This window comes from Lysobacter sp. Soil_C_15 (assembly GCF_057657315.1).
In genome coordinates this window covers 1-57,149 of the sequence record NZ_JBDGIR010000015.1, presented here as the reverse complement: position 1 = coordinate 57,149, position 57,149 = coordinate 1, and the positions used below count along the sequence as shown (strand labels likewise).

Below are 57,149 nucleotides of genomic sequence, written 5' to 3'. Positions count from 1 at the left end.
CCCCCTTTTTCAAAGGGGGGGGGAGCGATAGGTGGGGCGCTGGGGCGTGAGTGATTTCGCGTAGGCAACTCAGCGCCGCTGACGCTCACCTCGCCGAAGCGCGCGCACTTCCGGTGCACGACGAGTCCAGCCGAAGCATTCCCCCCTTTGAAAAAGGGGGGCAGGGGGGATTTGCTTTTGAGCTTTTGAGCTGTGCAGCCTCCGAACCCTACCCGCTCACCCCAGCCACACCGCCCCGTCGCGCACCGTCACCGCGACCGCACGCAGCGCTTCGCCGCGGCAAGGGCCGGCGGTGCACAGCCCGGCTTGCAGTTCGAAGCTGGCGCCGTGCGCAGCGCAGACCAGCAGGCCGTCCTTGCTCTTGAGGAACTGGCCCGGCGCCCAGTCCAGGCGGCGTCCGGCGTGCGGGCAGATGTTGAGCCAGGCGCGCACGGCGTCGCCGTCGCGGTACAGCACCAGCGATTCGGCGTCGCCGTCGAGGGTCGCCTCGACCTCGGCGAAACCGCCGTCGGCCAGGCGCTCCAGGGCGATCAATAGTTGACCGCCGGGGTCGCTGCCGCCGGCCGGGTTTAACGAAGTTCTCACACCCTCGTCCATGCCTGCAACGATACTCACGTGTCCGGCGAATGGCCGCATTGTCTCACGACACCCGAAATGTTTGCCCACAGCTTCCGCTTCACCGATCACCGGTCGCAATGGAATGCGTTCCAGTCGCGCATGCGCAGCGCTTTCGAGCCGCGCAAGCCGCGCCATCGCCTCCTGCGGTTCGTGCTCGGCGTGGTCGGGCTGGGACTGCTCGCCTTGCTGGTGATGTTCAGCGTGTTCGTCGGCGCGGCGATGATCGCCGTCGGCCTGGGCTACAAGCTGTGGAAGCGTCGCGGCCGGCCGGTCGCACGCAGCCGCGGCGGCCGCGACGTGGTCGAAGGCGAGTACCGCGTCGTCGCGCCGGCCCTGCTCGGCCGCTCTTCCACGCCGAATGCCCGCTGAGCTCATGACCGACGTCGTCGCGGCGCCGCCGCTCACCCGCATTCCGGTCCGCGGCGCCGATGTCGCCGACGGTACGTTCTTCCCGGTCCGCCGCGTCTACTGCGTCGGACGCAACTTCGCCGAGCACGCGCGCGAGATGGGCGCGACGGTGCCGACCTCGGCCGCCGACCGCGGCCGGCCGGTGTTCTTCCTCAAGCCGCACGACGCGATCGAGCTCGGCGAGGACGTGCCCTACCCGCCCGGCACCGACGACCTGCACCACGAGGTCGAACTGGTGGTCGCGATCGGCCGCGATGCGCCGCCCGGCGAACTGTCCGTCGCCGACGCGCCGGGGCTGATCTACGGCTACGCGGTCGGCCTGGACCTGACCCGCCGCGACCTGCAGGCGCAGGCCAAGGCCAAGGGCCTGCCCTGGGACATCGGCAAGGCCTTCGACCACGCCGCTCCGGTCAGCGCCATCGTTCCGGCCGCCGACGTCGGCGAGCTCGGCGCGCGCGCGCTGTGCCTGGAAGTCAACGGCGAACTGCGCCAGCGCGGTTCGCTCGACGACCTGGTCTGGAACGTCGCCGAAATCCTGCACGAGCTGTCGCGCCTGTACGCGCTGCGCGCCGGCGACCTGGTCTACATGGGCACCCCGTCCGGGGTCGGCCCGCTGCGGCCGGGCGACCGCTATCGGGCGACGCTGGAAGGCGTGGCCGAACTCCACGGCCGCATCACTCCGGTCCGGGCATAGTCCGCGCCGGCGCGATGGCGCCTCATTCATGTCGTCAACCAGGGAGAGCATGCGATGGGCATGATCAGCGAGTTCAAAGAGTTCATTGCGCGCGGCAACGTGGTCGACCTGGCGGTCGGCGTGGTGATCGGCGCGGCGTTCGGCAAGATCGTCACCGCCCTGGTCGACGGCATCGTCATGCCCGCGGTCGGTTATTTCAGCGGCGGGGTCAACGTCAGCGACTGGAAGCACGTGCTCAAGCCGGCCCAGTTGGACGCGGCCGGCAAGGAAGTCGCGGCCGAGGTCGCGATCAAGTACGGCAGCTTCCTGCAGACCGCGATCGACTTCGTCCTGATCGCGCTGGTGATCTTCCTGTTTCTCAAGGCCTACAACCGCCTGCGCAAGCCGGCCGCCGACGCGCCGACCGCGGTGCCGGAAGACGTATTGCTGCTGCGCGAGATCCGCGATTCGCTGAAGAAGTAAGCTGTCCCGGTTTCGCCTGCGAACGGCCGCGCCCCGCGCGGCCGTTCGCGTTTGCGCGCCGCGCTTTTGTAGGAGCGGCGTAAGCCGCGACAGCCGCAGCAGTTGACGCCAGCGCGGCGTCCGAAGCCGTGCCGCCCTGCGCCGGCTCGTTTGCCCACCGAATCGGTCTTCGGACAAGACGCTCTCGTACACCGCTGCGGCTGTCGCGGCTCACGCCGCTCCTACACGAGCCGGGCCAATCGCCACATCCGGCAAAGCCCCGCAGCCACCGCCTCAAACGCGGCGATAGCCAGCGACAAAAACCGCTCAAGTCCGGCGTGACTTTCCTCAGATAGCGACGCCCATCGCGGTTGCTAAGCTCGCGGTTTCGCCTTATGCCGACCGACCTCCCGGGCGGCGGGCCAGGACCAGGAGATGGGGATGCGCGCACCGTTGTGGGCAGCGTTGGCTGCCGTGTTGTTCTCGGGTTCGATCGCGGCCGGCGGCGCCGCGGCGGCCCAGCGCGAAACGCGCATTCCGCAGGCTGCGCTGGACGCCGTGCCCGAGCTGCGCGAACGCGCCCTGGCCAGCGACCTGGGCTATCGCATCACCGAGTCGCTGACCACCGAAGTCGGCCCGCGCCTGGCCGGCAGCGAGGCCGATGCGCGCGCGGTGCAGTGGGCGCAGGCCAAGTTCAAGGAACTGGGCTTCGACAAGGTCTGGATCGAACCGGTGACCTTCCCGAAGTGGGAGCGCCGCAGCGAACACGCCGAAGTGCTGGGCGCCCATCGCCAGCCGCTGGCGCTGACCGCGCTGGGCGGCAGCCCGGCCGGCAAGGTCGAAGCCGAGGTCGTGCGCTTCGCCGACCTGGCCGCGCTGGAGGCCGCGCCGGCCGGTTCGCTGGCCGGCAAGATCGCCTTCGTCGACTACCGCATGGAGCGGGCTCGCGACGGCGCCGGCTACGGCCCCGGCGGACGCGTGCGCAGCCGCGGCCCGTCGGCGGCGATCCGCGCCGGCGCCTCGGCCTTCCTGATGCGCTCGGCCGGCACCGACTCGCACCGCAACCCGCACACCGGCATCACCCGCTTCGACGACGGCCTGACCCCGATTCCCTCGGCCGCATTGGCCGCGCCCGACGCCGACCAGCTCGCCCGCCTGGCCGCGCGCGGCCCGGTGCAGGTGCGCGTCGCCCTGGACTGCGGCTGGGACGGCCAGGCGACCTCGCACAACGTGATCGGCGAGATCCGCGGCAAGAGCAAGCCCGAGGAAGTGGTGATCATCGGCGGCCACCTGGATTCCTGGGACCTGGGCACCGGCGCGATCGACGACGGCGCCGGCGTCGGCCTGACCATGGCGGCGGCCAAGCTGATCGGCCAGACCAAGCTGCGTCCGGCGCGCAGCGTGCGGGTGATCGCCTTCGCCAACGAGGAACAGGGCCTGCACGGCGGCAAGGCCTACGCGCTCAAGCACGCCAAGGACGTGGCCAAGCACCAGATCGGCGCCGAGAGCGACTTCGGCGCGGGCCGCATCTACGCCTATTCCAGCTCGGCGCCGGATTACGCCCAGGCGGCGGACAAGCAGATCGCCGAGGCGCTGGCGCCGCTGGGCATCGAGCACACGCCCGGCAAGGGCGGCCCGGGCCCGGACATCTCGCCGTTCGCCGCCGGCGGCCTGGCCTGGGCGCGGCTGGCGCAGGACGGCAGCGACTACTTCGACTACCACCACACGCCCGACGACACCCTGGACAAGATCGACCCCAAGGCGCTGGCGCAGAACGTCGCCGCCTATGCGGTGTTCGCCTATCTGGCGGCCTCGGCCGAGGGCGATTTCGGCAGCGCGCCGAAGCAGGTGACGCCGCCGGAGGAGTGAGGCTTCAAGAGCGAACGAGCGCAGAGGAACGGGCGGGGTCCGCTCGTTCCTCTTTTTTTGCCGCCGGGGGCGGCGCGCTTGGGCGCGCTCAGGGACGCCCTATCGGCGCGGACAGTTTCTCCCGGTCACAGAATCGTCGCGAAGCGCGCCCGGTTGCGGCCGCGCTTTGCGTTATTCCAGGACGCACGGCTGCATGCCGCTCACTTGCACAGGGGGAATCCAATGCCGGACACCGTCGTAAATCCGCAAATCACCGACGCCGTCACCCAGGCCAACGTCAAAGTCCTCGGCCAAGCGCCGGCCATCGCGATGGGCTCGATCTACCAATCGGTCGCGCACGCGCTTTCGATCCTGTACATGGACGCCGTGACCGGCCAACAGCAACTGCAGATCACCGCGCAGGCGTCCCTGACCCAGGGCGTGATGCAGCTGTACAGCGTGGACACCGCGTCCGACGCAGGCCCGCAACGAGTGGAGACCGCCGTGAACGACACCGCGCAAGCGCTGAACGCCTTTGCCTCGACCCAGAACGCCCAGCTCGGCAGCGAAGTCTCCGGCCAGGTCAAGGACGCGGTGAATTTCGCCCAGGACAAGGTGCTCGGCGCGATCGGCGACTTCGCCTACGGCCAGCGCGCCTGCACCGATGCCTTCGTCGCCGCCCTGGAGCAGGTCGGCACCGCCCAGCACCGGCAGCGGATGCAGGTGCTGCAGGAAGCCGCCAGCGCGGTGTGCCTGAGCGCGATGCTGAAGTCGCCGGAGCAGGCCGAGGCTTACGCGGAACTGCTGGAACGCATCAAGCGGCTGGTCTGAAACCGCGCCACGCCGCCAGCAGCACCGCGGTGGCCGCGGCGACGTTGAGGCTTTCGACCTGGCCCGAGCCCGGGATCGACAGGCGTTGGTCGCAGGCCGCGGCCAGTTCGCGGTCCATGCCCTCGCCCTCGGCGCCGAGCACGTAGACCAGGCGCTCGGGCAGCGGCGCGCGGAACAGGTCGTCGCCGCCCTTCACCACCGTCGCGGCCAGGGCGAAGCCGGCGCCGCGCAACTGCGCCAGGGCGTTGTCGCTGCGGCCCATGCGCACCATCGGCACCGCTTCGGCGCCGCCCTCGGCGACGCGCGCGGCGGCGCCGGACAGGGCCAGGCTCGCCTCTTTCGGCAACAGCACCGCGCTCACGCCGAAATGCGCGGCCGAACGCAGGATCGCGCCGAGGTTGTGCGGGTTGCCGACCCCGTCCAGCCACAGCGCCAGCTGCGGCCCGGCCGGCAGATCGCGCAGCCATTCCGACAGCGACACCGGCTCTTCGCGCAACACGTCGGCGACCACGCCTTCGTGGTGGCTGCTCGCCGCCAGGCGGTCCAGGTCCTCCTGCTCGACCACCCGGTAACCGACCCGGTTGGCCACGCACCAGGCCAGCAGCGGCTGCAACTGCGGAATCCGCGGCGCGTCCAGATACAGCTTGCGGATCGCCTGGGGACGGCGCGCGTACACCGCGCGGATCGCGTTGAGCCCGTACAGGCGCACCTCGGCGTCGCGGCGCGCGCGCTGCGGCGAGGGCGCGTCGTAGCCTTCGTCGTCGCCGTCCTCGAAACGGGCGCGGACCTCGTCGCGGGCCCGATGGCCGGCGCGCTCCGGTCGCGGCGCGCGCTCGCCGTCGCGGCCGGCGTCGCGATAAGGGCCGTCGCCGTGGCGATGGCGCTGCTCGCGTCGTTCCGAACGCGAATGCGGATGAGCGTGACCGCGATGCGGCACGGCGTCGCGACTGTGCGGCTCCTCGCCGGCCGGCCGCGGCGGCCGCGCGTCGTCGCGGCGCGGCGAGCTGCGCCAGGGGCTCTCACCCGTGCCGCCGGGCTTGCGCGGGCCACGCGGAGGATCATGTCGCATCGTCCAGACTCCTTCTAACCTTGGCGAACACCCGCAGATCGTGCAGTTGCCCGCGCTTGTACACAGCGCAGCGTTGCGCGCCTTCTTCGTCGAAACCGTTCTTCAACAGCACCCGCGCCGAAGCCGGGTTGTGGTCGAGCACCGTCGCATACAGGCGATACAACGACAGCTCGCGCATCGCCCAGGGCGCATACGCGGCGACCACCCGGGTCATCACACCCCCGCCCCACAGCCGGCGGCCGAGCCAATAGCCGAACTCGGCGCAATGGGCGCGCTCGCCCTGGCCCGGGCGCGCGCCGATGCCGCCGACCGCCTGGCCGTCGATCTCGATCGCGAACACCGAGGCGTTCAGATCGACCACCTCGCCGGCGAGGAAGCGCTCGCCGTCCTGGCGCGTGTAGGGATAGGGAAAGCGGTCGCTGGTCGCGCGCGAAACCTGCTCGTCGTGCGCGTGCGCCACCAGGCTGTCCAGGTCGTCGCGGCGCCAGCGGCGCAGGACGAAGCCGTCGCCCACAAGGGGGCCGGCAGGGGAAGCGGGGGCGTTCATGCGGTAAGCCTAATTAGCCGGCCGCCGGCCTGCAAACCCAAGCCGAAACGCGCCCCGCCCCTGTAGGAGCGGCGTGAGCCGCGACAACCGCAGCGATGTACGCCAGCGCTTTGTCCGCAGACCGGATGAACGGTAAAGCCGGCGGCCGGCCGGCTCATGGGCTTCGGCCTGTGCGCGTTCGAGCACCGCTGCGGCTGTCGCGGCTTACGCCGCTCCTACACAAGCTCGGTCAAGCGTGGCCGCCGGCCTGCGGGGTTTCCTGTTCCAGCTTCTCCAGCTCGTGCGCGACGGCTTCGGGCGACTTGGTGTAGCGCGCCAGCAACACGTAGAACGCCGGCACGATGAACAGCGACAGCAGGGTCGAGAACGAGACGCCGAAGATCACCACCACGCCGATCGTCGCCCGGCTGGCCGAGCCCGGACCGCCGGCCAGCACCAGCGGCACCGCGCCGACCACGGTCGCGATCGAGGTCATCAGGATCGGCCGCAACCGCACCGCCGAGGCTTCGACGATCGCGTCGTGGATCGACCGGCCTTCGTCGCGCAACTGGTTGGCGAATTCGACGATCAGGATGCCGTTCTTCGCCGCCAGGCCGACCAGCATGACGATGCCGATCTGGCTGAACAGATTGAGCGTGCCGCCGGTCATCCACAGACCGAGCAAGGCGCCGAGCACGCCCAGCGGCACGGTCAGCATGATCACGAACGGGTGGATGAAACTTTCGAACTGCGCCGCCAGCACCAGATACACCACCAGCAAGGCCAGGGTGAAGGTCATCAGCACCGCGCCGCCGGCCTTCTGGTATTCGCGCGACTCGCCCTTCCAGTCGATCTGGGCCTGCTCCGGCAGTTCCTCGGCCACCGCCTGGTTGAGCCAGGCGATCGCCTCGCCCATGGTGTAGCCCGGCGCGAGGCCTGCGCTGATGGTGATCGCGCGCAGGCGGTTGAAGCGGTTCAGGCTGCCGGGCTCGGCCAATTCGTTGAGCGCGACCAGGTTCGACAGCGGCACCAGGCCGCCGTCGCGGGCGCGCACCTGGATCGCCGCCAGGTCTTCCGGCGAAGCGCGCAGGACCCGGTCGGCCTGGGCGATCACGTCGTACTCCTCGCCGTTCTGGACGAAGGTGGTGACCCGGCGCGAGCCCATCAGGGTCTCCAGGGCGTGGCCGATGTCGGTGACGCTGACGCCGAGGTCGGCGGCACGCTGGCGGTCGATCTCGACCCGCATCTGCGGCCGGGTTTCCTTGTAGTCCGAGTCGGCCGAGAACAGGCCCTTGTTCTGTTCGATCCGCGCCAGCAGGCGGTCGCGCCACTGCGCCAGTTGCGCGTACTCGGGGCCGCCGAGCACGATCTGGATCGGCTGGCCGCGGGTGCGCACCAAGCCGCCGCCGACCTGCGGCAAGGCACGCACGCCGGTCAGCTGGCCGAGCTCGGCGCGCAGGCCGTCGGCGACCTGGGCCGTGCTCTGTTCGCGCTTGTCCCAATCTTGCAGGAACACCGCGATCCGGCCGGTATGCATTTCCTCGCTGGCGCCGAAGCCGCCGGGCACGCGCGGGTTGTAGCGCTGGATGGTCTGGTCCGGGCCGGTGTGCGAGGCGACGATCTTCTCGACCTGCTGCACCTGCTTGACCGTGTAGTCGAAGCCGGCGCCTTCCGGACCGAGGATCGAGATCTGGAACGAGCCGCGGTCTTCCTGCGGCGCCAGCTCCGAGGGCACCAGCTTGAACAGGCCGAAGCTCAGCGCCAGCGCGGCCAGCATCAGCGCGCCGAACAGCCACGGCCGCTCGACGCTGTGATCGAGCAGGCGCCGGTAGCGGCGGCCGACCCCGTCCAGGCGCGCGTTGACCCAGCGGTTGATCGGGTTGGACTTCTCTTCGCTGTGCGGACGCACGAACTTGGACGACATCATCGGCGTCAGGGTCAACGCGACGAAGGCCGACAACGCGACCGCGCCGGCCAGGGCCACCGACAGTTCGCGGAACAGCCGCCCGGTGTTGCCTTCCATGAAACCGACCGGCAGGAACACCGCGACCAGCACCGCGGTGGTCGCGATCACCGCGAACGCCACCTGCTTGGTGCCGCGCGCGGCGGCGACCAGCTTGGGCTCGCCCAGGTCGGCGCGGCGCTGGATGTTCTCCAGCACCACGATCGCGTCGTCGACCACCAGGCCGATGCACAGCACCAGCGCCAACAGGGTCAGCAGGTTGATCGAGAAGCCGAACGCGTACAGCGGAATGAACGCCGCGATCAGGCACACCGGCACCGTCACCGCGGGGATCAGCGCGGCGCGGAAGCTGCCCAGGAACAGCCAGATCACGATCAGCACCAGCGCCATCGCCTCGAACAGCGTGTGGTACACGCGTTCGACCGCCGACTCGATGAAGACGGTGGTGTCGAAGGCGACGAAGATGTCGGTGCCTTCCGGCAGGCTGGGCCGGATCACGTCGGCCTCGTCGCGGATCGCCCGGGCCACGTCCAGGCTGTTGGCGGTGGAGGTCTTGACGATGCCCAGGCCGATGTTGGGCTCGCCGTTGCTGCGGTAGTAGGCGCGGCGCTCGGCCGAATCGAGCTGGATCCGGGCCACGTCGCCCAGCCGCACCACATAGCCGTCGGCGCCCTTGCTCAGCGGAATCTGGGCGAAGTCCTCGGGCTTTTGGTAGCTGCGCGCCACGCGCAGGGTGAAGTCGCGCGATTCCGATTCGATCCGGCCGGCCGGCAGTTCGACGTTCTCGGCGCGCAGCGCGGCCTCGACCTCGTTGACGGTGATGCCGCGCGCGGCCAGCGCGTTCTGGTCCAGCCAGATCCGCATCGCGTAGCGCTGCTGGCCGCCGATGCGGACCTGGGCCACGCCGTCGACCGAGGACAGCCGGTCGACCACGTAGCGCTCCGCATAGTCGGACAGCTGCAGCGTGTCCATCTGCTTGGAGCTCATGTTCAACCACAGGATCGGGTCGGCGTCGCTCTCGACCTTCTCGATCTGCGGCGGGTCGGCCTCTTCCGGCATCCGGTTCGACACCCGGCTGACCGCGTCGCGTACGTCGTTGGCGGCGGCCTCGATCTCGCGCTGCAGGGTGAACTCGATGCTGATCGAGGCGCGGCCGTTGACGCTGCGCGACTCGATGCTCTCGATGCCCTCGATGCCGGCCAGCGCGTCCTCCAGCACCTGGGTGATGCGGGTTTCCACCACCGCCGCCGAGGCGCCGGGATAGGTCACGTCGACCGAGACCACCGGCGGGTCGATCGCCGGCAGCTCGCGCAGGGTCAGGCGCGAGAACGCCATCACCCCGAGCACGATCAACAGCAGGCTCATCACCGTGGCGAACACGGGACGGCGGATCGAAACGTCGGACAGCATCATCGGCCGTCGCTCCGGCCGTCGCGGCGTTTGGGCGCGATGTAGACCGGCGCCGGCTTGGCGCCGTCGCGGCCTTGCTCGGCGGCGGCCGGGTCCGCCGCCGCGTCATCGGGTCGCGACGCGCCCGCCAATATCGGCAGCAGCGCGCGCAGCCATTCGGACAGACGCGAGGGCTCAGTCATGCTTGCGGCCCTGCTCGCCGGCGGCCTGGGCCGCAGGCGCCTTGGCGGTCGCGGCGGCGATCTTGCTGCCGACGCGCAGCTTGCCGGTGCCGTCGACGACGATGCGGTCGCCGACCTTCAGGCCTTCGACGATTTCGGCCAGGCCTTCGCGGCGCGCACCGACCCGCACGTCGGCGCGCTCCACCGTCTGGTCGGGCTTGACCCGGAACACGTAGGAATCGGTGCCGACCTGGACCACCGCGATCTCCGGCACCAGCAGGGCCTGGCGCTCGGGCTGCAGCAGGGTCACCTGGATCAGCATGCCCGGGCGCAGCAGGTGCTCGGGATTGGCGAATTCGCCGCGCACCGTGACCGCGCGCGTGGCCGGATCGACCCGCGCATCGACCGTGCCGACCGTGCCTTCGAACTTGCGCCCCGGATAGGCGGCGCTGCCGCCGTCGACGCGCTGGCCGCGGGCCAGGCTGGCCAGGCGGGTTTCCGGCACCGGGAAATCGACATAGACCCGGTCGGTGTCGTCGAGGGTGGCGATCGGCGTGCCCGGGGTGACCAGCGAGCCGGGGCTGACCTGACGGATGCCGAGCACGCCGGCGAACGGCGCGCGGATCGCCCGGTCGCCGATGTCGGCCTTCATCTGCTCGACCCGGGCACGGGTGGCATCGCGGGTGGCGCGCTGGGTGTCCAGCGCCGAGCGCGCGATCAGCTGCTGCGCGGCCAGTTCGCTCTGGCGCTGGTACAGCGCCTCGGCCTCCTTGGCCGCGGCCTCGGCCTGGGCCAGGGCGGCCTGCTGGGCCTTGCCGCTGAGCGTGACCAGCGAGGCGCCGGCGGCGACCCGGTCGCCGCTGTCGAAGTGCACGCTCTGGACGATTTCGCTGACCTTGGCGGTGACCGTGATCGACTCGCGCGCCTTGACGTTGCCCAGCGCCTGCAGGCTGTCGTTCCACGGCCGCAGCCGCACCGATTCGACCGTCACCGGCACCGGCCGGTCGCCGCCTTGGCCGCCCCCGCCCGGACCACCCCCACCTGGCCCTCCCTGGGGCGCCGCGCCCTTGCCGCAGGCGGCCAGGGCGAGCGCGGAAGCGAGGGCGAAACACAGGGGAAGGCCGGTACTGGATCGCATGCGGTTCTCTGAACGGGGGCCCGGAGGGGCGACGGCGCGGACCGGCGCGGCCCGATCGGGGCTGCGGCGGACGGAACGCGCGGCGGACGCGACGCGCGCGGCCAGCAAACCGCGCGAGTCTAGCGGTGGGGCATGAACGCATGCGTGGGCCATTGGTTGACCACCGTATCGGCAAAGTCGTGCCGGCCATGTGTTCGCGCCGCGACCGGTGTTGCAGTCCGGTAACCGCGGCGGCGCCGCCGCGCCGGCCGGCGAAGTTCATACTCGCAGCACTTCCCCCAAGGATTCGGCCAGGAGTCTTCGCCATGATCCACGACAGCATTCTCGACACCGTCGGCCGCACGCCGGTGGTGCGCCTGCACCGCCTCGCCCCCGACCACGTGACCCTGTACGCCAAGGTCGAGGCCTTCAACCCCGGCGGTTCGGTCAAGGACCGCCTGGCCCTGGCGATCGTGCTCGACGCCGAGGCGCGCGGCCTGCTCAAGCCCGGCGACACCGTGATCGAGGCGACCTCGGGCAACACCGGCGTGGCCCTGGCGATGGTCTGCGCCGCGCGCGGCTACAAGTTCGTGGCGACGATGAGCGAGACCTTCTCGATCGAGCGGCGCAAGCTGATGCGCGCCTACGGCGCCAAGGTGATCCTGACCCCGGCCGCCGAGCGCGGCAGCGGCATGGTCCGGCGCGCCGCCGAACTGGCCGAGAAGCACGGCTGGTTCCTGGCCCGCCAGTTCGAGAACCCGGCCAATCCCGCCTACCATCGCAGCACCACCGCCGCGGAAATCCTGCAGGACTTCGCCGGCCGCCGGCTGGATCATTTCGTCAGCGGCTGGGGCACCGGCGGCACCCTCACCGGGGTCGGCGAGATGCTGCGCCTGGCCCGCCCCGAGGTCCAGGTCACCGCCTGCGAGCCGGCCGGCGCGGCCCTGCTCAGCGGCAAGGAATGGCAGCCGCACAAGATCCAGGGCTGGACCCCGGACTTCGTCCCGGCGGTGCTCAACCGCAACGCCGCGCACGCGATCCTGTCGGTCGACGACGTGCTTGCTCGCGACACCGCGCGCCGGCTCGCCGCCGAGGAAGGCCTCTTCGTCGGCATCTCCGCCGGCGCCACCGCGGCGGCGGCGCTGGAAGTGGCGCGCACCGCCGAACCCGGCGCGGTGATCCTGGCGATGCTGCCGGACACCGGCGAGCGCTACCTCAGCACCTTCCTGTTCGAAGGCATCGCCGAGGGCAGCGACGACGAGTGGCTGGCGTCGCTGGGTTGAGCGCGGTTACAGGGTTCGGAGTCATGCCCGGTCAAAGCCCTGGATGCCCGCCTGCGCGGGCCTGTCGGCAGGCGGGATCGGCGGGGTCTGTTGCGGCTCGCCCGCGCCTCAGGCCAATACGTACCAGGCGCCGCCGGCCAGCAGGGCCGCGAGCGCCGCCCATACCAGCCAGCGTCCGCCGCCGTCGCCGGCGGCCACGGTGGCCTGCTGGCGGCCGCCGCCGCGGCCGATGCGCTGGCGCTCGTGCAGCAAGACCTGGCGCAGGGCCTCCATCGGCTCCAGGCCGTGACGGTTCTGCAACAGTTCCAGCGCGCCTTCGCGGTCGCCGCGCAACAAGGCCATGGCGACATCGCCCGGCACCGCGGCCATCACCGGCGCGCGGCCGGAGACAAAAGCCTTGTCCTCTTCCGCCTCGAACGCTTCGACCTTGGACAGGGCGTCGCGCAAGCCCAGCCCCAACGCCTCGCGCACCCGCTTCACCGCCTCCAGCCGGCGGCCGCTGCGCAACAGGCTCACCGCCTCGTCCGGCAGGCCGCCGGTGGTGCGCGGCGGCGCCGGCTCGGCCGCGGCCGGCGCGTCGCGCCAGCCGCCGGACTCGATATAGGCCTCGACCGCGTCCTTGGCCTCGGCCAGGCGCATGCCCGGGTTGGCCTCGCGCACCAGCTTGATCGCCTCGATCGTGTGTCCGGCGCGCACCGCGGTGGCGGCGGCCGGCGGGATGGTCGGCATGGAGGTCTCGGTCACGGTAGGGCTTCCCTGCGGCAAGACCCGCAGCTTACGGCCGGCGCCGGTCGCGCGCACCGGCAGCGCGCGGTCCGCGGCGCAAAAACGAAAACGCCGGCGCGAGGCCGGCGTTTTCGAGGCTGGATCGACGGACGGGGGCGGCTCAGGCCGCCTTCTGCCACTGGCCCAGCGCGGCCAGGCCGTTGGCCTTGGCGCGCTCGTACACGGTCTGCTGGGCCTTGGCGACGTTGCCGGCCAGGTCCTGCGACCACAGCTTCAGCGCCGCCGACTGCATGGCGCGGCCGTAGGAGAACGACAGCGGCCACGGGTTCGGGCCCATCAGGTTCATCGCGTTGAGGTGGGCGGTGGCGTCTTCGTCGGACTGGCCGCCGGACAGGAACACGATGCCCGGCAGGGTCGCCGGCACGGTCGACTTCAGGCACTGCAGGGTGGCGGCGGCGACTTCTTCGACGCTGGCCTTCTCGGCGGCCAGGGTGCCCGGCAGGACCATCGAAGCCTTGAGGATGGTGCCTTCCAGCAGCACGCTGTGCTCGTACAGCGCGCCGAACAGCGAGCGCAGGGTGACTTCGGTGACTTCGAAGCAGGTGTCGATGTCGTGGCTGCCGTCCATGATCACTTCCGGCTCGACCATCGGCACCAGGCCCTGCTCCTGGCACAGCGCGGCGTAGCGCGCCAGGGCGTGGCTGTTGGCCTCGATGCAGGTGCCCGAGGGGATGTCGTCGCCGATGTTGATCACCGCGCGCCACTTGGCGAAGCGGGCGCCGAGCTTGTAGTACTCCTCCAGGCGCGCGCGCAGGCCGTCGAGACCTTCGGTGACCACTTCGCCCGGGAAACCGGCCAGCGGCTGCGGGCCCTTGTCGACCTTGATGCCCGGGATCACGCCGTTGTCCATCATGATCTTGGTGAACGGCACGCCGGCCTTGGTCGACTGGCGGATGGTTTCGTCGTACAGGATCGCGCCGGAGATGTAGTCGCCGATCTTTGGCGTGGTCAGCAGCAGCTCGCGGTAGGCGCGGCGATTTTCTTCGGTGTTGTCGATGCCGACGCCGGCGAAGCGCTTGGCGATGGTGGCGTTCGACTCGTCGATCGCGATGATGCCCTTGCCCGCGGCGACCATGGCCTGGGCGGTTTCGGCAAGCTGTTCGATGCTCATGGAGATCCTGCGGGAGCGGTGGGAAGCCCGCGATTATAGCCGCTGCCGGTGAACACTGCCCTGACTGCGCCCTGTTCAATCAGGGACTTGCGACGTGCGGCGCGGGTAACCGATTACAAAACGGGCGGCCGTAGCGACCGACACCGATGTCATCGAGAGCCTCGCACCCCGATCCAGCCCACAGCCGAGGCATGCGGGCCGTCACCCGACGGCCGATGCACGCTGCTTCCGCAGTGACGTCCGCCTCCGCCCGCACGCGAGCCCGACGCCGCGACGCCCCCTGCCGATATCCCGTCGGGCACCGGCGGACGGTCTGGCCGTCCGCCGGCGGTTGACGTCAGAACGGAATGCTTTCCAGCGAATAGCATCCGGTGTACTGGCAGAACAGATTCGACGACGGCGACGGCGTGTTGTTGTCGCCCTTCAGGATGCCGTAATGGTGCTCGGGATCGGGCGCCGTGATCAGGTCGCTGTGCACATCGCTCATCCGGAACCAGATCAGATAGGTCAGCCACGGCATCGCCGAAGCCTCCGGCGACTGGCTCAACTCCAGGGTGTGCTGCATCCAGTCGCGCAACTGGGTCGCCGGGCGCTCCTGGCAGGAGCCGGCGCTGCAGGACACTGACGAGTTGCCGGCCTCGGACAGGATCACCGGCACATCGCCGTCGCCGTAATGCTCCAGCACGTCGTGGATGGCGTTGTTGGTCTGCAGCCAGCTGGCCGCGGTCGCATCGCCGAAGATGTACGGATGCCAGGACACGCCGTCGAAGTAGTCGCGCGCGCTGGTGCTGGGCCGGTTGCCGGCGGCGATGTTGGCGTAGACCGCGCCGATGAAATTGGCGATCGGCGCCAGGCTGACGTCGCCGAGCGGCGACGGCGGCGGGAAGAAGGTCAGCGCCTGCGGATTGCCGGCCTTGATGCCGCGGCGCGCATGCAGCATCAGGTCCATGGTGATGTCGACCCGATCCTGGTCGTTGAACTGGACGCGACCATTTGCGCAAGCGCCGGGCTGCCCCGCCAGCGGCGCCGCGAACACGTTCACGCCATTGGTCTCGTTCGCGACCTGCCACAGCTTGATCTGCGGATAGGTACGGGCGATGGTGGTCCAGCTCTTCTCGTAGCGCTGCAGGAAGCTGGCATACGTCGCCGAACCCGATTCGGGACACGGCAGGATCCAGGCCCCGCCGGGCCGCTCCGGCACACCGGTCAGCCAGGCAGGAAACGAATTGTCCACCCCGACCAGGGTGATGTTGGCGTCGGCCAAGGCCTGTACCGCGCGCTGATGCAGCTGGGCATAGGGCCCCAAGGTGTTTTCGTCGGTCAGGATGTGGGTATTGAGCATCCACATCCGGAACACCCGCGGACGCAGCCCCTTGGCCAACAGCACTTGCCTGTCGACATCGGCCTGCTGCTGCGCCGGATCGTGCGGATAGCGCGAGACCGCGTTAGGCACGATCGGCTCGCCCAGCCCCAGGCTGCCCTTGCCGGCCGGCTGCAGGCCCGCGTTCTGCGGCTTGCCGCAGTAGTAGAAGGTGTAGTCGATGTTGGGGCTGCCCAACGCGGTGTAGCGCGAATAGCCGCTCGGACAGGTATGGGCGACGCCGGTGGCTGGGTTGGGGTACGGCGCGGCGCCGTCGCCGGTCATGCCGGCGAAATCCATCCGCAACCCGCCCTCGACGTGCGGCCGGTAGCAATAGAACAGGTTGTGGTCGACGTTCGGCGTGCCCAGCGCCTGGCGGCGCTGATAACCGTCCGGGCACTCGTGGGTACGGGTGAACGGATTGACGAAGTAGTGATAGCCCCGCCACGGCAGGGCGCCGTTGTCGGGACTGTTGGCCAAGCCGACCATGCCGCCGAAGTCGTACAGCGGCGCGCGTCCGGCCACGTGCGGGCGGGCGCACAGGTACATCGACCAGTCGACGTTGGCCGTGCCGTAGACCAGGTGGGCGTCGTAGCCGGTCGGGCAGCTGGCCGCGCCGGTGGCCGGGTTGGCGTAGTGCTGCACGGTGCCGCCGGCCGGGTACAGGCCGTACATGCCGCCGAAGTCGTAGGCGTCGCCGTCGGCCGCCCAGGCCGAGCCCGCCGACGCCAACACAGCGGCGGCCAGCGTCGACCGCACGATGGTTGCGAATTCCTTGTTCATTGCTTCCTCGATTGCATGGTGTTCGAAGCGGCGCCCACATGCGGCTGCCGCCCGCCCCTTTTACCCCGCCGCCGTCGCGGCCGGCGAGATGTGCCATCGGGGGCGCGGCAGCGGTCCGATCCGGGCTGTACAGCGCGACCGCCGCCGCCCTAAGCTCTGCGGCCGAATCAACGCCGCACAAGGACCGCGCGCATGTCTTCGAATTCTTCGTCCCGCCCCCTGCTCCGTCCGGCCCTGACCGCGTTTGCGCTGAGCGTTCTCGCCGCCCTACCCGCCGCCCAGGCCCAATCCAGCGACGCCGACCGCGAGTTCCGCGACGCGGTCGCCAAGTGCGAGGCAAAGCCGCAGCGCTCGACCCGCTACGTCGTGGTCGATGCGGCGCGGATGCGCTCGCTGCCGCGCGCCGACGGCGGCGCGGTGACCTCGGTGCCGATCGGCGCCGAGGTGCAGGTGCAGTGCGTGCTCGGCGACTGGGTGCGCGCGACCTCCGAACGCCCCAACCCCTCGGTCGGCTGGATCCGCGCCGACCTGCTCGGCGCGCGCGCGCCGACCGCGGCCTCGCTGGAACAGGACTACCGCCGCGCCGCCGGCGCCGAGCGCCGCACCGTCGCCGAACGCGCGATCGCGCTGAGCCCGTTCTCGCGCGCCAGCCACCAGTTGCTGATCGACGCCCTGCAGGCCGACGGCGACAACGCCGCCGCGAAGGCGGCGATCGAACGCCGCGAGCGCATGACCGCACCCAGGGCCGAGCGCCTGGCCGGCGAGCCGCGCCTGCTGTTCGGCGTCGACCACGGCTACCTGACCGCGATCGCGCGCATCGACGGCCGCGGCCGCTACGCCGAGGCCACCACCGGCGACGCCACCTACCCGGTCTGGCGCGGCTTCCACTTCTACCGCCACGGCGCCGGCGACGGCCTGGTCCAGGTGATCGAACGCGGCGAAGAGGTCGGCCTGGGCCTGGAGGCCAAGGTCCGCCATCCGCCCGCGACCGAACGCGATGAGAAGTTGGCCGGGCTGGCCAGCAACGAGCCCCTCGGCGCCGGCGCGGCGCGGGTCGAGGCCAAGCTGTCGGCCGACGAACGCCGCGCGGTCGAGCGCGAACTGCGCGCGATGCTGACCGGCAAGCGCCTGGACCGCGCCGCGATCGACCAGGCCCTGCGTCCCTACGACGAAGAACAGCGCGCCGGCCTGCGCGCGCATGCGGTCGTGCTGGCCGGCGGCCAGCGTCTGCTGGTCGCCGCCGCCAGCGCGGCGGTGCCGCCCAAGCGCGCCGACCAGGCCGACTCCGCGCTGGATGCGGTGCTGGTGCTGGAGGCCGCGGGCAAGCAGTACCGCAAGGTCGGCGAAATCGCCCGCGAGACCGCCGGCGACATGGTCGAGACCCACGCCTTCCACGACGCCCTGGACCTGGACGGCGACGGCCAGGCCGAGCTGATCTTCCGCCTGCACCAGTACGAAGGCAGCTCGTACCAGATCTGGACCCGCCAGTCCGGGCAGTGGCAGCCGGTGTACGCCGGCGGCTATACCGGCGCCTGAGCGCGAACGCTCTGCCGCGGCGACCGATGCGAAGAGGCCCAGCGCGAGCTGGGCCTCGACGTTTAGGCGATGAAAACCGCGGCGAAGCGGCTTACAACTCGCCCAGCCCCTCGGCGCAACCGGCTTCACCGACCTGCAGCAGGCGCAGGGTATTGGTCGCGCCGTGCTGCTCCATGGTGTCGCCGCTGGTGAAGATCACCCGCTCGCCCTGGCCCAGCTTGCCGGTGTCGAACAACTGCTTGACCGCGCTGCGCGCGGCGTCGCGCGAGGCCAGGCCGCGGCTGTCGAAATCGATCGGGTAGACATCGCGCATCAGCGCCATCCGCCGGCGCGCGTCGGCGTGGCGCGAGAAGGCGTAGATCGGCGCATTGGAGCGGAACCGCGACAGGAAGCGCACGGTGCCGCCGGACTCGGTCATGGCGACGATCGCGCGCACGCCGATGTGCTCGCTCAGGAACATCGCCGCCATCGCGATCGCCTGGTCGGCGCGTTCCAGGTTGCGCGGCGCGGCCTCGAAGTCGGTGTCGTGGTCGAACTGGCGCTCGGCGCCGAGGCAGATCCGCGCCATCGCCTCCACCGCCTTGACCGGGTAGCGGCCGGCGGCCGATTCCTGCGACAGCATCACCGCGTCGGTGCCGTCGATGACCGCGTTGGCGACGTCGAGCACTTCGGCGCGGGTCGGGATCGGGTTGTCGACCATCGACTGCAGCATCTGGGTGGCGGTGATCACCACCCGGTTGCGCGCCAGCGACTCGCGGATGATCTTCTTCTGCAAACCGGGCAGCTCGGCGTCGCCGATCTCCACGCCCAGGTCGCCGCGCGCGACCATCACCACGTCGCTGGCCTCGACGATCTCGCCCAGGTTCTCGATCGCCTCGGCGCGCTCGATCTTCGACACCAGGGCCGCGTCGCAGCCGGCCTCGCGGGCGATCCGGCGCGCCTCGTGCATGTCCTCGGCGTTGCGGCAGAACGACACCGCGATGAAGTCGGCGCCGAGCTCGGCGGCGATCTTGATCAGTTCCTTGTCGCGCTCGGTCAGCGCGCCCAGCGACAGGCCGCCGCCGAGCTTGTTGAGGCCCTTGCGGTCCGACAAGGCGCCATCGTTGAGCACGGTGGTGACGATGCGCGCGCCATCGACCGCGCCGACCCGCAGCTGCAGCAGGCCGTCGTCGAGCAGCAGCACGTCGCCCGGAGCGACGTCGTTGGGCAGGCCCAGGTAGCTGACCCCGACCTCGCGCAGATTGCCCGGCGGCGCATCGGTGCTGGCGATCAGATCGAAACGGTCGCCGGCCTTGAGCAGCACCCGGCCTTCGGCGAAACGCTCGATGCGGATCTTCGGCCCCGGCAGGTCGACCAGGATCCCGACCTCCACCCCCTGCCTTTGCGCCGCCTCGCGCACTGCCTGCGCCCGCGCCACCTGCCCCGACGGATCGCCGTGGGAGAAGTTCAGGCGGACGACGTCGACGCCGGCATTGAGCAGGGCGTCCAGCACGCCCGGCGGATCGGTGGCCGGGCCGAGGGTGGCGAGGATCTTGGTGCGACGCAGATTCGGGGACATAGGCGGCTCTCTGGATACCCGGCAAAACTAGCACAGCCGGGCCATCGGCCGGAGGCGCGAATCGGCGCTGCGCGACGGCCGCGACTGTGCGGTGGCGAATGTCATGATCCGGGGCGCTGGTTTCGTCCGAAACGCTGCATCGCAACGCGCGCCGAAGCCGTCGGATTTCGACGTTTTTACGCGTTCCAGGCGGCCGCAGATTCGGGCAAAAAACCCATTGCGAAACTGCGGTTCACAGCACTCGCGACGCTTGCCTTTTAGCCTGGCCTCTTCGACCATGATCGCGCGGCCACGGAGCATGGCCCGCCACCGATCGATACCGTCGCCAAGGAAGGAGGACGCCGCTGCTCGGTTACCCCTCAAGCACTACCCCGCCGCCCCTGGAGCGTTCCGCGAACGTTCCGTCCGTTCGTCCGTCCCTGCGCCGGCACGAACACATCACGCACTCAAGGACCGAAACGTGAGTCTTTTCATTCCTAAAAGCCCGCCCCCGGCCGGCCTGCGCCATCGCCTGACGATGCGGCTGGCCGGGCCCGTGCTGGCCGCCGCGGCCCTGCTCGGGCTCCCCACTGCCGCCGGCGCCCAGGAAAGCGGGCAGAAGTGGGAGTTCCAAAACCAGCTCTACAACACCCAGCAAGAAGCCGAGGCCGCCATCAAGGCCCTGGGCGGCGAGTTCCAGTACGTAGACACCGTGGTCGAACGGCAGATCACCGAGTACCGGGTGGAGCTGACCTACGGCATCGCTCCGGAAACCGGGCAGGTTCGCGACTGGTCGGCCTACTTCTCGGGCGACAGCGGCGGCGTGCGCGCGACCGAACAGGCGCTGATCGATGCGCTGATTACGCACTACAACAACGAAAGCTTGGCCGACGGCTGCACCCCCAACACGTCCGTTGCCCGTTCCGGCAACTGGCGGTCCCTCTACTTCTGGAGCGACGGGACCGCCCGGCAAGAAATCGCCGACTTCGATGTCCGCCGTGTCGGCACCGCCCTCGGCGGCGCCACCTGTCAGAACCTCGTGCATAACGAGCCGGCGATGCGGCAGCGCGAACGCTGCTCGCGGACCTCGCTGACCTGGAGCCAGGATGGCAACGTCTGCAAGAACGATACCTACTTGGCCGTGGTGAGTTCCACGCCGCTGGCCTGCGACGCCTGCAACCTGGTTGGCAACCCGGCCGACGTGTCCACCGGCGACAAGTACGAAACCGAGCCCGATTTCGACCTGGGCTGGATCGGGCTCTCCCGCGCCTACCACTCCGCCGCCGCCAACAACGGCAACGCCGGGTTCGGCCACGGCTGGAGCCACTCGCACGAGATCCGCCTCACGATCAACGCCAGCGGCACCCACCCGGTCGGCCTGGTCCAGGGCAACGGCTCGCACCTGGCCTTCAAGAGCGTCGACACCGACATCGCCGAGGCCAGCGACGGCAGCGGCGACCGCGCCGTTCGCGACGGCACCCAGTGGCGCATCTATCGTGCCAACGAAGTCATGGTCTTCGATGAGACCGGCAAGCTGCTCGAGCGCCAGTTCGAGGACGGCACCCGCCTCGCCTACGCCTACGACACGCTCGGCCGCCTCGACACGATCACCCATTCGACCGGCCGCAGCTTGAGCTTCGTTTATGACCGCGCCTCAGCTCAGGCCACCATTACCGCCATCGTCTCGGCCGGCGTTCAGGTCGCCGCCTACGGCTATAACGCCAACGGCCAGGTCCAGACCGTCCAGTACCCCGGCGGCACGACGCGCACCTACCACTACGAAAACGCCTCGTTCCCCAAGCACCTGACCGGCATCACCGACGAGCAGAGCCAGCGCTTCAGCACCTTCACCTACGACACGCAAGGCCGGCTCAAGATCAGCGAGCATGCCGGCGGCGCCGACAAAGTGACCTTGGCCTATACCCCGGCCGGCGGCGCCGTCGTCACCGATGCGCTGGGCCAGCAGACCACCTACGGCCTGAACGACGGCGGCGCCGACGACAAGCCGCGCAAGCCCGGCGACGTCGCCGACAGCCGCGGCTCGGTGGTGCGCACCTATCACGAGGACTACCTGGATTTCCGTCGCCGCCTGGAAAGCGTCACCGACCGCAACGGCACCCTGACCCAGCACAGCTACGCGGAAGACGATGACCCGGTCACCGGCCAGCCGGCGCGCACCCATACGGTCGTCGAAGCGGTCGGCACCGCCCAGGAGCGCACCAGCCTGGAACGTCGCGACATCGCCGGCAACCGCACCGTGCTGACCCAGCTCGGCAACCGCGAGACCCGGATCGTCCGCAACGCCCGCCTGCAGCCGGTCACGGTGACGGTGCGCGACACCACCACCAATGCCACCCGCACCACCACCTACGCCTACTGCGAAGCCGCCGACGTCGCCGCCGCCAACAGCAGCTGCCCGACCCTGGGCCTGCTGAAGTCGGTCGACGGCCCGCGCAGCGACGTCAACGACGTGGTGACCTACCAGTACTACGGCAGCGACGACAGCACCTGCGCCACCCAGCCGGCGCTGTGCACCTACCGCAAGGGCGACCTGCGCAAGACTATCGATGCGCTCGGCCGCGCCACCGAGATCCTCGGCTACGACCCGCAGGGCCGGCCGCTGTCGATCCTCGATGCCAACGGCGTGGTCACCGACTACGAGTACCACCCGCGCGGCTGGCTGGCCGCGACCAAGCTGCGCGGCGCCGACAACGGCGTCGAAACCGACGACCGCATCACCCGTATCGAGTACTGGCCGACCGGCCTGCTGCGCCGGGTCACCCCTCCCGGCGGCGCCTACGTCACCTACAACTACGACGCCGCCCAGCGCCTGACCTCGGTCACCGACAAGGCCGGCAACAAGCTGCAGTACACCCTGGACCAGGCCGGCAACCGCAAGCAGGAGGACACCCAGACCCCGACCGGCACCGTCCGCCAGACCCTGTCGCGGGTGTTCAACACGCTGGGCCAGTTGCACCAGGCCAAGGACGCCGCCGCCCACGCCACCACCTTCAGCTACGACGCCGACGGCAACCCCGACCTGACCACCGACGCGCTCGGCCGGATCAGCGACCAAAACCACGATCCGCTCAACCGCCTCAGCCGGCTGCTGCAGGACGTCAACGGTTTGAAGGTCGAGACGAAGCTGGCCTACAACGCCTTCGACCAGGTCACCCAGGTCACCGATCCCAAGGGCCTGAACACCGTCTACACCTACAACGGCTTCGGCGACCGCACCAAGCTCACCAGCCCCGACACCGGCGTCACCGACTACACCTACACCCCCGCCGGCCAGCTGGCGACCAAAAAGGACGCCAACGACGCCGTCGCCCACAGCTACACCTACGACGCCCTGGGCCGGCCGAAGACGATCTCGTACGGTTCGGGCAGCAATGACGTCGAGTACGACTACGACACGGTCAATTCGGTCTGCGCCGCCGGCGAGACCTTCGCCCTGGGTCGCGTCACCGCGATGCGCACCGAGGCCACCGAGCTGAAGTACTGCTACGACCGTTACGGCCAGTTGGTGCGCAAGGTGCAGGTGGTCGACAGCAAGTCCTTCGTCCTGCGCTACGCGTATACGACCTCGGGCCAGGTGCGCACGATCACCTACCCGGACAACGCCGTCGTCGACTACGTCCGCAATACCCTGGACCAGGTCACCGAAGTGGGCGTCAAGCCGGCCGGCGGCGTGCGCACCGTGCTACTCAACGGCGTCGCCTACGAGCCCTTCGGCCCGGCCACCGGCTGGACCTACGGCAACGGCCGCAGCCTGGCCCGCAGCTACGACCTGGACTACCGCGCCAAGACCGTGTTTGATGCCGCCGCCGGCGGCCTGTCGCTGGGCTACGGCTACAACGAGGTCGGCGAGCTGACCGAGCTCAAGGACGGCCTGCAGAGCAGCGTGCTGGCCAAGTACGACTACGACACCCTGGGCCGGCTCAAGATCACCCGCGACGGCCCCAGCAATACCCCGATCGAGACCTACGGCTACGACAAGACCGGCAACCGCACCAGCCTGCTGCACGCCGGCACCACCACGACGTACACGTACCCGACGACCAGCCACCGCCTGAGCAACGTCGGCGGCGTCGCCCGCGGCTACAACGCGGTCGGCAACGCCACCAGCATCGGCGGCACGGCCAAGGAGTTCGTCTACAACGGCAACGACCGCATGAGCCAGGTCAAGCTGGCCGGGGTGGTCAACCGCAGCTACCGCTACAACGCCAAGGGCGAGCGCGTCGCCGCGACCAACGGCGCCAGCGGCCCGGTGGCGGTCTACACCCTGTACGACGAAGCCGGCCACTGGCTCGGCGACTACGACGCCAACGGCGCCACAAAACAGCAGGCCGTCTGGCTAGGCGATGCCCCGGTCGGCGTCCTCGCCGGCGCCGGCACCGCGCAGAAACTGCACTACGTCCAACCCGACCACCTGGGCACCCCGCGCACCGTCATCGACGCCACCCGCAACGTCGCCATCTGGAGCTGGAACGCCAAGGGCGAAGTCTTCGGCAACGACACCCCCAACCAGGACCCGGACCAGGACGGCACTACGTTCGTGTTCGACCTGCGGTTCCCGGGGCAGCGGTATGACGCGGCGACGGGGCTGAACTACAACTACTTCCGGGATTACGATGCGGCTAGCGGTAGATATGTGCAGAGTGATCCGATTGGGCTAGCCGGCGGCTCCAACACCTATCTTTATGCTGACGGCTCCCCAGGCAGCCTGATAGACATGTTCGGGCTAGCGTCTGGAGACCAATGTGCGTGTAAGGCTGGTGTCGGAAGGCCGTCAGGCACAACTAGCATTCTCAAACAAGCCAATGAGGCCTGGCGGTCAAAGATCTCAGTATCCGAAGTAGAGGGTGTCACTGTAATCCGGGCAGCCCTGACCGTATCCGGCACCCCCACAGACGCGGCGGCTGCAGCGAAGGACATCAACTCGTACTGGAACACGCGCAACCTCCGATATAAGGGCGGCAAGTACCGAGCAGAGTTCAACCTTACAGCAATCGAATCAGGCGGGGACTTGAATATTACGGTGATGTCACGGAGTGAATGGGATGAGCTTAATAAGCAACTATGTAGCGGCAAAGTCGCCGGTTTCGTCCCAGAATTTGGAAGCTCGGAATTGCAGGTAGCACCTGAGCCCATTTATTTCGAACCTGGCACCTTTTCGCACGAGTTCGGTCACAATCTTGGCCTGACCCACAGCAGGCCAGGAAGTATGAGCATGATGTCCTACGATGAAGGTCGTCGCGTCAAGGGCCAGGATTTATGGAACGTCGCTAACGGCTATAGGAGCAAGTAATCATGATGATTGTTAAACCTGTATCGCTGTCGCTTGTAGTTGCCGCTTCTATTACGAATTCGTATGCCAACCCTGTACTGACGGCGAAGGAAGCTGCTGCGCTCGCGGAGGCCACCGGAATCACGTCATGGCATACGGAAATCATTCGCGCATCGCCCACCAAAGAAGTCGTCTTCGTTACATACCAGCCTCCCCAGCCCGTGGGAACAGATTCCTGCAAACTGATGAGAAACGAGTTCGTTGCAGTTGGTACGGAAAAGGGTTTCAAGACGATACCTATGGCGCAAAAAACCATGCTCGCGCTACGCCCTTGCGACGGTATCGACGTATCGGAATTTCGCCAACTGCATGGAAAGGCTCACGACTTGCAACTAGACAAGCTCGTGCCCGTACTCCGTAAAGCAGTTCCGGCCTTCGGTGGCCAAGGTTCAAACGTGAAGTTCGGGTCCGCCTCATTGCGCGATGCATTCAACCGACTGTCCAAGTCCGATCTGGCGCGTTTTTCCGTACGCTCGCCTGGGGAGTTGACCGCGATCTTCTACTCCAAAGACACACGACCCGATCTGATCTCCGTTAGAGTGAAGACTAATAGTTCGGAGGTCTTCGTCGATCTCTCGAATGGCCCGGATCAAACAACGAGCAGCGCCAAGAAACGGACCGCCACGAATTAGCCCAAGAAACAAACAACCGGACCAAAAACCGAGCCTGAGAAAATCGGGCCAGGGTACCTTTCCACCTGGATCGGTTCGGAAATCCGCTCTGACCCGGTTCTTGCCATTACGCCACGGTGCCTGCGTTCAGCGTTTCGGCGTGGGATATTGCGAGACTGCTTGAAAGGTGGACCGACAAGGAATGCGAATGCAGTTGATCAAGTACATCGTTATAGGTGCCGTGTTGCTCCTGCCTGGGTGCACCAAGCCTACCCCTGATAATCAGGAGGTTAAGGGTGAGCAGTCAGCGAGCACCCGCCTGACAAACAGGGAGTTGCTTTCGACGAGCCTATATCCGCTGAGCACGTATTATGGAGTGTGCCTAAGGGACGCGGGCGTCGTTCGCGGTGCGCTTCGTAATGGTATGCGCGGTTATCCCACGGTTGGCGAATTGTCGGCTTACGGCGCGGAGTTGAAAATTGCTGTTGGCAAATTCGGCACTGAGCCGAACTCAACGTCAGAAAGCATTGCCCCCTCCCCAGGGCGGACGGTGCATGCGATTCAAACAGAAGGGAAGCGCAGCCTTTTGGTTTCCGATTTCGATGATTCTGGCAACATGGTCAGTGTTGAGTTCGAAAGCGCTGATCCCAAGGGGTATGGCGCCGCATTAAGCCTAGCCAATAATGTAGTTGCATGCAGTCTGACACCTGCTTCCATTGAGGCAGGGCTTCAGTAAGTTTAGCCCGTGTAAGACGGAATGAATTCCGCCCTATAGCAACGTAGATATCGTCTTACCCAACTGCGCGTCGAACGGCCTGCCTAACTTGAACCCGCGTAAGGCGAGTCTCGACTCGCTGCATTGAAGTATTGAGAAAACCGGGTCAGAGCAACTTTCCGTCTAGATATATCGGAAACCGCTCTGACCCGCCCCTTCCAACTGCGCACCCAGTGACGAATCGGCAATGAACGCCTATTTGATTGTCGACTCCGTCTTCATTGACGTCCGTACATCGCGACCGGCGCGGGGCTGTCTCCACATATCAATGGGCTGAGCGGACTTCCCAAGCTTGGACTAAGGCGACTTTGTTGCAGTAGCTCTAGGGTGGTGGCTGAGAGCCGTTTGCAGCTTGACCGTCGGAGGCCGTAAGCGGGAAATCTTGAATTTCGTGGAAGGGCCGCACAACGTGGAGATCGAGAAGGAAGCCGATGGCACCATCCGATTCAGGGCGTTGACCGGGGATAGCCGGCGCAACGCTGATACCATTGAAAGGCGCCGGGAGACAGAACTCCGCACGGCGGGAAAACCGGATCAGAGCACCTTTCCATTTAGCCTGTCGGAAAGTCGCTCTCGGCTCTTCCGGCCGCTTTGTCCCGGCGATCATTCGGATATTGGAACGCAATGAAAAGCGCCATTGCCGCCGCTGTTTTATCTAGCTTCGCATTGCTTGGCTGCTCCGAGGCGCCACCCTCTGCAACCAACCTCCCCCAACATGCAACCACGTCGAAGCGTGCGTCCCCGACCCAGACAGGTACCGTCTACTTCTTCGGCTTCGACGTTCCCCGCGTTACAGGAATACCCGAGCATGAGATGGAGAAATTCGGATGCAAGTTCAAGATCACGGAGCCCGATCTAATCGCAGCCATGGCTTCACCTCAGCCGCCTCACGTCCCGGACTACAACGCACTGGATGTCCGCGCAAAAATCTCGTTCCCAAAAGGAACTTATTACATCGACCATCAGGGCGTGCTGTACAAGCAAGGGAGACCTCTGCTTATCGACAAGGCGAAATTCAACGATGCCCTGATGGAACCGGAACCTTGTTCATAGCCGGCCAATCGGATCCGCAGCTCGCGCCAGCGGGTTGCGCGACTGCCTTCCGGCAAAGGGGTCCTCTCTCCGGATTCGCGGCATCGAATCACCAGGAGAATGGACCCGGCTTCCTGGCTGCAGACAACCCATGAGCGCCGAGCGAATCACTACCCATCTTGGCGACGAGCACGACGACGCTCTCAAAGACGCGCTTCGATCAGTCTTGGTCGAAATTCAGGCAACCGTCATTGACGGCTCATGCGGGATCGGTGGTTCGCAGCAACTCGAGATACTCAAGGTACGACTGGGGGAAACATTAGTTACGATCGAGTCCGAAACATATATCGGACTCACCGTCACTGGCCCCAGGCCCTCGGTTGAGAAGCTTGTCGAAGAGGTGCGGGCCAAGCTCACCTACTCGTACGATCGACGGCGATCAGAATGAAGCTCGCTTCTCTAGGAACCATCGGGTTCCTAGCGACCTGTCGCGCGGGCGCTTCGATCCGAACTTGATGTTGCGCCAACCGTGACGATGCCGACGCCACCGAGGCACGACCAGCTTCGACACATCGAGCCTCTCCCCACATCCGATCGAATGGCTAAAAGCAGGAGCGTCCGGAGTGCGATACTTAAAAGCTAGATGGCAGCACGGCGGCATGCATGACCCGATAGCCCTGGCAAGCGAACTGGACGACGAGGGATACGAGGTCAGAAAGGTCGAGATCTTCGCCAACGGCTTCCTCGGGTTTGCTAGCGAACAAGCGTCGACCGGCTCCACTTTCCTTGGAGATGCGCCTATCCCACCGGATAGCGAAATACTCAAGGATGCTCAGTTTTCGCTAGAACCCATGGAGAAAGAAGACTTCGAGAGGATATGGGAGGCCGCCATATCGGGATGCCGATGACCGATTGAGTCGAGCCCCCTTTCTAACCGGAGTTCTTCCCCATGCCAATCGCCGAGCATCAGCGCCGCGCGAACGCCCCAGCCACCTCGCAACGCCCATGAGCAAAATCCTCCACAACTGGCAACAAGGGCGCGTCGCGATCGTCAACGGCATCGCCTTGCCCGACGATTCGGTTCGGACGGTACCCGCTCGCGGATGGTCGCGGGCCACTCCCACCCGATTGGACATTTGCGGCAATGCCATCCCGGTCCCGGACGATGTCGAGTGGACCGACGTGTCGATGCTGGCGAAGACCGTCAGCCCCTGCGGCGGCTATCTTGCGGTCGCCGGCGAGTGCGGCATGGGCGGCGACGGATTCATGGCGCTCATAGACGAGCGGACGGCACTGCCCGAGTGGATCGCGTTCTTCGATTTCTCCAACCCCTTCGAGGCGGTTGCGATCAACGATACGCATGTCCTGGCGTCCAACAACCTTGGCGAGAGCTGGTCGGTTCCGCGTAGCGCGACCGGGACCATCGAGATAGCCCTCCGCATACCGGCCGGTATGACGACATGAGTGCCGGTGCCGCGCCCTGCTCGTCGCTGATCGAGGACTTCCTCGCAGGCCGCGATACGGCACTGACGACCGCGAACCGGATCGAAGTCATGCTGGAGGAAGCCTTTCCGGATGACGATTTCATCCAGGAGGTCGTGATCGCGTTGGCCATGTATCGTCCGGGCGGCCACGCGCATACTGTGGACGAGACGACGATTCGCGCACTGCTAGTGCGGACTCAGCGCTATCTGGCTTCGCTGTGACGGTGCCGGGCCCCGAGGCCCGAAGGATCGATCGTGGCGTGGCCTGCTTGGTTGGCGGCCTTTTCATGGACGAACGAAGATGACTCCGACAGCACCTGACGACCAGTTCCTGCCCTGCCTATGCTGCGGTTCGCTCGAAATCGACGAGCGCGGCGGGTATGAGATCTGCCGCCGATGCAACTGGGAGGACGATCCGATGCAGGCTGAGAATCCCGGCTTCGCGGGTGGTGCGAATGTCATGAGCCTGGAACAGGCCAGACGGGAATGGATGGGCGCATCGATGCCGGCGGCGAATCGTCGGAGCGCTAGCGTCTAAAGCCCGGGCCGGCCGCTGGAGTGAGCGTCGTGGGAAACACCTTCGCGCGGGTTCGGCGCGAGGTGTGGCGGCGTGGTCGCGGCTTGCGCCGCTCCTACCCGTGCTGGCATCGGGGCTTGGGTGCGGCGGCGGCGAGGCTATGCGCTGGTTTCGGCGCGAGGTCGCGGCGGCGCGGTCGCGGCTTGCGCCGCTCCTACCCCTTGGGGGCGCCGAATCGCGGCGGCGCAAGCAAAAAGCCCCGGGCTGGCGCCCGGGGCTGGGTGTTTGGTGGGTCGTGAAGGATTCGAACCTTCGACCAAAAGATTAAAAGTCTTCTGCTCTACCGACTGAGCTAACGACCCGGAAGCTCTGTTTCCGTCCGGCGCGGGGCCGGGGTCGGCCATTCTAGCAAAACCCTTGCGGCCGAGTCAGCGCCCCCGTTGGCGGCGCGGTTCAGGCGCGCCGGCTCAGACGTAGCGGGTCGGGTCCGGCACGCCGGCGGCGGCGAAGCCTTCGGCGCGCAGGCGGCAGGCGTCGCAGTGGCCGCAGGCGCGGCCGGCGTCGTCGGCCTGGTAGCAGGACACGGTTTCGGCGAAGTCCACGCCCAGGCGCACTCCCTCGCGGACGATGTCGGCCTTGCTGAGGAATTGCAGCGGCGCCTGCACGCGCAGGCCGGCGCCCTCGACCCCGGCCTTGGTCGCCAGGTTGGCCAGGGCCTGGAAGGCCTCGACGAACTCGGGGCGGCAGTCCGGATAGCCGGAATAGTCGACCGCGTTGACGCCGCAGAAGATGTCGTTGGCGCCCAGCACTTCGGCCCAGCCCAGGGCGATCGACAGCATGATGGTATTGCGCGCCGGCACGTAGGTCACCGGGATCGCGTCCTTGGCCGCGGCCTGGCCGATGGCGTGGCCGTCGTCGTCCAGCGGCACCGAGATGCTCTCGTCGGTCAGGGCCGAGCCGCCGATGCTGCGCAGGTCGACCGCGACGGTCTTGTGCGCGGCTGCGCCCTGGCTGGCGGCGATGCGCGCGGCGGCGTCGAGCTCGGAGGTGTGGCGCTGGCCGTAGCGCACGCTCAGGGCATGCACGGCATAGCCCTGCTCGCGGGCGATGGCGGCGACGACAGCGGAGTCCATGCCTCCGGAGACGAGTACTACGGCTTTTTTCATGGCGGCGGTTCTTTCGGGATTCGGGATTCGGGATTCGGGATTCGGGATTCGGGGCTGGGGGCTGGGGGCTGGGGGCTGGGGGCTGGGGGCTCGGGACTCGGGACTCGGGACTCGGGACTCGGGACTCGGGACTCGGGACTCGGGCAAAGGCTAGAACGGCGAGCTCGTTTTCGCTGGTTTTTTTCCGTCTTCCCCGCGAACGTGGGGAGCCGGGCTTTATCGCGGCCTGTCTGCGAAGTCTCTGGATGTTCGGCTGCGTAGAAGCAAGGCTGAGCCCGCCTTCGCGGGAATGACGAGCAAGGGCATCGCCGGTGGCCAGAACCGCTTCGGTCGGCATCAGATCCGACACTGCCCCCCCCCTACGCGCATCGCCTACAGGGACCGAACCGCCTCAACCCGATCCGAATCCCCACGCCCGAACCCCGCCCCTCAGCGCCCCGGCTCGTCGTTCCACAGGATCTTGTGCAACTGCAGCTGGAAACGCACCGGCAGGCGGTCGGCGACGATCCAGTCGGCCAGGTCGCGGGGCTTGATCTGGGTGAAGCTGGGCGAGAACAGCACGTCGCAGACTTCGGTCAGGCGGTGCTCGGCGACCACCGCCTTGGACCAGTCGTAGTCCTCGCGGCTGCAGATCACGAACTTGACCTGGTCGCGCGCGGTCAGCAGCGCAAGGTTGCTCCACAGGTTGCGGTGCGCTTCGGCCGAGCCCGGGGTCTTGATGTCCAGCACCCGCGACACGCGCGGGTCGACCGGGCCGATGTCGATCGCGCCGGAGGTCTCCAGCGAGACCTCGTAGCCGGCGTCGCAGAGCTTTTCCAGCAGGGCGATGCAACGCTTCTGCGCCAGCGGCTCGCCGCCGGTGACGCAGACGTGGCGGGCGCCGTACTGGGCGACCTCGGCCAGGATCGCGTCGAACTCCCACCACTGCCCGCCGTGGAAGGCGTAGGCGGTGTCGCAGTACTGGCAGCGCAGCGGGCAGCCGGTCAGGCGCACGAACACGGTCGGCCAGCCGATGCTGTTCGACTCGCCCTGCAAGGACAGGAAGATTTCGGTGAGCCGCAGGCGCTCGGACGGCGCGGCGGCCGTCTCGGAGGTAACGGCGGTATTCACGGTGGGACTCAGTTGCGCAGCCGGCTCAGCTGGATCGCATTGAGGCGATCGGAGGCCGTGCGGGCGGCATCGGTGCCCGGATAGCGGGCGGCGACGTCGGCCAGGGTGCGCTCGGCGGCATCGACCTGTTTCAGCCCGAACTGGGCCAGGCCGATCTTGAGCAGGGCGCCGGCGGCCTTGTCGTGGGTCGGGTAGCGGTCGAGCAGGGCCTGGAACTGCTCCTGCGCGAGCTGGTAGTTCTGGGTGACGTAATAGCTTTCGCCCAGCCAGTACAGCGCGTTGGGCGCGTAGGCGCCGCCGGGGAAGTTGCCGAGAAAGGCCTGGAACAGGCGCGCGGACTCGACGTACTGGCCGGCCTTGAGGGCGTTGAACGCGGTGTCGTAGGCGCCGCGTTCGTCGCCGCTCTGGGCCAGCAGGCCCGGATCGCCGTGCACGCTCGGCGCGCTGTCCTTCACCGCCGGCGGCGGCGGTGCCGGAGCGGCGGCCTGCGGCGCGGCCCCGGCCGCCGGCGCCGCGCCCGCGCCGCCTTCCAGGCGGTTGAGGCGGCCGTCGGTGTCCAGGTACTGGGCCTTGCTGGTTTCCTGCAGCTGCCGGTTGAGCTGCTGCAGTTCCTCGACCTGGGCGCGCAGGGACTGCAGCTCGGTCTTGAGCTGGGTCACCTGGTTGAGCAGATCGAGATTGGCCTGGTTGTCGGCGGCGCGCTGCTCGAGGACCGCGACGCGGTCGGCGAGGCTGGCGCGCTGCGCGAACGCGGGCGTGGCGGCCGAGAAGGCCGCCACGATCGCCAAGGCTAGTGCGAACTTGCGCATCGCTGTGAGCCTCGTGGTTCTGCGTGGACGCTACGACGGCCGATTACTTGGCGGTGTAGACGATCTCGACGCGGCGGTTCTTGGCCCAGCAGTCTTCGTTGGACTCGGTGCAGACCGGGCGCTCTTCGCCGTAGGAGGTCACGGTGATCTGGCTGCCCGAACCGCCGTTGGCCTGGATCGCCGAGGACACCGCGTTGCCGCGGCGCTCGCCGAGGCCGAGGTTGTACTCGCGGCTGCCGCGCTCGTCGGCGTTGCCTTCCAGGGTCATGCGCGAGGACGGACGGTCGCGCAGGTACTTGGCGTGGCAGCCGACGATGTTCTGGAATTCCGGCTTCAGCGAATCCTGGTCGAGGTCGAAGTACACCACGCGCTGACGCAGGCAGGCGTCGGTGTCCAGGTCGTTCGGACCGTAGGCGCCGGAGGCGACCGGGCCGGTGTCGCTGGGCACGGAGGTCGACGGGCCGGTGCCGGTGTCGGTCGGCGGCACTTCCTTGACCTTCTTCGAGCAGGCGACGGCCGCGGTACACAGCACGGCGGCGAGCAGGAGGCGAGCGGTGTTGTTCATGGGGTTTCCTCGTCAGATGGAGCTGTGGGGCAGGAGTCGTTCGGGGGTGTGGCGCGATCCGCGCGCGGGGCGTCCCGGCGCGGCCGGCGGGTCAGCGCGGCAGGCGGTAAGGTCCCCAGGCCGGTTCGCGCACATCGCCATCGGCGAGGACCAGGCGCTGGCGCACCCGGGCATCGGCGGAAACGGCATAGAGCACGCCACGGCGTCCTTCGCGCGCAGCATAAATGATCATGGAGGCGTTCGGGGCAAAGCTGGGGGACTCGTCCAGCGAGCCCGGCGACAGGGTGGTCCAGCGCGGCGAGCCCAGGCTGGCGTCCATCATCGCGATCCGGTAGGTGTTGCCGGCGCCCTGGGCGGTGGCGATCTTCTTGCCGTCGAAGGACACGCTGGCGCTGGCGTTGTAGCTGCCCTGGAAGGTGACCCGGGTGGCGCCGCCGCCGCTGGCCGCGACCTGGTAGATCTGCGGCTTGCCGCCGCGGTCGGAGGTGAAATAGATCTTGCTGCCGTCGGCCGACCAGGTCGGCTCGGTGTCGATGCCGAAGTGGTTGGTCAGCTGGTTCAAGGACTTGCTGCCCAGATCCATCACGTAGATCTCGGGGTTGCCGCTGCGCGACAGGGTCAGGGCCAGGCGGCGGCCGTCCGGCGAGAACGCCGGCGCGCCGTTGATGCCGCGGTACTTGGCGATCAGCTCGCGGCTGCCGGTGCCGATGTTCTGGATGTAGATCGAGGAGTTGCCGCCCTCGAAGCTGACGTAGGCCAGGCGGCTGCCGTCCGGGCTCCACGACGGCGACAGCAAAGGCTCCGGCGAGCGGACCACGGTCTGCGGGTTGTAGCCGTCGGAGTCGGCGACCATCAGCGCGTAGTTGCTGCTGCGGCCGGTGCCGGTGGCGGTGACGTAGGCGATGCGGGTGAAGAACGCGCCGCGCACGCCGGTGATCTTCTCGTAGACCGCGTCGGCGATCTGGTGGGCGACGTCGCGCATGGCGTTGGAGCGCGCGGTCAGGGCGAAGCCGAGCAGGCGCTGCTGCTTGGCCACGTCGAACAGTTCGTACTCGACCCGGTAGCTGCCGGCGCCGGCGTCGGCGACCCGGCCGACCACGATGTAGTCCTGGTTCAGCGCGCGCCAATCCGGATAGCTGATCTCGCTGCCGCGGGTCGGCTTGGCCGCCATCTGGTCGACCGGCAGGCCGCGGAACTGGCCGGAACGGTTGAGGTCGTTGCGCACCACCTCGGCGATGTCGGTCCCCGGCGCGGCCGCGCCGCCCTGGTAGGGCATCGGCACCACGGCGATCGGCAGGGCCGAGGCGTTGCCGCCGACGATGTCGATTTCCAGCCCCTGCTGCTGGGCCGAGGCCGCCAGGGGAAGCAGGAGAGCCAGCAGCGTAGCCAGCCAGCGCGCGGGTCGTTTCATCGGCACTCCGTGACAGTTCGACGGGGATTTGTTCAGGTTCGGCATTGTTAACGCTGAAGAGTGAACGTGGGCTCAAAGCCGGGGGTCAATCGCGTTGCGCGGCCGGTTTCGGCCGCAAAAGGCACGATCGGCATGGCGCGGCTCGGGGTCTGCGGCCGGCGGAAGCGCCGCCCTGCCCTGTTCAGCGGTCCCGGCCGCGTTCGCGCAGGCGCTGCCACCAGCGTTTGGGCGGCGGATCGTCGGGCTCGGGGCCGCGGATTTCCAGCCGCAGCACCGGCCGGAAGGCCTGCTCGTAGCCCTGGTAGGGCAAGGGCTGGGCGGCGCGCGCGGCGGCGATGAAGGACTCGCGCGCCGGCGCGTCGAAGGCGCAGGGCGGGACCGCGGCGACCGAGTCGAGGCGGCCGCCGGGGCGCTGGCGCAGTTCGAACACGCAGACCCGGTCGGCGCCGAGGCCGGCCGGCGGCCGCCATTGCGCCAGCACCGCATTCTGGATCTCCTCGGCGTAGCGCTGGGCCTTGTACGGCGCGCAGCGCTCGGGCCGGGCGGCGCAGGGGTCCGGCGCCGGGCCGGCCGCAGCGGCGGCGAAGGCGCAGGCGGCCAGGAGTGCGGCGGCCGGCCAGCGGGCGCCGCGCACGCGGCTGCGGTCGCCGTCCGTGGCCGCCACTCAGCGGTCCTCGGCCTTGAAGTTGAGGTTGAGGTTGCGCGAGAACACGCTCTCGAACCCGGCATAGGGCAAGGGCTGGGCCTTGAGCACCGCGGCCTCGATCGAGCGCCGGCCCTGTTCGTCGTAGGCGCAGGGCTCGACCACTTCCACCCCGCTCACCTGACCGCCGGGCAACTGGCGGATGTTCAGGCGGCAGCCGGCGCCGACCGGGATCGAATCGGGCCGGGTCCATTTCTGCACGATCGCCGCCTGCAGGGCCGCGGCGTAGCGCGCGGCCAGGCCGGTATCGACGCCCTGGTTGCCGCTGTTGGCCGGGGTCGCCGCGGCGGCGGCCTGGCTGGCCTTGGCCGCGCGCGCGTCGGCGATCTGCTGCAGCTTCTGCGCGCTGAGGTCCTGCTCGCGCTGCAGGCGCGCGCGTTCGCGGCGGATCTGCTCGAGCTTCTTCTGGTTTTCCAGCAGTTGCTGCTCGGCCAGGCGCTGCTTCTGCTGCGCCTCTTGCTGGCGCTTCTGCTCGGTCAGGTCGACCTGGGCCTGCCTGGCCTTGGCCTCCTGCACCTTCTGTTCTTCGGCGCGGTTCGGCGTGGGCGTGTCGACCACCTGTTCCTGGGTGGTCTCGTCGGGCACCGGGATGAAATCCTGCGGCGACTGCTGCTGCGGCGCGACCGCGTCCTGCGGCTTGGGCTCGGGCACCGGCTGCGGCAGCGGCTGAGCCTCTTCCGGCTCCGGCTCGGGCTGCGGCAAGGGCTCGGGACGATTGCGCAGGGTGCGCTGCATCGCCGCCGACAGGTCGCTGAACTCGGTCAACTCGGACGACAAGGGCGAACCGGCGGCGGACACCTGCTCGCTCGGCCGCCACAGCATGCTCAACAGGATGGCCGCGACCAGCAGGCCGTGCAGCAGCACGGCCAGCAGCACCGCTTGGGTGGTGTCGGCGCGGGTTTCCCTCATCGCTTGGCGCCCTTCTCCGGCTGGCTCATCAGGCCGACCTTCTGCACTCCGGCGTCCTGCAGGATGTTCATCGCCTCGATGATCGGCTGGTAGTTGGCGCGGCCGTCGCCGGCGACGAACACCTGCAGCTTGTCCTTGCCGTTCTGCTGGACCAGGGCACGGACCTTGGTTTCCAGGGTTTCGGCGCTGACCGCCTCGTTGCTGCCGGCCTTGACCGCGAGGAAGTAGTTGCCGTGCTCGTCGACCTGGACCACGACCGGGTCGGTCTTGGTGTCCATCGACTTGAGGTTGGAATTGGGCAGGTTGACGTCGATGCCGAGCGTCAGCAGCGGCGCGGTGACCATGAAGATGATCAGCAGCACGAGCATCACGTCGATGTAGGGGACGACGTTGATCTCGGCCTTGAGCTTGCGTTTGCGATGGCGGCGGATGGCGGTGCCGGACATGGCGGATTCCTCGGTTAGGCGCGTTGCCCGCGGCGATGCGGGCGCGGGCGGGTCGGGGCGACGGGCTTGCGCCGCATCACTCGTCCAGGTGCGCCTGGCGCTGCAGGATCGAGGAGAACTCTTCGGAGAACGCGTCGTAACGCACCGCCAGGCGCTCCACGCCGGTGGCGAAGCGGTTGTAGGCCCACACCGCCGGGATCGCCACGAACAGGCCCATCGCGGTCGCCAGCAGCGCCTCGGAGATGCCCGGGGCGACGTCGGCGATACCGACCTGCTTGGACGCGGAGACCAGCGAGTGCATGGTCACCATGATGCCGAACACGGTGCCGACCAGGCCGATGTAGGGCGAGGTCGAGCCGATGTTGGCCAGCAGCTCCAGGTTGTGCTCCAGGCCGTCGAGCTCGCGCGAGCCGGTCGCGCGCATCGCCCGCTGGGCGCCTTCGAGCTGGGCGCGGGCGTCGACGCCGCGGCGCTGGCGGATGCGGTTGAACTCGCGGAAGCCGGATTCGAAGATCGCCTCCAGGCCGCCGATCGCTCGGCTGCGCTCGGTGCTGCCGGCGTACAGCTTGGACAGCTCGGCGCCGGACCAGAAGCGCTCCTCGAACTGATCGGCCTCGGCCTTGGCGCGGCGGATCACCTTCCACTTGCGGAAGATGATGATCCAGGACGTCAGCGAAGCGACCACCAGCAGCAGCATGATGAACTGCACCGGGATGCTGGCCTTGATCACCAGATCCCACAGGTTGAACGAGGCGGCGGCGTTGCCGGCCGCGGCCGCGCCCTGCGTCACGGCCTGGGCGGCTTCCTCCGGCAGGGCTTCCACGGTCGTGGCCAGAAGCGCGATCAGCGATGACGTCATGCTTGGTTCTCCATAGCCCGAAACGCGGGCCTGTGTCGGGGCGGACGGTGCGTGGGAAGTAACGTACCGCCGGTCATTGGGGTGGATGGCGGCGGGATCAGCCGGCCGGGTCCGGGACCGACTGCGCCTGCAATTGCGCATACAGCTCCGGCGGGATCGGGCACGGACGCAGCTGCGCCGCGTCGACCGCGGCGACCCGCACCTCGGCCTCGATCAGGACTTCCTCGCCGCGCCGCACCGTCTGCGCGAAGATCAGGCTGGCGCGGCGGCAGCGCCGCAGTTCCACCGTGACCTCGAGCGCATCGTCGAGCCGGCCCGGCTTGAGGAAGCCGATCTGCATGCCGGCGACCACGAACAACAGCCCATGCTGCAGGCGCAGACCGTCCTGTCCGTACCCGAGCGCACGCACCCATTCGCTGCGCGCGCGCTCCATGAAAGCCAAATATTGAGCGTGATACACCAGCCCGCCGGCGTCGGTATCTTCCCAGTAGACGCGTGTCGGCCAACTGAACATGCGGGAGGGGGGATTCGGGAGGGGGGATTCGGGGGCCATGACGACTTCCAGGTTCGCAGGTATGGGCGTCAGAACAACTCGCCCGACTCTCCATTCCCGATTTTCGATTCTCTGGGGTCCAGGCCGATATGGCGGTAAGCGCGCGGGGTGGCCATGCGGCCGCGGGCGGTGCGGACCAGGTAGCCCTGCTGGATCAGATAGGGTTCGATCACGTCTTCCAGGGTGCCGCGCTCCTCGCTCAGCGCCGCGGCCAGGGACTCGACCCCGACCGGGCCGCCGTCGAAGGCCTCGATGATCGTCTTGAGCAGGCGCCGGTCGAGCTCGTCGAAGCCCTCCGGGTCGACCTTGAGCATGGCCATCGCCGCGTCGGCGGTGGCGCGGTCGATCATCCCGCCGGCGCGGACCTGGGCGTAGTCGCGGACCCGGCGCAGCAGACGGTTGGCGATGCGCGGGGTGCCGCGCGAGCGCTTGGCGATCTCGGCCGCGCCCTCCGGTTCGCAGGCGATGCCCAGGATCTGCGCCGAGCGGCGCACGATCCGGGTCAGTTCCTCGGCGTTGTAGAACTCCAGGCGCTGGACGATGCCGAAGCGGTCGCGCAGCGGCGCGGTCAGCAGGCCGGCGCGGGTGGTCGCGCCGATCAGGGTGAACGGCGGCAGGTCGAGCTTGATCGAGCGCGCCGCGGGGCCCTCGCCGATCATGATGTCGATCTGGTAGTCCTCCATCGCCGGGTACAGCACTTCCTCCACCACCGGCGAGAGGCGGTGGATCTCGTCGACGAACAGCACGTCGTGCGGCTGCAGATTGGTCAGCAGCGCGGCCAGGTCGCCGGCCTTCTCGATCACCGGGCCGGAGGTCTGGCGCAGGTTGACTCCGAGTTCGTTGGCGATGACATGGCTGAGGGTGGTCTTGCCCAGGCCCGGCGGGCCGAAGATCAGCACGTGGTCGAGCGCCTCGCCGCGGTGCTTGGCGGCCTCGATGTAGATCTTCAGCTGCTCGCGCACCGGTTGCTGGCCGAGGTATTCGTCCAGGCGCTTGGGCCGGATCGAGGCCTCGATGGCCTCGTCTTCGCGGGTGGCGCCGGCGGCGATGATGCGGTCGTTCATGCGGCTATGTTCGCATGGGACGGGCGCGGGCGCAGGGGTGGGACGTGCCGGCGGGCTTCGGCCTACGACCTCGCTTAGGCAGGCGGCCCGCATCGCAGAACCGTGATCGTCGGGGTTCGCATGGGCGGGAATCGGCCCTGGAGAAACGGGCGCACCAATCGGCGCCCCCTTTGGAAAAGGGGGCTGGCGCCCAGCGCCGGCACGAAGCCCGCCGCGGACTACAGCGCGGGGGATTTGCTTTTGGGCTTATTGCCATGAGAGCAGAAGCAAATCCCCCCTGCCCCCCTTCTCGAAGGGGGGAAGCGGCAAAGGCAGAGGCTGGGACGGTGGCCGGGCCAGCTCAAACGAAAGGCAGACGGCGGGCCGGGCGCTCAAACGAAATGCACGTCGTAGCGCTCGTGCATTTCGGCCAGGGACTCGGCGTCGACCTCGCCGCGCAGGATCGCCGGCAGGGCGCGGAAGTAGTCGAAGCGGTCCACGCCCGGGGCCAGGGTCACGAACACGTCGGCGACCTGGTCGGGGCCGGCGGCGAAGGAGTGCACCACGCCGGCGGGAATCACCGCGTAGCCGCCCTGCTCCACCCGCACCGGCTCGCCGTCGATGATCATCTCCAGCGCGCCGTCCAGGACGTAGAAGGCTTCGCTGGAGCGCTTGTGCAGATGCGGCCGGGCCCCGGCCGAGCCGGGCTCCAGGCGCAATCGGTTGGCGCCGAGCGCGCCGCAGCAGTCGCTGGCCTCGGCCAGCAGCCACAGCTGCGAACCGTTGCCGCGCAGGGTTTCGGCGTCTCGTTCCTGGATCACGAAAGCGCGGGGCTGGGACATCGCGGACACCTCGTCGTCGGAAAGTGCCGACGAAGCTAGGCGCAGCCGGCGCCCGGCGGAATCCGCCGCCGCTGCAACGATGCTTCCCGTCGCGCCCGGCGCACCGCAGCGTTGCCCGCGGCGCTATTGCCCTGGGGCAGGATTGGGGATTGGGCAAGCGGTGGCGTCGTGGCTGGGCCTGCGGAACGCCTTCGCAGCTTCACTGCCTGGGATTCGAGCTGAAATCCGCCCGAGCCAAAGATCCCGCCCTTGGCTCTTGCCATTCCCTGTTCCCTGTTCCCGGCCGCGCGCAGCGCGGCTAGATCTCCACCTGCGCGCCCAGCTCCACCAGGCGATTGCCCGGGATGCGGAAGAAGCCGGTCGCCGGCGCCGCGTTGCGGTGCATGAAGGCGAACAGGCGGTCGCGCCAGATCGGCATGCCGCGGTGGCGGCTGGCGACCACGGTCTCGCGGCTGGCGAAATAGGTGGTGTCCATCGGGTCGAAGTAGATCCCGCCGGCGTCGCAGGAGCGCATCAGCGCCAGCGGCACGTCGGGCACTTCCATGAAGCCGAAGCGGATCAGCACCCGGTAGAAGTCGTTGCCGATCGCCTCGATCTTGAGCCGCTTGTCCTTCGGCGCGTACGGCACGCCCAGGGTCTCCACGGTCAGGAACACGTTGCGCTCGTGCAGCACCTTGTTGTGCTTGAGGTTGTGCAGCAGCGCGTGCGGCACCACGCCCTTGTCGGCGGTCATGAAGATCGCCGTGCCCGGCACCCGCACCGGCGGCGCCAACATCAGTCCGGGCAGGAAGCTGTCGAGCTGGATGCCTTCCTTGCGCACTTCCTCGTGCAGCAACTCGCGGCCGCGGCGCCAGGTGCGCAGCAGGGTGAACACCACCAGGCCCAGCACCAGCGGGAACCAGGCGCCGTCGAAGAACTTGGCGCCGTTGGCGATCACGAAGCCGACGTCGACCACGAAGAACACCACGCACAGCGGCAGCACCCACTTGCGCCAGCGCGGCCACAGCGCACGCGCGACCAGGGCCAGCAGCAGGGTGTCGATCAGCATCGTCGCCGACACCGAGATGCCATAAGCGCTGGCCAGCGCGGTCGAGCTGCGGAACGCCAGGACCACGGTGATCACCGCGATCGCCAGGATCCAGTTGATGTAGGGCACGTAGATCTGGCCGATGGTGCTGCTGGAGGTGTGCTTGATCTGCATGCGCGGGATATAGCCCAGCTGCATGGCCTGGCGCGCGACCGAGTAGGCGCCGGTGATGACCGCCTGCGAGGCGATCACCGCGGCCATCGTCGCCAGCACGATCATCGGGTACAGGGCCCAGGACGGCACCGCTTCGAAGAACGGGTTGACCACCGCGCGCGGGTGCTGCAGCACGAACGCGCCCTGGCCGAGGTAGTTCAGCATCAGGCTCGGCAGGACCATGAGGTACCAGGCCCAGCGGATCGGCTTGGCGCCGAAGTGGCCCATGTCGGCGTACAGCGCCTCGCCGCCGGTCACCGCCAGCACCACCACGCCCAGGATCAGCACCGACTGCGCGCCGTGCTCCATGAAGAAGCGCACGCCCCACCACGGGTTCAGCGCCTTCAGCACCTCGGGCTCCTGGACGATGTTGTAGATGCCGATCGCCGCCAGCGAGACGAACCAGATCATGGTGATCGGCCCGAACACCTTGCCGACCTTCTCGGTGCCGAAGCGCTGGGCCAGGAACACCATCACCAGGATGACCACGGTGATCGGCACGATGAAGCGGTGCAGGCCGGGCGCGGCGACTTCCAGGCCCTCGACCGCGCCGAGCACCGAGATCGCCGGGGTGATGACGCTGTCGCCGAAGAACAGCGAGGCGCCGAAGATGCCGAGGATGCCGACGACATAGGCCGAGCGCCCGCCCTTGGCCAGGGTGCGCTGGGCCAGGGTCATCAGCGCCATGATCCCGCCTTCGCCCTCGTTGTCGGCGCGCATGATGATGGTGACGTACTTCAGCGTCACCACGATCATCAGCGCCCAGAACACCAGCGACAGGATGCCGAGCACGGTGTCGTGGTTGCTGGTCAGGTGGAAATGCGGCGAGAACGCCTCTTTCAGCGTGTACAGCGGACTGGTGCCGATGTCGCCGAACACCACCCCGATCGCGCCCACGATCAGGCCGGGCAGCCCCTGCTTGGGATGGTGGCCGTGATGGCCGCCATCGGCGGAGGGCGCATGCGTGGACTGGGAACTGGGAACCGTGGAGGACATTCGTAGGCTTCCGGGAACGACCCGAGGGGGCTCAGCGCAGCGCGGACTTTAGCGCTTTGCGGATGATGGCGGCGGCATCGTCGCCGGCGGCGGCCGCATCGCGCACCATGCGCGCGGCCTCGGCCGGCTTGTAGCCCAACTGCTGCAGGGCCACCACCGCCTCGCTCTGCGGGTCGGCCGGCACGCCGCCGGAAACCCCGAGCGCGGCGCCGGCGCCGGCCAGGTCGGCGGCGCGGTCGCGCAGCTCGACCACCATGCGCTCGGCGGTCTTCTTGCCGATCCCGGGGATGCGGGTCAACGCGGTGACGTCGCCGGCCTGGACCAGGCGGGCGAATTCCTCGACCGGCACGCCCGACAGCACCGCCAGGGCGATCTTGGCGCCGATCCCGCTGACCTTCTGCACGTCGCGGAACAGGCGCCGCTCGGTTTCGCGCAGGAAGCCGTACAGCGAAACGCTGTCTTCCTTCTGTGCGTAATGAGTGAACAAGGCCACTTCGCGGCCGAGTTCGGGCAGGTCGTAGAACGTGCTCATCGGCGCTTCCAGCTCGTAGCCGACGCCGTGGACGTCGACCACCAGCCACGGCGGTTGCTTGTGGACGAGAATGCCTTTGAGGCGACCGATCACGACCTGACTCCAGATGGACGATGCGGCGCGCCACGCGGGGCGCAGCCGAAGAACGAGACGACGGGCGGCGGGACAGTATCCACGTCCGCCCCGGATACGACGCAGCCGCGCGCGCGGCACCCTACCCCGTGCGCCGGGACCGATGCGCCGCCGCCGGCGGCAGGATGGACGGCGGCCATCTCAGGCGCCGCGCCTGCGCAGCTGATGAGCGGCGATGCCGGTGCGCTGGGCCGTGGCGCTCATGTGGGCATGGGTCAGGGCGACCGCAAGCGCGTCGGCGGCGTCGGCCTGCAACTTGGCTTCGGGAATGTTCAGCAACAGCCGCACCATGTGCTGGACCTGCTGCTTGTCGGCAGCGCCGCGGCCGACCAGGGACTGCTTGATCACCCGCGGCGGGTACTCGCTGATCGGAATGCGCCGGCGCACCACCGTGGCCAGGGCCGCGCCGCGGGCATGGCCGAGCTTCAGCGCCGAGGTCGCCGACTTGTCCATGAACACCGTTTCGATCGCCATCTGGTCGGGGCGGAATTCGTCCAACACCGCCTCCAGGCCCTCGCACAGCAGGCCCAGGCGCGAAGGAAAGTCCTCCGCGTCGAGCAGCTTCAGCGCCCGCGCATGCACGTAGACGCAGCGCCCGTCGGCGCCGACGTCGATCACGCCCACGCCGGTGCGCTGCGACCCGGGGTCGATGCCGAGGATGCGGCGGGTGCCGGGACTCGGGCCTCGGGCCTCGGGACTCGGATGGGAAGCGGAAGTCGACATGAGGACTGCAGCCGGTTCTGGGGCTCAGCGGCGCAGGCGGCAAACGGCCGCGAGGGCCGCGTGCGAGTCCCGAGTCCCGAGTCCCGAGTCCCGCCCGTCACGCATACGCGTCTTCGCCCAGGTCCGCATTGGAATAGACGTTCTGCACGTCGTCCATGTCTTCCAGCCAGTTGAGCAGCTTGACCACCTGCTGGGCGGTTTCGCCGGCGACGGCGATGTTGTTGTCGGCGCGGAAGGTAACCTCGGCCTGGCCGGCGGCCAGGCCGGCGGCGTCCATCGCCGCCTTGACCGCGGCGAAGGCGTCCGGCGCGGTCAGTACGTCGATCGAGCCGTCCTCGGGATAGACCACGATGTCGTCGGCGCCGGCCTCGATCGCGACCTCGGTGATCTTCTCTTCGTCGGCGCCGGCCGGGAACCACAGCACGCCGCGCTTGGCGAACATGAACGACACCGAGCCGTCGGTGCCGAGGTTGCCGCCGAACTTGCCGAAGGCGTGGCGCACGTCGGCGACGGTGCGGACCTTGTTGTCGGTCAGGCAGTCGACGATCACCGCGACCCCGCCGGGGGCATAGCCCTCGTAGCGGATCTCTTCGTAATCCACGCCTTCCAGCGCGCCGGTGGCCTTCTTGATCGCGCGCTCGATCACGTCCTTGGACATGTTGGCCGACAGGGCCTTGTCGACCGCGCTGCGCAAGCCGGGATTGCCGTTGGGGTCGCCGCCGCCGCGGCGCGCGGCGACGCTGATCTCGCGGATGATCTTGGTGAAGATCTTGCCGCGACGCGCGTCTTCGGCGTTCTTGCGTGCTTCGATCGACGGACCTCTACCCATGGCGCTACCGGCGTATTTTGTGAACGAACCGGTGATTTTACTCGATTGCGCCGCGCCGCCGGCGATCGGCCGCGATCGACCGGCGCCGCCGGCTCAGTCGCCGAAGCGCCCGCGACGGAAAAAGGCCTCGGCCAGGCCCGCGGCCTGGGCCGAGAACAGCAGGCCGCTGTGGCTGGCGGGGATCACGATATGCGCGGCCAGCCCGGGCAAGCGGGTTTCGGCCACCGCCACGGTGCCGTCGCTGTCGCCCTGGAAGCGGCCGAAGAACTGGCCCAGGCCGTGCGGGCTGCGGCCGGCGATCACCCCGACCTCGGCCGCGCCCCGCCAGGGTGGGCAACCGCGCTGCAGCAGCTCGGCGGCGCGGCCCAAGGCCGGCGCGCTCCAGGCGTGGCGGGCCAGGCCGCCGGCCGCGGCGCTGCCGCACAGCGGCGAGCCCAGGCACACCACCCGCCGCACCGGCAGCTGCGGGCGTTCGCTCAAGGCACGCAGGGCGATCAATCCGCCCAGGCTGTGGGCGAGCAGATGGCAGGGCTCGTCGAACCGCCCGATCTGTTCGATCAGGCGCGGCACCACCGCCTCGGGACCGGCGCCGGCGCCGGCGTAGGCGAACACTTCCGGCTCGAACCCGGCCCGGGCCAGGCGCGCGCCCAGCCAGGCCATCGACAGGCCCGGCATCCAGATGCCATGCAGCAGCAGCACCCGGCGCGGGCCGCGCGGGCGGGCGGAGGGCTTGGCGGGTGCGGCGGCGGCGACGGGACTCATGCCCGGACTATGGTCGCCGCCCGCGCCGAAACCAAGCCCGCCGCCGGCGCGCGGTCCCGCGCCGGCGGCCGCAGCCATCCGCAGCGCGGCCGGCGTGGGCAAAGACGCAGATAAAAACAAACGTCCGGATGGAATGTGACTTAGTTCCGATCCGGCGCAGGCCGGCGGCCGCGACCATGCACGACCTCCCCTCGCCCCCGGACGTCCCGTATGACTCTGCGGCACTCGCCCCTGCCCATCGCCAACGTACTCGCTTCGGCTCTGCTGGCCGCGCTCACGGTGTTTCCAGCAGTACGCGCGGATGCAGGCGAACTTCGCCCCGCGCAAAGCAGCGACGACCTGTCCAATCCTCATCGCGGCTTCCTGCTCTGGGGCACCACCGTCGCCGCCGACGGCGGGCTGCCGGACAACCACTACGGCGCGACCATGTACCAGATCTACGTCCCCTGGCGGGAAATCGAAACCGCAGATGAGCGGTACGACTGGGCGGGTTTCGAGAAACGTCACCTGGAACCGATCCTGAAGGAGAACCCGAACGCGACCTTCGTGCTGCGTCCGGTCGCCGACTATCCCGATGGCGTGTCCAACAACATCAGCCACTTCTTCGACGCCGCCGAAGGCCAGCTCGAGCGCGATTACCCGAAGTTCCTCGAGCAGGCGCCGTTCAACGTGGTCGGCCACGACTACAGCAGCTGCGGCGGCGACGGCCCCGGCCGCGCGCCGGAGTACAACACCCCGGCGATGCGCGAGCAGTTGCGCCAGTTCGTGCGCGCCTTCGCGGCGCGCTACGACGGCGACCCGCGCATCACCGCGGTGCACGTCGGCCTGCTCGGCTTCTGGGGCGAGTGGCACACCTCCGGCTGCGAAGCCTGGGAGCCGGACGCGACCACCCGCGCCGCGGTGCGCGACGCCTACGCGAGCGCGTTCGTGCAGACCCCGGTGCACACCCGCTACGCCCGCGCCAGCGACATCGGCGGCGCCGACTTCGGCATCAGCGAAGACTTCTTCCCCTCCTTCACCGCGATGTGCAACCTGTTCGCCACCCGCATGCCGCGCTGCGACGACACCGGCTGGTGGAACCTGGAATGGGGCTATCGCAACGAAGTGCCGGCCGCGCGCGCGAACTGGAAGACCAATCCGATCGGCGGCGAAAGCCCCTACGCCGACCAGAAGAAGACCTGGACCTCGCGCACCGCCGACATCGTCAAGCTGCTGCGCGACTACCACTTCAGCTGGCTCGGCCCGGCCGGCCAGCACGAGAACACCGGCACCGGCTTCCCGGCCAAGATGCGCACGATCAAGCGCGCGCTGGGCTACGAGTTCACCGTGCGCCAGGCCAACTGGCCCGACGCCATGCAGCCCGGCGCGACCATCGCGCTCAAGCTCGCGGTCGAGAACACCGGCTCGGCGCCGCTGTACCACGTCTACGACACCCAGTTGCACTGGGTCGACGGCGCCGGCGCGACTCGCGCCAAGGCCAGCTTCGACTATCCGCTCAACGCGCTGCTGCCGGGCGCGCCGGCGGCGCCGACCGACGCCAGCGCGCAGGTGCCGGCGACGCTGGCGCCGGGCCGCTATTCGCTGCGCCTGGCGATCGCCGACAGCTGGCCGGGCCGTCCCGGCATCGCGCCGCAGAACGTCGGCCGCGACGGCAGCGGCCGCCTGGTCTTGGGGACGGTGACCGTCGCGACGACGGCCCGTCGGTGACCGCGGCGGGCCGGCGTGGCGGTGGTCGCGCGCCGGTCCGCCCGCTCATCGGGCAGCGTCTCATGAAGCACATTCACACGGCGGTTCCGGTACGAAACCGGCCCCGCTCACACATGCGCGCGCCGCTGCCGCGGCGGCGCGGCGGCCGCCTGCGAAGCGCGCCGCCAGTCACGGTCCGCGCCCCGGCCCCCGCCTAGATTGCCGACGCCCGCATCGGGCATCACCAGGGAGTCGGTATGAATCGATCGTCATGGTTTCTGGCGCTGGGCCTGGCCCTCGCGCCCTGCTTCGCCGTGCACGCCGCGCCGCCGCGGGTCACGCAGGGACTGGTCGGGGAATGGCATCTGGACCTGTCCGGCACCACCGCATTCGACACCAGCGGCTACGGCCGCAACGGCACGCTGGTCGGCGGCACGGCCTCGTCCTGGGGCTGGCTCAACACCGCCGGCGATTTCAGCGGCGGCAAGTACGCGCAGGTGCCGAACTCGGCCAACCTCAATTTCGGCACCGGCAGCTTCACCCTCGCCGCCTGGGTGCGCATGGCCAACCCATCCTCGTCCTCGGTCAAGACCATCATCGACAACCGCGCCAGCGGCGCCGGCCGCGGCTACTCGTTCACCGTCTACAACGGCCAGCACCTGTTGCTGCAGCTCAACAACGGCACCACCTGGGACAACTACGTCTCCAACGGCAGCCGCACGCTGAGCCCGAACCGCTGGCACCACGTCGCGGTGGCGGTCAACCGCAGCACGTCGCCGGCGACGATCTCGTTCTACATCGACGGCTACCGCACCACCGACCAGCAGACGCCGCGGCTGGACAACATCGACAACTTCGACGGGCCGTTCCTGATCGGCGGACACAAGGACATCGCCTCCTACCGCTTCGGCGACCGCATCGACGAGGTGCTGGTCTACAACCGCAGCCTGATCCCGGACACCGCCGGCGGCATCGGCGAGATCATGGCGCCGGGGCGCACCGCGTTCCAGCCGACCTACTGGAACGACGGCAGCACCCGCCAGCGCAACAACAACTGCTACAACTACGCCAACAACAAGGCCACCAACACCTTCGCCCAGCCCGGCCGCGCCGCCGGCGCGATGTACACCTCGCTCAGCTGCGCGGCGGTGGTCGCCGCGGCCAACCGCGACGGACTGGAACCGGTCGCCGCGACCCAGATCAACGACCTCAGCCACAAGAACATCGCCGCCCTGGTCGTCGCGCCGGGTTACGACTACCACTGGTATCGTCGCGATGCGAACGGCAAGTGGACCCACAAGCCCGGCGGCACCGCGGCCACCAACCGCGACAACTCGGGCAACGAGATCCTCGACCCGCGCAACGCCAACCGCGGCCCGTACTCGGACTTCTGCGGCTTCTACCGGGTCTGGTCCGACAGCATCGAGGGCGCCGGCCATGAGCAAGTCAACTGAATCCCAGGCTCACGGAGGAACCACGACCATGTCCAAGTTCAAGACCCTGTGCGCGTCCCTGCTGTTGCTCGCCGCCCCGGCCTTGGCCGGCGCCGCCGAATCGCCCGGGCTGCGCATCACCTACCTGGTGTACTCGGGCCGGCCGAATCCGGAGCTGACCGTCACCGACCCGGCCTCGCTGCGCGCGATCGAAAGCCGCCTGGCCGATGCCCTGGCCGCGCCGGCCAGGCAAGGCGCCGCGGCCGAACCGGTGCTGGGCTACAACGGCATCCTGATCGAGCACGTCGGCGGCCCGGCGGCGAAGGTCCAGCCGCAGCCGCTGACGATCAAGGGCCGCGAGGTCCGCATCGACACCGCGCCGGCCAGCGATTTCAAGGCCGCCGCGGCGACCACCCGGGTCTCGGCCGCGGCCGGCGATCTGGAGGCGATGCTGCTCAAGCTCGGCCACAAGCGTGGCGCGCTCGACGCCAAGACCCTGAACGTGTTGCTCGACCAGCCCTGAGCGGGCGCACGGCTCCGCCCCTCGCGGGCGGAGCTGTTTTCGCGGTGCATCGCCGGAAGCGGCAATCCGCTTCTGTAGGAGCGGCGTGAGCCGCGACCGCCGCAGCGACGATCGAGAGCGCCGCGTCCGAAGAGCGGATAGCCTGGCTTCGCAGGAACCGCTCGCGTACACCGCTGCGGCGGTCGCGGCTTACGCCGCTCCTGCAGGGGTCGGTCGTCGCGCCGGGAAAGGGCGCTCAGCCGCGCGCGTCGCGACGCAGGATGAACTCGTGGTCGCGGGTGTCGCCGACCACGAATTCGTAATGCCCCACTTTCTCGAAACCGTGCCGGCCGTAGAAGCGCTGCGCGCCGTAGTTCTCCGACCACACCCCGATCCACAGCCTGCGCGGGCCGTCGCGCTCCAGCCAGTCCAGCACCGTCTGGAACAGACGTCCGCCCCAGCCGCCGTTCTGCGCCTCGCGCAGCACGTACAGGCGCTTGAGTTCGCCGTCGCCCGGCGCGACGTCCGCATGCGGCAGGCCGCAGGGACCGGCCAGGGCGTGGCCGACCGCAACCCCGTCGCGTTCGAGCAGCCAGGCCGCGTAACGCGGATCGGCCAGCAAGGCGCCGATCGCCGCGTGCGAATAAGTCTCGGCCAGAAACCGGCTCAGATCCTCGGGCGGATACGAATCGCCGAAGGTCTCGACGAAGCTGCGCGCGGAAATCTCGGCCAGGGCGGCGGTGTCGGCCGGCGCGGCCCGGCGGATGCTGAAGTTCTCGGGCTGGGCGTCGGCGTTCATGTGCGCAGTCGTTCGACTCGGTGGGTTGAAAATTCGATGCGAAAGGGGCCTCGGCTCCGACGCATCGGTCCGGACCGGTACGCTCCCGATCGAATGCACCGGGGCCAGGGCCCCTGTCCCAAGGCGCAACGTCGCGACGACGGCCCGGCATCCGCCGGACCGCCGCGGACGTGGTTCAGGCCGGGTCCTTCGGCCGCACCATCACGTGCACTTCGGCCAACTGCGCGTCCGGAATCTTCGAGGGCGCGCCGGTCATCAGGCATTGCGCACTGGTGGTCTTGGGGAAAGCGATCACGTCGCGGATCGACTCGGTGCCGGCCATCAGCGCGGCGATGCGGTCGATGCCGAAGGCGATGCCGCCGTGCGGCGGCGCGCCGTACTTGAGCGCGTCGAGCAGGAAGCCGAACTTGGCCTGCGCCTCTTCCGCGCCGATGCCGAGCAGATCGAACACCGCCGACTGCATCTGCGGGCGATGGATTCGGATCGAACCGCCGCCGATCTCGTTGCCGTTGAGCACCATGTCGTAACCGCGCGACACCGCGGTCTTGGCGTTGGCGCGCAGGTCGGCGATGTCGTCCACCGCCGGCGCGGTGAAGGGGTGATGCAGGGCGACGTAGCGTTGCGCTTCCTCGTCCCACTCGAACATCGGGAAGTCGGTGACCCACAGCGGCTTCCAGCCGTCCTGGATCAGGTTCAGGTCGCGGCCCAGCTTCAGGCGCAGCGCGCCCATGAAGTCGCTGGCGGTCTTGTAGTCGGCGGCGCCGAAGAAAATCATGTCGCCGCTCTGCGCGCCGGCGGCCGCGACGATCGCCGCCAGAGTGGCGTCGTCGAAGAACTTGGCGATCGGCGAATTGATGCCCTCGCGGCCCTTGCCGGCGTCCTCGATCTTCATCCACGCCAGGCCCTTGGCGCCGTGCTTGGCCGCATGCGCGCCGGCCTCGTCGATCTGCTTGCGCGACCAGCCCGCGGCGCCCGGCGCGCGCAGCGCGATCACCCGGCCGTCGGCATGGTTGGCCCAGTCGGTGAAGACCTTGAACTCGCAGCTCTTGACCAGTTGGGCGATGTCGGCGAACTCCAGATCGATGCGCAGGTCCGGCTTGTCCGAACCGTATCGGCGCATGGCCTCGGCATAGGTCATGCGCGGGAACTGCGCATCGAGCTCGACCTCGATGGTTTCCTTGAACACCTCGCGGATCATGCCCTCGACGGTGTCCTGCACGTCGCGCTCGGAGACCCAGGCGAACTCCATGTCGAGCTGGGTGAACTCGAGCTGGCGGTCGGCGCGCAGCGCTTCGTCGCGGAAGCAGCGCGCGATCTGGTAGTAGCGGTCGAAGCCGGCCACCATCAGGATCTGCTTGAACAACTGCGGCGACTGCGGCAGGGCGTAGAACTCGCCCGGGTGCATGCGCGCCGGAACCAGGAAGTCGCGCGCGCCTTCCGGCGTGGCCTTGGTCAGGATCGGGGTTTCGATGTCCTGGAAGCCGCGCGCGTCCAGCCAGCGACGCAGCGACTGCACCAGGCGGATGCGGGTGCGCATCATCTTCTGCATTTCCGGACGGCGCAGGTCCAGGTAGCGGTAGGTCAGGCGGGTCTCTTCGCCGGCGTTCTCGTGGGCGTGGAACGGCAGCGGCTCGGCCTTGTTCAGCACTTCGATCGCGCTCGGCAGCACTTCGACCTTGCCGCTGCGGATCTTGTCGTTGGCCGCGCCGCGCGCGCGCACCGTGCCGGTCACCCGCACGCAGCTTTCCACGCTGAGGTCGCCGGCGGTCTTGAACAGCTCGCCCATGTCCGAATCGACCACGATCTGCACCACGCCTTCGTGATCGCGCAGATCGGTGAACACCACGTGGCTCTGGACGCGATTGGTGTTGACCCAGCCGCACAGGGTGACGGTCTGGCCGATCAGCGCCTCGTCGACGAGGCCGCAGAAGTGGGTACGCATGAAAGCTCCGTTTGGTCGATCGGTGAATCGTGGGGGGGTGCAGCAGGAGGGCGGGCCGCGAAACGCCGGCGGCCCGCGCCGGCTTGGGGCCGGGACCGACCATTCTAGTCCAGGCCGCACGCCGGCGAAGGGTCCGGCGGCGCCGGCGCGGCGCCGCAATGCCGAACGGCCCCGCCCCGGGGGCCAAAGGGGACCGCTAGCGGCCGAAACTCCGTCCCGATGTGCAGCAGCGCCTTGCGGCTTGGCCTTGGCCAAACCAAGGGCGCCTTGCGGCAGGGTGGCCTCATCCAAAGCAAGGGCGCGCCTTGCGGCGGGGGTGGCCTCATCCAAAGCAAGGGGCGCCTTGCGGCGCGAGGGGCCTCATCCAAAGCGAAGGGGCGCCTTGCGGCGGGGAGGGGCCTCATCCAAAGCAAAGGGGTGCCTTGCGGCGCGAGGGCCTCATGCAAAGCGAAGGGGCGCCTTGCGGCGCGAGGGGCCTCATCCAAAGCAAAGGGGCGCCTTGCGGCGCCCCTGCGGCAACGACCGGCGGCGGCCGGTTCAGGCCGCGCCGGAGGCGGGCTTGCTGGCCGGGGCCGGCGCCGGGTCGGCCTTCTTTTCGGCCTTGGCCTCGGCCGGCTTGTCGGCGGGCTTGGCCTCGCCGGCGCCCGACGAGGCGCCGCCGTCGGCCAGATTGCGCTTCTTGTCGCCGTCCTTCTTGAAATCGGTCTCGTACCAGCCGCCGCCGGCGAGGCGGAACTGCGGCGCGGTCAGCTGGCGCCCGACTTTCTCGGCGCCGCATTCGGGGCAGACGGTCGGATCGGCGTCGGACAGCTTCTGCAGGCGGTCGAAGCTGTGGCCGCAGGCGCTGCACTGGAAGGCATAGATCGGCATGGCGGTAACGATTGGAGCGGGCGGGAGGGGCACAGTGTGGGGCCGGAAGGCGCGGATGCAAGCGCCCGGACCCGGCGGCAGGCCGGATCGGGTCCCAGCCGCACGGTAGGAGCGGCTTGTGCCGCGAACAGCGGCAGGGATGCACGCAAGCGCGGCAGCCGAGGCCCGGGCGATCGGAGGCTTCGGACTCTGCGGCTCCCAGAAGGCCCGACTTCGGGCGGCGACGTGGCGCCGCCGCTGCGGTTGGTCGCGGCTTGTGGCCGCAGGAAATCCCCGTGGGACGCCGCTCCTACAAGGGGCTCACGGTGCTGCGAGCCCCGGATGGGAGGGCGAGCGCCGCTTCGGATCGGAATTCAGGCCGTCTCGTACATCGCCATCCAGTCGGCTTCGGCCTGGGCCAGCTCGGCGGCGACCTGCTCGCGCTGCCGGGCCAGTTCGGCGGCATTGTCGCCGCCGCCGGCGTAGCGGGTCGGGTCGGCCAGGTCCATGTCCAGGGTGTGCAGCCTGGATTCCAGTTCGGCCACGCGCTTTTCCGCCGCGGCCAGCTTGGCCGGGTTGGGCTTGCGCGCCCCCTTGCCCGCCGCGGCCGGCGCGGGCGCGGCCTGCGCGGGAGCCGCCGCAGCGGCGGCCGGCTTGGCGCCCTTGCCGTCGTTGCTGGAATCGCGGGTGCGCAGCCAGCTGGCGTAGGCGTCGAGGTCGCCGTCGAAGGCCTGGGCGACGCCGTCGGCGACGCGGACGAAGGTTTCGCAGACCAGGCCGATCAGGTGCCGGTCGTGCGAGACCAGCACGATCGCGCCGTCGAAATCGGCCAGCGCCTCGGCCAGCGCTTCACGCATGTCCAGGTCGAGATGGTTGGTCGGCTCGTCGAGCAGCAGCACGTTGGGCTTGCGCCATGCGATCAGGGCCAGGGCCAGCCGCGCGCGCTCGCCGCCGGAGAAGCCGTCGACCGATTCGAAGGCGCGGTCGCCGGGGAAATTCCATTTGCCGAGGAAGTCGCGCAGTTGCTGGGTGGCGACGCCGGGCGCGATCTCGCCGAGCAGGTCGATGGGTTTTGCGCCTTCGCGCAGCGATTCCACGGTGTGCTGGGCGAAGTAGCCGATGCGCAGATCGGGATGGCCGCTGCGTTCGCCGCCGAGCAGCGGCAGCTCGCCGACCAGCGATTTGACCAGGGTCGACTTGCCGGCGCCGTTGGGACCGAGCAGGGCCACCCGGTCGCCGGCTTCGAGAATGAAGCTGGCGCCGCGCAGCACCGTGTGGGCGCCGTAGCCGCAGTCGGCCTCGACCAGGCGCAGCAAGGCATGCGGCAGCTTGTCCGGCACCGGCAGGTCGATCCGCAAAGAGCGCTCGGCGCGCACCGCCTCGGTGCCGGCCAGCTTGGCCAGGCGCTTCATCCGCGACTGCGCCTGCTTGGCCTTGCTGGCCTTGGCCTTGAAGCGGTCGATGAAGCTCTGCAGGTGGGCGCGCTCGACCTGTTCCTTCTCGAACGCGATCTGCTGCTGACGCAGGTGTTCGGCGCGCTGGCGCTCGAAGGCGGTGTAATCGCCGACGTACAGCTTGGCCTTGCCCTCGTGCAGGTGCAGGGTGTGGGTGCTGACGCCGTCGAGGAACTCGCGGTCGTGCGAGATCATCAGCAGCGTGCCCGGATACTTGAGCAGCCACTGTTCCAGCCACAGCACCGCGTCCAGGTCCAGGTGGTTGGTCGGTTCGTCGAGCAGCAGCAGATCCGACGGGGTCATCAGCGCGCGGGCCAGGTTCAGGCGCACCCGCCAGCCGCCGGAGAACTCCTTGACCGCGCGTTCGTGGGTGTCGGCGCTGAAGCCCAGGCCGTGCAGCAGCTTGCCGGCGCGCGCGGTGGCGTCGTAGCCGCCGAGCTCTTCCAGCTGATGGTGGGCCTCGGCCACCGCCTCCCAGTCCTCGCGTTCGACCGCTTCGCGCTCGGCGACGATGACCTGGTAGACCCGGCTGTCGCCGGACAGGACGAAGTCCAGCGCCGGGTCGGACAGGGCCGGGGTTTCCTGGGCCACGCTGGCGATGCGCACCCGGTTGGGCACGTCGATGTCGCCGCGGTCGGCCTCGACTTCGCCCTGGATCGCCGCGAACAGCGAGGACTTGCCGGTGCCGTTGCGGCCGATCACACCGACCCGCCAGCCCGCATGCAGGGCCAGGTCGACTTGGGACAGCAGCAGGCGTTCGCCGCGCCGCAGGGCGAAATCACGGAAGGAAATCATCCCGATATGGTCGCATGACTGATCGGCATTTGCTCATGAGGACATGTTCGGCCGCGGCCGCGACCGCCGTCGAATAATCGGTCCGTCGGTATCCGACCGCCCCCACGCGCCAATCCGGACGCCTTCTGCGGCAAAGCGCGCCACGCGCCGGCCGCAGCGGCGGCGTTCGGCCCGGCGTCCCCCGCTCGATCCGTCCGGAGTCTCCATGCAAGCCCGCAACCCGTCCCTGCTCGCCAGCGCCGTCCTGCTCGCCCTCGCCGCCTCGCCCGCCTGGGCGCAGGCGCCGGCCGCCGCCCCGGCCGAGGCCAACCCGACCAACCTCGATACCCTGATCGTCACCGGCACGCGCGTGTCCGACCGCACCGTGGCCGAATCGACCGCGCCGATCGACATCATCACCCCGCAGACCCTGGAGGCCACCGGCACGGTCGAGCTGGCCACCGCCCTCGCCCGCGCCCTGCCCTCGCTGAACTTCCCGCGCCCGGCGATCACCGACGCCACTGATGCGGTGCGCCCGGCGCAGCTGCGCGGCCTGGCCCCGGACCAGGTGCTGGTGCTGGTCAACGGCAAGCGCCGCCACACCACCGCGCTGATCAACCTCAACGGCAGCCAGGGCCGCGGCTCCTCGCCGGTGGACCTCAACGCGATCCCGATCGCCTCGATCGAGCGGGTCGAGGTGCTGCGCGACGGCGCCTCGGCCCAGTACGGTTCCGACGCCATCGCCGGCGTGGTCAACGTGGTGCTCAAGGGCGCCGGCGAAGGCGGCTCGGTCGCCGCCCGCTACGGCCAGTACAGCGCCGGCGACGGCGAGCAGTACCAGCTCTCCGGCGACGCCGGTTTCTCCTTCGGCGAGAACGGCCAGCTGCACTTGGCCGCGCAAGGCGGGCACCAGGACAACACCAACCGCGCCCGCCCCTACTTGGGCCCGGTCGGCCCGACCAGCAACCCGCCCGGCAGGGTCGTGCACCGCTACGGCGATCCGGAAATCGATCAGGCCGCGCTGGCCTACAACGCGCAGTGGAGCCCGGCCGAAGGGGTGGAGTTCTATTCCTTCGGCACCGCCAGCCGCCGCCGCGCCATCTCCAACGGCTACTTCCGCGCCCCCGGCAATCCGAACAACATCCGCTCGGTGTATCCGGATGGCTTCCTGCCGCAGATCGACAACCTCAGCCAGGACCGCGCCTTCGTGTTCGGCCTTCGCGGCCGCACCGCCGGCGGCTGGAACCTGGACCTGAGCTACAACTACGGCCAGAACCAGCTCGACTTCGACGTCCGCCACAGCCTCAATCGCAGCCTCGGCGCGGGCTCGCCGCGCGATTTCTACATCGGCGCGCTGGAAGTCACCCAGAACGTGCTGAACGCCGACTTCAACAAGGCCTTCGACCTGGGCTGGCTGGACTATCCGCTGACCGTCGCGTTCGGCGCGGAATGGCGCGGCGAGAAGTTCAACCAGTCGCCGGGCGAACCGGCCTCCTACGTCGCCGGGCCCGAACCGGGCGCGCCGGGCGCGCAGGTGTTCCCCGGCTTCACCCCGGCCGACGCCAGCCGCCGCAACCGCAACAGCCACGCCTTCTACCTGGACCTGGAGACCGACGTCACCGACAAACTGTCGCTGGGCGCGGCGGCGCGCTACGAAAGCTATAGCGACTTCGGCCAGACCACCTCGGGCAAGCTGTCGGCGCGCTACGCCTTCACCGACAAGGTCGCCCTGCGCGGCACCGTGTCCACCGGTTTCCGCGCACCGTCGCTGCAGCAGCAGTTCTACCAGTCGACCCAGACCGTGATCGTGCTCGGCGACCCCAATCCGTTCCAGGTCCGCACCTTCGCCGTCGACGACCCGGCCGCGATCGCGCTCGGCGCCGAGCCGCTGAAGGCCGAGGAATCGACCAATATCGGCCTGGGCCTGGTGCTGCAGCCGCTGGAATCGCTGTACATCACCGTCGATGCCTACCAGATCGACATCGACGACCGGATCATCCTGTCGGAGAACCTGCGCGGCCCGGCGGTGGCGCGTTTCCTGGAAGCGCGCGGCTACCCCGGCATCAACGGCGGCCGCTACTTCACCAACGCGGTCGACACCCGCACCCGCGGCCTGGACATCGTCGGCAGCTACCGCTGGCCGCTGGCCGGCGGCGCGCTGGACCTCACCGCCGGCTACAACCGCAACAAGACCACCCTGGAGCGGATCGCGCCGAACCCGCCCGGTCTGACCGCCGGCGGCCTCAACCTGCAGCGCATCGGCCGGGTCGAGCGCGGCCGCATCACCCAGGGCGCGCCGCGCGACAAGTTCTTCCTCGGCGGCAGCTGGAACACCGGCGGCTGGCGCTTCGACGCCACCGCGACCCGCTACGGCGAGTTCCACACCTTCAACGACGACCCTAGCGGCGCGCGCGACCAGACCTTCGCCGCCAAGTGGACCCTCGACCTGGCCGCGACCTATGCGGTGAACGGCTGGGAATTCACCGTCGGCGGCGACAACGTCCTCAACGAGTACCCGGACGAAACGATCTACGCCAACAGCGAAAGCGGCCAGCTGCCCTACAGCAGCTACGCCCCGTTCGGCTTCAACGGCGCGTTCGCCTACGCCAAGGTCGGCTACAAGTGGTGAGATCGTTGCGCGCTTGAACCGCCCCCCGAAGGCCGCATTGCGGCCTTCGTTTTTTCCGTTGCCGTTGCCGTTGCCGTTGCCGTTGCCGTGAAGAGCTTGGCGCCGCACCGATCTCGCGAGAATGCCCTGAAGCCCCGGAGGGCGGCCCGCAGGGATGCGGGCCGTGCGCAGCCAGGCCAGGGATGGCCTGTGCGGAGCAG

At 68.9% G+C, this 57,149-nt stretch carries 50 protein-coding genes, 1 tRNA gene and 1 pseudogene; 20 read left to right on the top strand and 32 right to left on the bottom strand.

From position 1 onward, the window contains the following. Positions 1-216: 216 nt before the first annotated feature. Entirely contained in the window at positions 217-534 is a 318-nt protein-coding gene (locus AC3A57_RS22355; RefSeq protein ID WP_255595456.1) for a Rieske 2Fe-2S domain-containing protein, read from the bottom strand. A 120-nt stretch (positions 535-654) separates the two neighbouring features. On the opposite strand from AC3A57_RS22355, the gene AC3A57_RS22350 reads away from it, so the two are divergent. The 5 genes and pseudogenes from AC3A57_RS22350 to AC3A57_RS22330 all read left to right on the top strand — a co-directional run. Further along, on the top strand, positions 655-987 hold the full coding sequence (locus AC3A57_RS22350; RefSeq protein WP_487580909.1) for a hypothetical protein: 333 nt from the start codon (positions 655-657) through the stop codon (positions 985-987). A gap of 4 nt (positions 988-991) precedes the next feature. After that, on the top strand, positions 992-1,720 hold the full coding sequence (locus tag AC3A57_RS22345; RefSeq protein WP_487580908.1) for a fumarylacetoacetate hydrolase family protein: 729 nt from the start codon (positions 992-994) through the stop codon (positions 1,718-1,720). Between the two features lie 54 nt (positions 1,721-1,774). Beyond that, entirely contained in the window at positions 1,775-2,182 is a 408-nt protein-coding gene (mscL, locus tag AC3A57_RS22340) for a large-conductance mechanosensitive channel protein MscL (protein ID WP_487580907.1), read from the top strand. Positions 2,183-2,602: 420 nt separating this feature from the next. Beyond that, complete coding sequence (locus AC3A57_RS22335; protein ID WP_487580906.1) at positions 2,603-4,030, top strand: M28 family peptidase; 1,428 nt, start codon at positions 2,603-2,605, stop codon at positions 4,028-4,030. Positions 4,031-4,252: 222 nt separating this feature from the next. Further along, a pseudogene (locus tag AC3A57_RS22330) lies at positions 4,253-4,558 on the top strand (RebB family R body protein); the annotation flags it as partial. 265 nt (positions 4,559-4,823) lie between these two features. Here the strand turns inward: AC3A57_RS22330 and AC3A57_RS22325 are convergent. The 5 genes from AC3A57_RS22325 to AC3A57_RS22305 form a co-directional block, all read right to left on the bottom strand. Beyond that, on the bottom strand, positions 4,824-5,909 hold the full coding sequence (locus AC3A57_RS22325; RefSeq protein ID WP_487580905.1) for a TrmH family RNA methyltransferase: 1,086 nt from the start codon (positions 5,907-5,909) through the stop codon (positions 4,824-4,826). Then, positions 5,899-6,456 (bottom strand): GNAT family N-acetyltransferase, encoded by a 558-nt coding sequence (locus AC3A57_RS22320; protein ID WP_487580904.1) that lies wholly within the window; start codon positions 6,454-6,456, stop codon positions 5,899-5,901. The genes AC3A57_RS22325 and AC3A57_RS22320 overlap by 11 nt, the downstream gene beginning before the upstream one ends. Positions 6,457-6,685: 229 nt before the next feature. Beyond that, a complete protein-coding gene (locus tag AC3A57_RS22315; protein WP_487580903.1) occupies positions 6,686-9,811 on the bottom strand; it encodes an efflux RND transporter permease subunit in 3,126 nt (1,041 codons plus the stop codon). Then, positions 9,808-9,990, bottom strand: a complete 183-nt coding sequence (locus AC3A57_RS22310; protein WP_487580902.1) for a hypothetical protein — start codon at positions 9,988-9,990, stop codon at positions 9,808-9,810. Before AC3A57_RS22310 ends, AC3A57_RS22315 begins: the two co-directional genes overlap by 4 nt. Next, positions 9,983-11,107, bottom strand: coding sequence for an efflux RND transporter periplasmic adaptor subunit (locus tag AC3A57_RS22305; RefSeq protein WP_487580901.1), 1,125 nt, complete (start codon positions 11,105-11,107; stop codon positions 9,983-9,985). Before AC3A57_RS22305 ends, AC3A57_RS22310 begins: the two co-directional genes overlap by 8 nt. A gap of 305 nt (positions 11,108-11,412) precedes the next feature. Between AC3A57_RS22305 and cysK the strand changes: the two genes are divergently transcribed. Next, on the top strand, positions 11,413-12,369 hold the full coding sequence (cysK, locus tag AC3A57_RS22300; protein ID WP_487580900.1) for a cysteine synthase A: 957 nt from the start codon (positions 11,413-11,415) through the stop codon (positions 12,367-12,369). A 108-nt stretch (positions 12,370-12,477) separates the two neighbouring features. On the opposite strand, the gene AC3A57_RS22295 is transcribed toward cysK, so the two are convergent. The 3 genes from AC3A57_RS22295 to AC3A57_RS22285 all read right to left on the bottom strand — a co-directional run bounded on the left by AC3A57_RS22295 (position 12,478) and on the right by AC3A57_RS22285 (position 16,409). Continuing rightward, positions 12,478-13,113, bottom strand: a complete 636-nt coding sequence (locus tag AC3A57_RS22295; protein WP_487580899.1) for a hypothetical protein — start codon at positions 13,111-13,113, stop codon at positions 12,478-12,480. 142 nt (positions 13,114-13,255) lie between these two features. Next, a complete protein-coding gene (locus AC3A57_RS22290) occupies positions 13,256-14,266 on the bottom strand; it encodes a class I fructose-bisphosphate aldolase (RefSeq protein ID WP_064748977.1) in 1,011 nt (336 codons plus the stop codon). 337 nt (positions 14,267-14,603) lie between these two features. Further along, on the bottom strand, positions 14,604-16,409 hold the full coding sequence (locus AC3A57_RS22285; RefSeq protein ID WP_487580898.1) for a hypothetical protein: 1,806 nt from the start codon (positions 16,407-16,409) through the stop codon (positions 14,604-14,606). Between the two features lie 192 nt (positions 16,410-16,601). Here AC3A57_RS22285 and AC3A57_RS22280 point away from each other — a divergent pair, with 192 nt between their 5' ends. After that, a complete protein-coding gene (locus tag AC3A57_RS22280; protein WP_487580897.1) occupies positions 16,602-17,945 on the top strand; it encodes an SH3 domain-containing protein in 1,344 nt (447 codons plus the stop codon). Between the two features lie 91 nt (positions 17,946-18,036). On the opposite strand, the gene pyk is transcribed toward AC3A57_RS22280, so the two are convergent. Further along, complete coding sequence (gene pyk / locus AC3A57_RS22275; protein ID WP_487580896.1) at positions 18,037-19,503, bottom strand: pyruvate kinase; 1,467 nt, start codon at positions 19,501-19,503, stop codon at positions 18,037-18,039. Positions 19,504-19,963: 460 nt separating this feature from the next. Here pyk and AC3A57_RS22270 point away from each other — a divergent pair, with 460 nt between their 5' ends. From AC3A57_RS22270 to AC3A57_RS22230, 9 genes are all read left to right on the top strand, one after another. Then, a complete protein-coding gene (locus tag AC3A57_RS22270) occupies positions 19,964-24,793 on the top strand; it encodes an RHS repeat-associated core domain-containing protein (protein ID WP_487580895.1) in 4,830 nt (1,609 codons plus the stop codon). Between the two features lie 2 nt (positions 24,794-24,795). After that, entirely contained in the window at positions 24,796-25,464 is a 669-nt protein-coding gene (locus tag AC3A57_RS22265; RefSeq protein ID WP_487580894.1) for a hypothetical protein, read from the top strand. Between the two features lie 187 nt (positions 25,465-25,651). Then, complete coding sequence (locus tag AC3A57_RS22260) at positions 25,652-26,179, top strand: hypothetical protein (protein WP_487580893.1); 528 nt, start codon at positions 25,652-25,654, stop codon at positions 26,177-26,179. A gap of 663 nt (positions 26,180-26,842) precedes the next feature. Then, positions 26,843-27,271, top strand: coding sequence for a hypothetical protein (locus tag AC3A57_RS22255; RefSeq protein ID WP_487580892.1), 429 nt, complete (start codon positions 26,843-26,845; stop codon positions 27,269-27,271). Between the two features lie 130 nt (positions 27,272-27,401). Beyond that, entirely contained in the window at positions 27,402-27,698 is a 297-nt protein-coding gene (locus AC3A57_RS22250) for a hypothetical protein (RefSeq protein WP_487580891.1), read from the top strand. Positions 27,699-27,873: 175 nt separating this feature from the next. Beyond that, on the top strand, positions 27,874-28,158 hold the full coding sequence (locus AC3A57_RS22245) for a DUF6881 domain-containing protein (protein WP_487580890.1): 285 nt from the start codon (positions 27,874-27,876) through the stop codon (positions 28,156-28,158). A gap of 97 nt (positions 28,159-28,255) precedes the next feature. Next, on the top strand, positions 28,256-28,714 hold the full coding sequence (locus AC3A57_RS22240) for a hypothetical protein (protein ID WP_487580889.1): 459 nt from the start codon (positions 28,256-28,258) through the stop codon (positions 28,712-28,714). Continuing rightward, the gene (locus AC3A57_RS22235; protein ID WP_487580888.1) at positions 28,711-28,956 is read left to right on the top strand and encodes a hypothetical protein; all 246 of its coding nucleotides are present in this window, start codon (positions 28,711-28,713) and stop codon (positions 28,954-28,956) included. The genes AC3A57_RS22240 and AC3A57_RS22235 overlap by 4 nt, the downstream gene beginning before the upstream one ends. Before the next feature lie 79 nt (positions 28,957-29,035). Next, positions 29,036-29,272, top strand: coding sequence for a CPCC family cysteine-rich protein (locus tag AC3A57_RS22230; RefSeq protein WP_487580887.1), 237 nt, complete (start codon positions 29,036-29,038; stop codon positions 29,270-29,272). Between the two features lie 265 nt (positions 29,273-29,537). Here AC3A57_RS22230 and AC3A57_RS22225 read toward each other — a convergent pair. The 18 genes from AC3A57_RS22225 to AC3A57_RS22140 form a co-directional block, all read right to left on the bottom strand. Then, a tRNA-Lys gene (locus tag AC3A57_RS22225) sits at positions 29,538-29,613 on the bottom strand. A 105-nt stretch (positions 29,614-29,718) separates the two neighbouring features. Further along, on the bottom strand, positions 29,719-30,417 hold the full coding sequence (gene queC, locus AC3A57_RS22220) for a 7-cyano-7-deazaguanine synthase QueC (RefSeq protein WP_487580886.1): 699 nt from the start codon (positions 30,415-30,417) through the stop codon (positions 29,719-29,721). A 429-nt stretch (positions 30,418-30,846) separates the two neighbouring features. Next, positions 30,847-31,527 carry a 7-carboxy-7-deazaguanine synthase QueE gene (gene queE / locus AC3A57_RS22215; protein WP_487580885.1) on the bottom strand — a complete coding sequence of 227 codons (681 nt, stop codon included), beginning with the start codon at positions 31,525-31,527 and terminating at the stop codon, positions 30,847-30,849. Positions 31,528-31,535: 8 nt separating this feature from the next. After that, entirely contained in the window at positions 31,536-32,336 is an 801-nt protein-coding gene (ybgF, locus tag AC3A57_RS22210; RefSeq protein WP_487580884.1) for a tol-pal system protein YbgF, read from the bottom strand. A 43-nt stretch (positions 32,337-32,379) separates the two neighbouring features. Then, the gene (gene pal, locus AC3A57_RS22205; RefSeq protein WP_221669712.1) at positions 32,380-32,901 is read right to left on the bottom strand and encodes a peptidoglycan-associated lipoprotein Pal; all 522 of its coding nucleotides are present in this window, start codon (positions 32,899-32,901) and stop codon (positions 32,380-32,382) included. Between the two features lie 91 nt (positions 32,902-32,992). Continuing rightward, the gene (gene tolB / locus AC3A57_RS22200) at positions 32,993-34,312 is read right to left on the bottom strand and encodes a Tol-Pal system beta propeller repeat protein TolB (protein ID WP_221669713.1); all 1,320 of its coding nucleotides are present in this window, start codon (positions 34,310-34,312) and stop codon (positions 32,993-32,995) included. A gap of 181 nt (positions 34,313-34,493) precedes the next feature. Next, positions 34,494-34,976 carry a hypothetical protein gene (locus tag AC3A57_RS22195; protein ID WP_487580883.1) on the bottom strand — a complete coding sequence of 161 codons (483 nt, stop codon included), beginning with the start codon at positions 34,974-34,976 and terminating at the stop codon, positions 34,494-34,496. Next, positions 34,977-35,924 carry a cell envelope integrity protein TolA gene (locus tag AC3A57_RS22190; protein ID WP_487580882.1) on the bottom strand — a complete coding sequence of 316 codons (948 nt, stop codon included), beginning with the start codon at positions 35,922-35,924 and terminating at the stop codon, positions 34,977-34,979. Then, positions 35,921-36,370: a protein TolR gene (gene tolR / locus AC3A57_RS22185; RefSeq protein ID WP_487580881.1), complete on the bottom strand. Its 450-nt coding sequence runs from the start codon at positions 36,368-36,370 to the stop codon at positions 35,921-35,923. The genes AC3A57_RS22190 and tolR overlap by 4 nt, the downstream gene beginning before the upstream one ends. A 76-nt stretch (positions 36,371-36,446) precedes the next feature. After that, positions 36,447-37,229: a protein TolQ gene (gene tolQ / locus AC3A57_RS22180; protein WP_487580880.1), complete on the bottom strand. Its 783-nt coding sequence runs from the start codon at positions 37,227-37,229 to the stop codon at positions 36,447-36,449. A 97-nt stretch (positions 37,230-37,326) separates the two neighbouring features. Then, positions 37,327-37,782, bottom strand: coding sequence for a tol-pal system-associated acyl-CoA thioesterase (ybgC, locus tag AC3A57_RS22175; protein ID WP_487580879.1), 456 nt, complete (start codon positions 37,780-37,782; stop codon positions 37,327-37,329). A gap of 29 nt (positions 37,783-37,811) precedes the next feature. Beyond that, positions 37,812-38,846: a Holliday junction branch migration DNA helicase RuvB gene (gene ruvB, locus AC3A57_RS22170; RefSeq protein ID WP_487580878.1), complete on the bottom strand. Its 1,035-nt coding sequence runs from the start codon at positions 38,844-38,846 to the stop codon at positions 37,812-37,814. Positions 38,847-39,217: 371 nt separating this feature from the next. After that, positions 39,218-39,667 (bottom strand): cupin domain-containing protein, encoded by a 450-nt coding sequence (locus AC3A57_RS22165; protein WP_487580877.1) that lies wholly within the window; start codon positions 39,665-39,667, stop codon positions 39,218-39,220. A 298-nt stretch (positions 39,668-39,965) separates the two neighbouring features. After that, positions 39,966-41,903 carry a potassium transporter Kup gene (locus AC3A57_RS22160; protein ID WP_487580876.1) on the bottom strand — a complete coding sequence of 646 codons (1,938 nt, stop codon included), beginning with the start codon at positions 41,901-41,903 and terminating at the stop codon, positions 39,966-39,968. A 31-nt stretch (positions 41,904-41,934) separates the two neighbouring features. Beyond that, positions 41,935-42,528: a Holliday junction branch migration protein RuvA gene (gene ruvA, locus AC3A57_RS22155; RefSeq protein ID WP_487580875.1), complete on the bottom strand. Its 594-nt coding sequence runs from the start codon at positions 42,526-42,528 to the stop codon at positions 41,935-41,937. 180 nt (positions 42,529-42,708) lie between these two features. Then, positions 42,709-43,290, bottom strand: coding sequence for a crossover junction endodeoxyribonuclease RuvC (ruvC, locus tag AC3A57_RS22150; RefSeq protein WP_487580874.1), 582 nt, complete (start codon positions 43,288-43,290; stop codon positions 42,709-42,711). A 97-nt stretch (positions 43,291-43,387) separates the two neighbouring features. Beyond that, entirely contained in the window at positions 43,388-44,119 is a 732-nt protein-coding gene (locus tag AC3A57_RS22145; RefSeq protein ID WP_487580873.1) for a YebC/PmpR family DNA-binding transcriptional regulator, read from the bottom strand. A 93-nt stretch (positions 44,120-44,212) separates the two neighbouring features. Further along, a complete protein-coding gene (locus AC3A57_RS22140; RefSeq protein WP_487580872.1) occupies positions 44,213-44,881 on the bottom strand; it encodes an esterase/lipase family protein in 669 nt (222 codons plus the stop codon). Positions 44,882-45,091: 210 nt separating this feature from the next. Between AC3A57_RS22140 and AC3A57_RS22135 the strand changes: the two genes are divergently transcribed. The 3 genes from AC3A57_RS22135 to AC3A57_RS22125 all read left to right on the top strand — a co-directional run bounded on the left by AC3A57_RS22135 (position 45,092) and on the right by AC3A57_RS22125 (position 48,523). Continuing rightward, positions 45,092-46,588, top strand: a complete 1,497-nt coding sequence (locus AC3A57_RS22135) for a DUF4832 domain-containing protein (protein ID WP_487580871.1) — start codon at positions 45,092-45,094, stop codon at positions 46,586-46,588. Between the two features lie 236 nt (positions 46,589-46,824). Then, entirely contained in the window at positions 46,825-48,021 is a 1,197-nt protein-coding gene (locus tag AC3A57_RS22130) for a LamG domain-containing protein (RefSeq protein ID WP_487580870.1), read from the top strand. A gap of 28 nt (positions 48,022-48,049) precedes the next feature. Further along, positions 48,050-48,523: a hypothetical protein gene (locus AC3A57_RS22125; protein ID WP_487580869.1), complete on the top strand. Its 474-nt coding sequence runs from the start codon at positions 48,050-48,052 to the stop codon at positions 48,521-48,523. Positions 48,524-48,758: 235 nt separating this feature from the next. Here the strand turns inward: AC3A57_RS22125 and AC3A57_RS22120 are convergent, their stop codons facing one another. The 4 genes from AC3A57_RS22120 to AC3A57_RS22105 form a co-directional block, all read right to left on the bottom strand. After that, positions 48,759-49,301, bottom strand: coding sequence for a GNAT family N-acetyltransferase (locus AC3A57_RS22120; protein ID WP_487580868.1), 543 nt, complete (start codon positions 49,299-49,301; stop codon positions 48,759-48,761). A 175-nt stretch (positions 49,302-49,476) separates the two neighbouring features. Beyond that, on the bottom strand, positions 49,477-51,243 hold the full coding sequence (gene aspS, locus AC3A57_RS22115; RefSeq protein ID WP_487580867.1) for an aspartate--tRNA ligase: 1,767 nt from the start codon (positions 51,241-51,243) through the stop codon (positions 49,477-49,479). Positions 51,244-51,780: 537 nt separating this feature from the next. Beyond that, positions 51,781-52,113 carry an FmdB family zinc ribbon protein gene (locus AC3A57_RS22110; protein ID WP_487580866.1) on the bottom strand — a complete coding sequence of 111 codons (333 nt, stop codon included), beginning with the start codon at positions 52,111-52,113 and terminating at the stop codon, positions 51,781-51,783. A 353-nt stretch (positions 52,114-52,466) separates the two neighbouring features. After that, entirely contained in the window at positions 52,467-54,341 is a 1,875-nt protein-coding gene (locus tag AC3A57_RS22105; protein ID WP_487580865.1) for an ABC-F family ATP-binding cassette domain-containing protein, read from the bottom strand. A 205-nt stretch (positions 54,342-54,546) separates the two neighbouring features. Here AC3A57_RS22105 and AC3A57_RS22100 point away from each other — a divergent pair, with 205 nt between their 5' ends. Further along, a complete protein-coding gene (locus AC3A57_RS22100) occupies positions 54,547-56,949 on the top strand; it encodes a TonB-dependent receptor plug domain-containing protein (protein WP_487580864.1) in 2,403 nt (800 codons plus the stop codon). Positions 56,950-57,149 lie beyond the last annotated feature (200 nt).

Bases quoted from the DNA above. Each gene is read 5' to 3' on its own strand.
- cysK (WP_487580900.1), top strand. From the start codon at position 11,413: ATGATCCACGACAGCATTCTCGACACCGTCGGCCGCACGCCGGTGGTG.
- tolB (WP_221669713.1), bottom strand. From the start codon at position 34,312: ATGAAACGACCCGCGCGCTGGCTGGCTACGCTGCTGGCTCTCCTGCTT.
- AC3A57_RS22140 (WP_487580872.1), bottom strand. From the start codon at position 44,881: ATGAGTCCCGTCGCCGCCGCCGCACCCGCCAAGCCCTCCGCCCGCCCG.
- AC3A57_RS22235 (WP_487580888.1), top strand. From the start codon at position 28,711: ATGAGTGCCGGTGCCGCGCCCTGCTCGTCGCTGATCGAGGACTTCCTC.
- ybgC (WP_487580879.1), bottom strand. From the start codon at position 37,782: ATGGCCCCCGAATCCCCCCTCCCGAATCCCCCCTCCCGCATGTTCAGT.
- AC3A57_RS22310 (WP_487580902.1), bottom strand. From the start codon at position 9,990: ATGACTGAGCCCTCGCGTCTGTCCGAATGGCTGCGCGCGCTGCTGCCG.
- tolQ (WP_487580880.1), bottom strand. From the start codon at position 37,229: ATGACGTCATCGCTGATCGCGCTTCTGGCCACGACCGTGGAAGCCCTG.
- tolR (WP_487580881.1), bottom strand. From the start codon at position 36,370: ATGTCCGGCACCGCCATCCGCCGCCATCGCAAACGCAAGCTCAAGGCC.
- AC3A57_RS22305 (WP_487580901.1), bottom strand. From the start codon at position 11,107: ATGCGATCCAGTACCGGCCTTCCCCTGTGTTTCGCCCTCGCTTCCGCG.
- AC3A57_RS22100 (WP_487580864.1), top strand. From the start codon at position 54,547: ATGCAAGCCCGCAACCCGTCCCTGCTCGCCAGCGCCGTCCTGCTCGCC.
- AC3A57_RS22240 (WP_487580889.1), top strand. From the start codon at position 28,256: ATGAGCAAAATCCTCCACAACTGGCAACAAGGGCGCGTCGCGATCGTC.
- AC3A57_RS22250 (WP_487580891.1), top strand. From the start codon at position 27,402: ATGAGCGCCGAGCGAATCACTACCCATCTTGGCGACGAGCACGACGAC.
- AC3A57_RS22350 (WP_487580909.1), top strand. From the start codon at position 655: ATGTTTGCCCACAGCTTCCGCTTCACCGATCACCGGTCGCAATGGAAT.
- ruvB (WP_487580878.1), bottom strand. From the start codon at position 38,846: ATGAACGACCGCATCATCGCCGCCGGCGCCACCCGCGAAGACGAGGCC.
- AC3A57_RS22285 (WP_487580898.1), bottom strand. From the start codon at position 16,409: ATGAACAAGGAATTCGCAACCATCGTGCGGTCGACGCTGGCCGCCGCT.
- AC3A57_RS22265 (WP_487580894.1), top strand. From the start codon at position 24,796: ATGATGATTGTTAAACCTGTATCGCTGTCGCTTGTAGTTGCCGCTTCT.
- AC3A57_RS22110 (WP_487580866.1), bottom strand. From the start codon at position 52,113: ATGCCGATCTATGCCTTCCAGTGCAGCGCCTGCGGCCACAGCTTCGAC.
- AC3A57_RS22165 (WP_487580877.1), bottom strand. From the start codon at position 39,667: ATGTCCCAGCCCCGCGCTTTCGTGATCCAGGAACGAGACGCCGAAACC.
- AC3A57_RS22260 (WP_487580893.1), top strand. From the start codon at position 25,652: ATGCAGTTGATCAAGTACATCGTTATAGGTGCCGTGTTGCTCCTGCCT.
- AC3A57_RS22290 (WP_064748977.1), bottom strand. From the start codon at position 14,266: ATGAGCATCGAACAGCTTGCCGAAACCGCCCAGGCCATGGTCGCCGCG.
- AC3A57_RS22120 (WP_487580868.1), bottom strand. From the start codon at position 49,301: ATGAACGCCGACGCCCAGCCCGAGAACTTCAGCATCCGCCGGGCCGCG.
- mscL (WP_487580907.1), top strand. From the start codon at position 1,775: ATGGGCATGATCAGCGAGTTCAAAGAGTTCATTGCGCGCGGCAACGTG.
- ybgF (WP_487580884.1), bottom strand. From the start codon at position 32,336: ATGCGCAAGTTCGCACTAGCCTTGGCGATCGTGGCGGCCTTCTCGGCC.
- AC3A57_RS22145 (WP_487580873.1), bottom strand. From the start codon at position 44,119: ATGGGTAGAGGTCCGTCGATCGAAGCACGCAAGAACGCCGAAGACGCG.
- AC3A57_RS22125 (WP_487580869.1), top strand. From the start codon at position 48,050: ATGTCCAAGTTCAAGACCCTGTGCGCGTCCCTGCTGTTGCTCGCCGCC.
- AC3A57_RS22255 (WP_487580892.1), top strand. From the start codon at position 26,843: ATGAAAAGCGCCATTGCCGCCGCTGTTTTATCTAGCTTCGCATTGCTT.
- aspS (WP_487580867.1), bottom strand. From the start codon at position 51,243: ATGCGTACCCACTTCTGCGGCCTCGTCGACGAGGCGCTGATCGGCCAG.
- AC3A57_RS22320 (WP_487580904.1), bottom strand. From the start codon at position 6,456: ATGAACGCCCCCGCTTCCCCTGCCGGCCCCCTTGTGGGCGACGGCTTC.
- pyk (WP_487580896.1), bottom strand. From the start codon at position 19,503: ATGTCCCCGAATCTGCGTCGCACCAAGATCCTCGCCACCCTCGGCCCG.
- queC (WP_487580886.1), bottom strand. From the start codon at position 30,417: ATGAAAAAAGCCGTAGTACTCGTCTCCGGAGGCATGGACTCCGCTGTC.
- AC3A57_RS22135 (WP_487580871.1), top strand. From the start codon at position 45,092: ATGACTCTGCGGCACTCGCCCCTGCCCATCGCCAACGTACTCGCTTCG.
- AC3A57_RS22160 (WP_487580876.1), bottom strand. From the start codon at position 41,903: ATGTCCTCCACGGTTCCCAGTTCCCAGTCCACGCATGCGCCCTCCGCC.
- pal (WP_221669712.1), bottom strand. From the start codon at position 32,901: ATGAACAACACCGCTCGCCTCCTGCTCGCCGCCGTGCTGTGTACCGCG.
- AC3A57_RS22130 (WP_487580870.1), top strand. From the start codon at position 46,825: ATGAATCGATCGTCATGGTTTCTGGCGCTGGGCCTGGCCCTCGCGCCC.
- AC3A57_RS22345 (WP_487580908.1), top strand. From the start codon at position 992: ATGACCGACGTCGTCGCGGCGCCGCCGCTCACCCGCATTCCGGTCCGC.
- AC3A57_RS22325 (WP_487580905.1), bottom strand. From the start codon at position 5,909: ATGCGACATGATCCTCCGCGTGGCCCGCGCAAGCCCGGCGGCACGGGT.
- AC3A57_RS22190 (WP_487580882.1), bottom strand. From the start codon at position 35,924: ATGAGGGAAACCCGCGCCGACACCACCCAAGCGGTGCTGCTGGCCGTG.
- AC3A57_RS22105 (WP_487580865.1), bottom strand. From the start codon at position 54,341: ATGATTTCCTTCCGTGATTTCGCCCTGCGGCGCGGCGAACGCCTGCTG.
- AC3A57_RS22315 (WP_487580903.1), bottom strand. From the start codon at position 9,811: ATGATGCTGTCCGACGTTTCGATCCGCCGTCCCGTGTTCGCCACGGTG.
- AC3A57_RS22280 (WP_487580897.1), top strand. From the start codon at position 16,602: ATGTCTTCGAATTCTTCGTCCCGCCCCCTGCTCCGTCCGGCCCTGACC.
- ruvC (WP_487580874.1), bottom strand. From the start codon at position 43,290: ATGTCGACTTCCGCTTCCCATCCGAGTCCCGAGGCCCGAGGCCCGAGT.
- AC3A57_RS22335 (WP_487580906.1), top strand. From the start codon at position 2,603: ATGCGCGCACCGTTGTGGGCAGCGTTGGCTGCCGTGTTGTTCTCGGGT.
- AC3A57_RS22230 (WP_487580887.1), top strand. From the start codon at position 29,036: ATGACTCCGACAGCACCTGACGACCAGTTCCTGCCCTGCCTATGCTGC.